The sequence below is a fragment of the Bradyrhizobium sp. SZCCHNR1017 genome, assembly GCF_032381375.1.
Lineage (GTDB): Bacteria > Pseudomonadota > Alphaproteobacteria > Rhizobiales > Xanthobacteraceae > Bradyrhizobium.
In genome coordinates this window covers 623,886-680,985 of sequence record NZ_JAUHIR010000002.1, presented here as the reverse complement: position 1 = coordinate 680,985, position 57,100 = coordinate 623,886, and the positions used below count along the sequence as shown (strand labels likewise).

The following is a 57,100-nucleotide window of genomic DNA, read 5'->3' as shown; positions in this document are numbered from 1 at the left end:
TCGCTCAACACCGGCAAGAACCTCGCCAGCGTCTACAAGACGCCGCTGCTCGGCGTCGATATCAAGACCGTGCTGACCAACGTCACCCTGATGGGTGCCTATCGCGGCGCCGGCCGTCCCGAGGCCAACTACTTCATGGAGCGCTTGATCGACACCGCCGCGCGCGAGATGGGCATCGACCGTCTCACCATCCGCAAGCGCAACTTCATCAAGCCGAGCCAGATGCCGTTTCCGGCGGCGTCGGGCGTCACCTACGACTCCGGCGACTTCGCCGCGGTGTTCGAGAAGGCATTGCAGGTCTCCGACTACGCCGGCTTCGCCAAGCGCAAGCGCGAGAGCCGCAAGAACGGCAAGCTGCGCGGCATCGCGGTCGGCTCTTATCTCGAAGTGACCGCGCCGCCCTCGGGCGAGCTCGGCAAGATCACCTTCGACGCCGATGGCGGCGTGACCCTGACGACCGGCACGCTGGACTACGGCCAAGGCCACGCGACTCCGTTCTCGCAGGTCTTGTCGGCGCAACTCGGCGTGCCGTTCGAGAAGATCAGGCTGGAGCAGAGCGATTCCGATCTCGTGCGGTTCGGCAACGGCACCGGCGGCTCGCGCTCGATCACCGCGACCGGCCAGGCCATCGTCGAGTCCTCACAGCTCGTCATTGCCAAGGGCAAGCAGGCCGCCGCGCATCTGCTCGAAGCCTCGGAAGCCGACATCGAGTTCGCGGGCGGCCAGTTCACCATCGCCGGCACCGATCGCAGCATCGACATCATGGAGCTGGCGCGCCGCCTGCGCGAGGGCAAGATGCCCGACGGCGTGCCAGCCTCGCTCGACGTCGACCACAACTCGACAGTAACGGAATCGACGTTCCCCAATGGTTGTCATGTCTGCGAGGTCGAGATCGAACCGGACACCGGCGTCGCGCAGATCGTCGCCTACACCGCGATCAACGATTTCGGCACGGTGATCAACCCGATGATCGTCGCCGGCCAGCTCCATGGTGGCGTCGCCCAGGGCATCGGCCAGGCGCTGATGGAGCATCTACGCTACGACGAGAGCGGCCAGCCGATCACAGGATCTCTGATGGACTATGCGCTGCCGCGCGCCTCCGACGTGCCGATGATGACGGTCGACAACCATCCGGTGCCGGCGAAGTCCAACCCGCTCGGCACCAAGGGCTGCGGCGAAGCCGGCTGCGCCGGCTCGATGGCATCCGTGATCAACGCGGTGATCGACGCACTGTCCGACTACGGCGTGAAGCATCTCGACATGCCGCTCACCACCGAAAAGCTCTGGCGCGCGATCCAGGACGGCAAGGCGAGGACCGCGGCGTAGCCGCTTCGCTCGCGATGAGGCGAAAACTCTCATTGCCAAACGAAAAGCCCGTAGCCCGCATGCGGGGTCTCACGGGCTGTATCGGTGAACCCGGATGTCGCTCCCGCCTGCACCCGCTGGGCGCCGGCGTGCGCGCATCCGGGCTACGGACTGTCGAGATTGGGCCGCGGGTCCTCTCCACGTCATTGCGAGCGTAGCGGCGTAGCGAAGCAATCCAGACTGCCTCCACGGCAACACTCTGGATTGCTTCGCTGCGCTCGCAATGACGGGAGTGTGGGCAAGCAGCGTACCCAGAACTTCGCCGTCATCGTCCGCGCAGGCGGAGCATGACAGCTGTCTTTTGGATGCCGCGTGCCTCTTGCCAAGTCCGTCCGCTAGGCGGCCGCCTGCGCGCGCGGCTGATAGATCGCCACGTGATGGCAATGCGCAAGTGGGCGGTCGCCATTGGCGACCACCAGCGCATCGATCTCGACGAAGCGGTGGCCCTTCTTCTCGTAGTTCGCGACCACCCGGCCACGCGCCGTGATCTCGTCGGCTTCTGCAATCGCCGACAGCAATTGCATTCGGCTGCCGACGTGAATCCAGGGGCCGAGGACGACATTGTCGACCAGCAGCCGGTTCATCACCCTCTGCAACATGCCCGGGTGACCAAGCCGCTCGTTTGCATAGATCGGATCGCGCTCGCGAATCTCAGAGAGATAGGCGGTGGCCGCCTGCCCTGGCCACGCGCGTGCCGCCGTGCCGAGCCAGCTGCCGACAGCGAACGACTCCGCGCTGACGAGCGGCCGCACCGCCGCGGCTGGAACCTCTCGATATTCGGCCAGAGCGATGTCGGGCGCTGACGCGGGCAGCGACGCGGAACCGGTGGCGCAGATCTCACCTTTACTCACGACCTCCAGGCTGAGCCCGTCGCCGACCTCCTCCGCCCTGACCTCGGCGATCTCGCCGTCATAGACCGGCTTGGTGAACCGCGCCTCGATCAGCCCGCGCTCCAGGAATGCCCGGCCCCAGCGCACAACCGGCTGATGCAGCATATAGGCCAGCACTTCGACGCCGGGCACGAGGCCGCCCGCGAAGCCGAACCGGCGCGCCACGCTGTCATCGTGCATCTTGTTCTCGGACTGCTTGGCCGTGTTGAACGCCTCGACCGCATAGGTCGCGATTCCGTCTGCCATCCTTGCCTCCCTTTGACCCTTTTCGGGCGATGGTAACGGCCGGAAAGGTCCTGGCAAGGCCAGCGTTTGGCTCGCAATTTGGCTGGCGATGGGGTACCAACCGGCCACCCCCAGCAGAACGCCAGATGACGACCGAAACCGCCGAGCTCGCCCCTGTCACGATCTATGTCGACGCCGACGCCTGTCCGGTGAAGGACGAGATCTATCGCGTCGCGATCCGCCACGGCCTGCCAGTGATCGTGGTCGCGGGCGGCTTCATCCGCGTGCCCGAGGATCCCCTGATCACGCGCGTGGCGGCGGGCAGCGGCATGGATGCCGCGGACGACTGGATCGCAGAGCGCGCCGGCGCCGACGACGTCGTCATCACAGCGGACATTCCGCTGGCGAGCCGCTGCGTCAAGGCCGGCAGCGCGGTGATCGCGCCGAACGGCAAGGCGTTCACCGAGGAGTCGATCGGCATGACGCTCGCCGTGCGCAACCTCATGACCGATCTGCGCTCGTCCGGCGAGGTCACCGGCGGGCCGCGCTCGTTCACGCCGCGCGACCGCTCCACCTTCCTCTCCACCCTCGATCAGACCATCCGCCGCATGCAGCGCCAGCGCGCCGCGCGGATGCAGCAGCAAGGCTAGACCCATGGCGCCGCCTCTCATCCAACTCAAGGACATCCGCCTGACCTTCGGCGGCACCGCCCTGCTGCAGGGCGTCGAGCTGTCGGTCTCGCCGGGCGAACGCGTCTGCCTGATCGGCCGCAACGGCTCCGGCAAATCGACGCTGCTCAAGATCGCCGCCGGCCTCGTCGAGTGCGACAGCGGCACGCGCTTCGTGCAGCCGGGCGCCACCGTGCGCTACCTGCCGCAGGAGCCGGACTTCTCCGGCCATGCCACCACGCTGTCCTATGTCGAGGCCGGGCTCGGTCCCGGCGACGATCACTATCAGGCGCGCTATCTCGTCGAGCAGCTCGGCCTCACCGGCGAGGAAGATCCGGCGCATGTTTCCGGCGGCGAGGCGCGCCGCGCGGCGTTGGCGCGCGTGCTCGCGCCCAACCCCGACATCCTGCTCTTGGACGAGCCGACCAACCATCTCGACCTGACCACGATCGAATGGCTGGAGAACGAGCTCGACGGCCGAAGCTCGGCGCTGGTGCTGATCAGTCACGATCGCCGTTTCCTCACCAATCTGTCGCGCGCGACCGCCTGGCTCGACCGCGGCCAGATCAAGCAGATCGACCGCGGCTTTGCGGCGTTCGAGGCGTGGCGCGACGAGGTGCTGGCGGAAGAAGAGCGCGAGCAGCACAAGCTCGACCGCAAGATCGTCAACGAAGAGCACTGGCTGCGTTACGGCGTCTCCGGCCGCCGCAAGCGCAACGTCAAGCGGCTCGCCAACCTGCATGCGCTGCGCCAGCAGCGCCGCGACTATCGCGGCACGGCGGGCGCCGCCAACCTCGCCGCGGCCGAGGCCGACAAGTCCGGCAAGCTGGTGATCGAAGCGAAGGGCGCGTCGAAGAGCTTTGGTGATCGCAAGATCGTCGACAACTTCTCCATCCGCATCCAGCGCGGCGACCGCATCGGCATCGTCGGCCCGAACGGCGCCGGCAAGACCACGCTGGTCAACCTGCTCACCGGCGGCAGCGAGCCGGACAGCGGCAGCATCCGGCTCGGCGTCAATCTGGAGACGGCGACGCTCGACCAGCACCGCGAGAGCCTCGATCCCCGGACGACGCTCGCCGAAGCGCTGACCGGCGGCCGCGGCGATCACGTCATGGTGGCCGGCAAGCCGAAGCACGTCGTCGGCTACATGGAGGACTTCCTGTTCTCGCGCGAGCAGATGCGCACGCCGCTCGAAGTGCTCTCCGGCGGCGAGCGCGGCCGGCTGATGCTGGCGCGCGCGCTGGCCAAGCCATCGAACCTGCTGGTGCTGGACGAGCCGACCAACGATCTCGACCTGGAGACACTCGATGTGCTCGAGGACATGCTCGGCGACTACGAGGGCACGGTGATCCTGATCAGCCACGACCGCGACTTCCTCGATCGCGTGGTCACCTCGGTGATCGTCCCCGAGGGCAACGGCAAATGGCAGGAATACGCCGGCGGCTACAGCGACATGCTGGCGCAACGCGGCGCCGACCTGAAGCGCCAGCATGCCAAGGCGGCTGAGGAGAAGAAGGAAACCAAGCACGCGGCCACGGCGCCTGCGAGCGCGCCGAAGCGCAAGCTCTCCTTCAACGAGAAGCACGCGCTGGAGACCTTGCCGAAGACGATCGCCAAGCTGCAAGCCGAGATCGCCAAGCAGCAGGCCGTGCTCGCCGACCCCGCGCTGTATGCGAAAGACCGCAAGAAATTCGACGCCGCCTCCCTCGCGATCGCCACTGCGCAAGCCGAGCTCACCGCCGCCGAGGACCGCTGGCTCGAGCTCGAAGTGCTGCGCGAGGAGATCGAGGGCGCGTAACGTTCATCGAAATCACTTCGTCATTGCGAGCGACGTGAAACAATCCGGGGCTGCAGCCGGACTCTGGATTGCTTCGTCGCTTCGCTCCTCGCAATGACGGCAACATGGAGTAAATGACATGACCACCCCGCTCGCCGCCAGGATCGCCCGGGAGTACGGCACGCCCTGTGCCGTCATCGACATGGACAGGGTCGAGCGCAACATCGCGCGCATTCAGGCCCAGTGCGAGGCCGCGGGCGTCGCCAACCGGCCGCACATCAAGACGCACAAGAGCCCGGTGCTCGCGAAGCTGCAGATCGAGGCGGGCGCGCAAGGCATCACCTGCCAGAAGATCGGCGAGGCTGAGATCATGGCGGGTGCCGGCATCGACAATATCCTGATCAGCTACAACCTGATCGGCGAGGAGAAGATGGCACGCCTCGCCGCGCTGCAAGCCAAGGCCGACATGACGGTCGCCGCCGACAACGCGACCGTGATCGCCGGCCTGCCGCAGGCGGCAAAACAATCCGGCCGCACGCTCTCGGTCGTGGTCGAATGCGACACTGGGCGCAAGCGCGCCGGCGTCGAGACGCCGACGGAAGCGATCCAGCTCGCGCGCCAGATCGCAGCGTCAGACGGCCTGCGCTTCGCCGGCTTCATGCTGTATCCGACCGAGACCGGCTGGGACGAGACGCAGCGGTTCTATGACGAGGCGCTGGCCGGCGTCCGCGCCGACGGGCTGGACGCGGCCATCGTCTCGACCGGCGGCTCGCCCAACCTGAAGAATCTCGGCAAGCTCAAGGGCGCCACCGAGCATCGGCCCGGCACCTACATCTACAACGACCGCATGCAGGTCGCCGCCGGTGTCGCGACCTGGGACGACTGCGCGCTGCACATCTATTCGACCGTCGTCAGCCGCGCTGCACCGGAGCGCGGTATCCTCGACGCCGGCTCTAAGACGCTGACGACGGATACCGGCGGCCTCGACGGCCACGGACTGATCCTGGAGCACCCGGAAGCGAAGATCGCGCGCTTCGCCGAGGAGCACGGCTTCCTCGACCTGTCGCGCAGCAATACCCGTCCCAATGTCGGCGACGTCGTGCGCATCATCCCCAACCACGTCTGCGTCGTCGTCAACATGATGGACGAGGTCGTCATGGTCCGCGGCGAGGAGATCCTGGGCACGCTGCCGGTCGCCGCCCGCGGCAAGCTGCGGTAGGGCGAAACTCTCTCGCAGCGTCATTCCGGGGCAGCCGCACTAGCGGCTGAGCCCGGAATCCATACGCCCGATCGTGGTTATGGATTCCGGGCTCGCCCTCCGGGCGCCCCGGAATGACGACGGTGTTTGTGGCCGCCCGCTCGGCTATTCACTGCAACTGTTCCGCCAATCTTCCATGGAATCGTAGATGACGGCCTCGGGCCAGCGAGGATCAAGCTCGCGGCGCCGTGTCCACGTCAAATGGACTTGAGCCACGCAGCCTCCCCCGAGCGCTACAAGAACGTCGTCGCAGTCCTCGCGTCGGGCGACGATCCTGAGGGACCGATTAGCCAGCGCATGATTGGGACCTACTTCGCGCGCAAGTTCTTCTTCGAACGCGGCACGGAGCTGATCGTCCGTCATCCAAGACCAGGGCTCGGGAAGCTGGTCAGACATTGCCTGCCATTTCCCCCGCACGCCACTTCAACACGCCCTTCCCCGCGGCGACCCCGGTCGCAAACGACGCCTGCAGCAGGTAGCCGCCGGTCGGGGCTTCCCAGTCGAGCATTTCGCCGGCGGCGAACACGCCGGGCAGGCGTTTGAGCATGAAGTCGGCGTCGAGTTCGTCACGCGCGATGCCGCCGGCGCTGGAGATCGCGCGCGCCAGTCCGGCGGTGCCCGTCAGCTTGATCGGCACGGCGTTGATCAGTGCAGCGAGACGGTCCGGCAACAGCGATGACAGCGACAGGCCTTGCGCTTTTGCCGCCTCCTGCAGCAGGCCGATCGCGACGGGGGACAGTTGCAGCGCCTTGCGCAGGACATTCGAGAACGACTGCTTGCCGCGGGGCGCTGACAGCCGCTTGACCAGATCGGCGGTCGCAAGATCGGGTCGCAGCGCGACGTCAAGAATGGCCGCGCCTTCCAGAGCGATTGCCTCGCGCAACTCGGCGGACAGCGCATAGACCGCGCCGCCTTCAATGCCGTCGCGCGTGACGATAGCCTCGCCGCGGACGCTGCGATCAGCAAACGACAGCGCGATGCCTTTGAGCGGCTGGCCTTCGAAGCGGCCGCGGAAGATGTCCGACCAGGCGACAGTGAAGCCGCAATTGGCCGGCCGCAGCGGCGCAATCGCGACACCCTTCGCGGCGAGAAGCGATGCCCAGCCCCCGTCGGAGCCGAGCCGCGGCCAGCTGGCGCCGCCGAGCGCGAGCACGGTCGCATCGGCCGTGATCGCGCGCAGTCCTGCCGGTGTCTCGAATGTCAGCCGCCCTGCCTCGTCCCAGCCGGTCCAGCGATGCCGCAGCTCGAAGCGCACACCCTGCGTGGCCAGCCGGCGCAGCCACGCGCGCAGCAGCGGCGAGGCCTTCATCGCGGTCGGAAACACGCGGCCGGAGGAGCCGATGAACGTGGGCTCGCCGAGCGCCTCGCACCAGTCGCGCAGCCGCTGCGGCGGGAACGCGCGGATGGCCGGCTCCAGCCACGCCGCCGCCTCGCGATAGCGCGACAGGAAGGCGGACAGCTCTTCGCTATGGGTGAGGTTGAGGCCGCCGCGCCCTGCCATCAGGAATTTGCGCGCGACCGACGGCATCGCGTCGTAGACGGTGACGGCGGCACCGCCCTCAGCCAACACCTCGGCCGCCATCAGCCCGGCCGGCCCGGCTCCGATGACGGCAACTTGCTTGGATAAGGTCATGACTGGAGTTTAGGGCCATGGCGTCACCACACAACAGGTCGTCATGCCCGGGCTTGACCCGGCCATGACGGCGGAGGGTGCGATGCGTATGGTGCCTTACAGCTTGATCCCCAGCCGCGCTGCGGCCTGACCGACGTATTTCTGTGTCTGCTCGAACGCACCCTGCAGCGCCCGCGCCTTCGACATGTCGCTGATCTCGGCAAAATGCGCGGCGATCGCGTCCGGCGTCCACTCCTCCGGCGGCAGGTTGATGCCCTCGCTCTCCAGGATCCTGATGACCGCGAACGAGCCCGCACCCGCGCCCATGATGGTGCGCGTGGGCGCGTCCTCGCTGAGCAGATATTCCACCGCGGGCGTGATCGATTCCGGCTTCATCAGCTGCAGCGCCTGCGGCGGCAGCAGCTCCTCGGTCATGCGGGTCGCAGCCGTCGGCGAGATGATGTTGACGCGGATGTTGGTCTTGCGGCCCTCCTCCGCCAGCACGTTCATCAGGCCGACCATGCCGGTCTTGGCCGCGCCGTAGTTGGCCTGGCCGAAATTACCGAACAGGCCGGACGACGACGTCGTCAGCACGATGCGGCCGTAGTTGCGCTCGCGCATGCCGTTCCACACCGCCTTACAGCAGTAGAAGCTGCCGACCAGATGCACGTCGAGCACCTTGGCGAAATCGGCAACCTCCATCTTGCCGAACGACTTGTCGCGCAGAATGCCGGCATTGGCGCACATGATGTCGACGCTGCCCCACTCCTTGCTGGCGCGCTCCACCATCGCGGTGACCTGCTCGAAATTCGAGACGTCGGCGCCGTCGGCCATCGCGGTGCCGCCGGCCTTGCGGATCTCCTCGACCACCGTCTCCGCCGCGGTCATCGAGCCGCCGGTGCCGTCGCGCGCGCCGCCGAAATCATTGACCACGACCTTGGCGCCGCGGCTCGCCAGCCCCAGCGCATGCGCGCGCCCCAAACCATTGCCTGCGCCGGTGACGATGGCGACGCGTCCGTCGAATCTGATTGCCATGTGTCGTTCCTATTTGTCGCTCGTCATGCCCCGGCTCGACCCGGGCATCCATCCACTTCGAAAGACTCTCGGACTTGATGGATCGCCGGGTCAAGCCCGGCGATGACGAAGGGTGGGTTGTGACGAGGTGAGTTAGCTCAGATAGATGAGTCCGATCCAGTCGGCGACCAGCGCGGGCTTGTCCTCGCCCTCGATCTCGACCGTGACGTTGGTGCGCGACTGCAGCTCCTTCGGCTTGCGCAGAGTGGCTTCGGCAAGGACGAAGCGGCCGCGCACGCGTTTTCCCGATCTCACCGGCGAGATGAAGCGCAGCTTGTCGAAGCCGTAGTTCACGCCCATCGCCGTACCCTCGATCGCCGGCATGACCTCATAGGACATGACCGACAGCAGCGACATCGTCAGGAAGCCGTGCGCGATCGTGGTGCCGAACGGCGTCGCCTTGGCCTGCTCGGGGTCGACGTGAATGAACTGATGATCCTCGATCACGTCGGCATAGGTGTCGATGCGCTTCTGATCGAGCACGTGCCATGACGACACGCCGATCTCCTGGCCGACCATAGCCTGATAGGCTGCAAGCGAAATCGGCGGCTTCTTCCAGATCTTGTTCATGCGTTCCTACACCTCGTGCCCGGATGGCCTCGTTTTCAACTCCGGGAAATCCTCTTCCTTGAATTCCGTGCCGCGCAGATGGTCCGTGCGGTTGTCCTCGTGCTCCAGCCTGCGCAGCTGCACCCGGCGGATTTTTCCGGAGATCGTTTTCGGCAGCTCGCTCACGAGCTCGAGCCGGCGGATGCGCTTGAATGGCGCCAGGCGCGCCTGCAGATGGGTGAAGATCGACAGCGCCGTGGCGCGCGAGCGCTCCGCGCCCGCCGTCAGCAACACATAGGCTTTCGGTATAGCAAGACGGATGGGATCCGGAGACGGCACAACGGCAGCCTCGGCGACGGCCTCATGCTCCAGCAGCACGCTTTCCAGCTCGAACGGCGAGATGCGGTAGTCGGACGATTTGAACACGTCGTCGGAGCGGCCGACGAAGGTGAGATAGCCGTCATCGTCCTGGAACACGACGTCGCCGGTACGGTAGCGCATGCCATCGGCGCCGGACAGCTGACCGTCGTCGCCCTGATAGCCCTGCATCAGGCCGGCCGGACGCTCGCCGGTGAGCGCCAGCGTGATCTCGCCTTCGCCGGAGAGATTGCCGTCGATGTCGGCGACCTCGACGCGATAGCCCGGCAGCGGCCGCCCCATCGAGCCGATCTTCAGTTTCTGGCCCGGCGAGTTGCCAACGATCGCCGCGGTTTCGGTCTGGCCATAGCCGTCGCGAATCGTCAGCCCCCAGGCGGCACGCACCTGATCGATCACCTCCGGATTGAGCGGTTCGCCGGCGCCGCAGGCCTCGCGCAGCGAGACCTTGAAGTCGGCGAGATGCTCTTGGATGAACAGCCGCCACACCGTGGGTGGCGCGCACAGCGTCGTGACGCCGCAGCGCTTGATGATCGCGAGCAGCCCCTTGGCGTCGAAGCGCGGCTGATTGACCACGAATACCGTGGCGCCGGCATTCCAGGGCGAGAAGAAGCAGCTCCAGGCATGCTTGGCCCAGCCCGGCGAGGAGATGTTGAGGTGCACGTCGCCCGGCTGCAGGCCGAGCCAGTACATGGTCGAGAGATGGCCGACCGGATAACTGCGATGGCTGTGCCGCACCAGCTTCGGCTTGGCCGTGGTGCCCGAGGTGAAATAGAGCAGCATCGGATCATCCGGCTGCGTCGGCCCATCCGGCGTGAACGCCTCGGCTACGCCGGCCGCCTGCTCGAACGGCAGCCAGCCGGCAGGTGCCGCCGGCGCGCCGACGACGATGCGGACGAGATCATCGGCGCCCAGATCGGCGAACTTCGCAACCTGATCCTGCGCCGCGACCACGGCCTTGGCGCGGCCGCGCTCCAGACGATCGCGCAACTCGTCGGTGGTCAGCAGCGTCGTCGCGGGGATCACGACGACGCCGAGCTTCATCGCCGCCAACATCGTCTCCCACAGCGGCACGACGTTGCCGAGCAGCAGCAGCAGATGGTCGCCGCGCTTCAAGCCCTGCGCGCGCAGGAAATTCGCGACCTGGTTGGAGCGGCGCGACAACGCCGCAAACGACAGCTTGGTCTGGCGGTCCTGCGCGGCGTCGAAGATCCAAAGCGCGGTGCGGTCGCGGCTCTCCGGATCGGACGCGAGTTCGGCATCGAACCAGTCGAGCGCCCAGTTGAACGGGACGGCATCGGGCCAGCGGAAACCCTTCACGGCCGCATCGTAGTCGGTGCGATGCGCCAGCAGAAACGCGCGTGCGTCCTTGAATGTCGTCATCAGGTGGTCCCGGCGAGCTTGCGAACGTGCTGAATGATCCCGGAAAAATCGACGCCGCCATGGCCGGCGGCCTCGAACGCCTTGTAGATCTCCTGCGCGTGCTGGCCAAGCGGGGTCGCCGCGCCGGCGGCCTTGGCGGCGTCCTGCGACAGCGTGAGGTCCTTCAGCATCAGCGCGGTCGCAAAGCCGGGCTTGTAGTCGTTGTTGGCGGGCGAAGCCGGCACTGGGCCCGGCACCGGGCAATAGGATGTCAGCGACCAGCACTGCCCCGACGAGGTCGAGGCGACGTCGAACAGCGCCTGATGCGACAGGCCGAGCCTTTCACCCAGCGCAAACGCCTCGCTGACCGCGATCATCGAAATGCCGAGGATCATGTTGTTGCAGATCTTGGCCGCCTGCCCCGCGCCGGCGCCGCCGCAATGGACGATCTTCTTGCCCATCTTCTCAAGGATCGGCTTGGCCGCAGCGAACGCGCTCTCCTCGCCGCCGCACATGAAGGTAAGCGTTGCGGCCTTGGCGCCGCCGGTGCCCCCGGACACCGGCGCGTCCACGGCGGCGATGCCGTGCCTTGTGGCCAGCGCATGCGCGGCGCGCGCGCTCTCGACGTCGATGGTCGAGGAATCGATGATCAGCGCGCCCTTGGACATCGCCGGCACGACCTCGTTCCAGACCGCCTGCACATGCTTGCCGGCCGGCAGCATGGTGACGACGGCATCGGCGCTTTTGGCCGCGGCGACGGCGCTGTCGGCGATTTCGGCGCCATCGGCCTTGGCCTGGGCGCGCGAGGTCTCGACCAGATCGAACGCGACCACCTTGTGGCCGGCCTTGACCAGGTTGGCGGCCATTGGTCCACCCATGTTGCCGAGGCCGATGAATGCGATCGTTGCCATGGTTCGTTCTCTCCCCTCGACCTGATTGTTATCTGCTCTGCGGAAAGGTCAGCTCGTCGGCGCCAATCTCGGCAAGATATGGCGCCAGCATGTCCGGTGTCACCTGATCGACATCAGGCGGCGACCATCTGGGATTGCGGTCCTTGTCGATGATCGCCGCACGCACGCCCTCGCGGAAATCGTCGCTGCGGAACACTTCGAGCGCCGCACGATACTCGCGCACCAGGCATTCCTCCAGGGACGCCGCACCGCGTGCCAGTCGCAGCAGCTCGAGCGTCACGACCATGCCGCGCGGCGACTTCTCCTGCAGCGTCTTCAGCGTCGCCAACGCGAGCTCCGAGCCGTCCGCTTTCAAGGCGGCAAAGATGTCGTGCATGCTGTCATGGGCGAACCAGGCGTCGATCTTGGCCTGCTGCGCCGCCACCGGGCCGGACGTCTCCGACGTCGCGAAGCCTGCGATCAGCCGGTCGATCTCGATCGACAGCGTCCCCGGCCTGACTTTGGTCAGGACCTCGCGCAGCGCCGGCCATTTCTCGGTCGGCACCACGGCATCGGCAAAGCGCGCATGGATCGCATCGGGCCCGTTCATGGTCTGCCCCGTCAGGCCGAAATAGGCGCCGAGTTCGCCGGGCGCGCGCGACAAGAGCCAGGTGCCGCCGACGTCGGGAAAGAAGCCGAGCCCGACTTCGGGCATTGCGAGCTTGGTCTTCTCGGTCACGATGCGGTGGCGGCCATGCGCCGACAGCCCGACGCCGCCGCCCATCACCAGCCCGTCCATATAGGCGACATAGGGTTTTGGAAACGCCGCGATGCGCGCGTTCATGATGTATTCCTGGCGCCAGAACACCTTGCCGAGATCGCCATTCGTCTTCGAGCTCTCATAGAGCCCGCGGATATCGCCGCCTGCACAAAGTCCACGCTCGCCCGCGCCTTCGAGCACGACAATTGCGACGGCCGGATCGCCCTCGAACCGATCCAGCGCGGCGTCGATGCCCATCGACATCTCCAGCGTCATCGCGTTGATCGCCTTCGGCCGGTTCAGCCGGATGATGCCGGCCGAGCCTTCGCGGCGGACGATCAGGTCGCCTTCGATAGCCTCGGTCATCGCGCCGCCTCGATCAGCTTGCGCGACACGATCAGGCGCATGATCTCGTTGGTGCCTTCGAGGATCTGGTGCACGCGCAGGTCACGCACGATCTTCTCGATGCCGTATTCGCTCAAATAGCCGTAGCCGCCATGCAGCTGCAGCGCCTGGTTGGCGACCTCGAAGCCGACATCGGTCCCGAAGCGCTTGGCCATAGCGCACAGCATGGTCGCGTCAGCATCCTTGCGGTCGAGCGCAGCCGCCGCGCGCCAGACGAAGGTGCGCGCCGCCTCCAGCTCGATTGCCATGTCGGCGATGCGAAACTGCAGCGCCTGGAATTCGTCGAGCCGCTTGCCGAACGCCTTGCGCTCTTTCGTATAGGCCAGCGTCTTGTCGAGCGCCGCCTGCGCGCCGCCGAGCGAGCACGCGGCAATGTTGAGGCGGCCGCCGTCGAGCCCGGCCATGGCGATCTTGAAGCCGATGCCCTCCTCGCCGAGCCGGTTGGCCACCGGAACGCGCGCATTCTCGAAGATCACCGCGCGGGTCGGCTGCGCGTTCCAGCCCATCTTGCGCTCATTGGCGCCGAACGACACGCCGGGGGTATTGGCATCGATCACCAGGGTCGAGATGCCGCCGGGACCGTCGGCTCCCGTGCGAACCATCGCAACGAGGATATCCGTGGCGCCCGCGCCGGAGATGAACTGCTTCTGGCCGTTGAGCACGTAGTCGTCGCCCTCGCGCGCCGCGCGCGTGCGCAGCGCCGCCGCATCGGAGCCCGCGCCCGGCTCGGTGAGGCAATAGCTCGCGATCAGGTCCATGGCGCAGAGCTTCGGCAGGTAAGCTTGGCGCTGGGCCTCGGTACCGAAGGTGTCGATCATCCATGAGGCCATGTTGTGGATCGAGATGAAGGCCGACACTGTGGGGCAGCCCGTCGCCAGCGCCTCGAAGATCAGCGCCGCATCGAGCCGGCTGAGACCCGAGCCGCCGACATCGTCGCGGATGTAGATGCCGCCCATGCCGAGGCTTGCGGCCTCCCGCATCACATCGACGGGAAAATGCTTCTCCTCGTCCCAGCGCAGCGCATGCGGCGCGATCTTCTCCGCCGCGAAGGCGCGCGCCATGTCGCGCACCGCGATCTGATCCTCGTCGAGAGCGAACTGCATCCGTTCTCCGCGTTTCCTGGTCTTGTTTGTTGGCAGTGGCGCCTCTTCACACTCCGTCATTGCGAGCGAAGCGAAGCAATCCAGAGTCTTTCCGCGGAGGCAGCCTGGGTTGCTTCGCCGCTCCGCTCCTCGCGATGACGGAGTGGGAGCCCTAGCGGGCTCCCACTGTTGTCAGTTCATCTCATCACTTCATCAGCGGGATCGAGAATTCCGCGCCTTCCTTGACGCCGGACGGCCAGCGCGAGGTGACCGTCTTGGTCTTGGTGTAGAAGCGGATCGAATCCGGGCCGTGCTGGTTGAGATCGCCGAAGCCGGACTTCTTCCAGCCGCCGAAGGTGTAGTAGGCGATCGGCACCGGGATCGGCACGTTGATGCCGACCATGCCGACATTGACCTTGGCCGCGAAGTCGCGCGCGGCGTCGCCGTCGCGGGTGAAGATCGCGACACCGTTGCCGTAATCATGCGCCGACGGCAGCGCCAGCGCCTCGGCATAGTCCTTGGCGCGAACGACCGACAGCACCGGCCCGAAGATCTCCTCCTTGTAGATCCGCATGTCCTTGGTGACGTTGTCGAACAGACAGCCTCCCATGTAGAAGCCGTTCTCATAGCCCTGCATCTTGAAGCCGCGGCCGTCGACGGCGAGCGTCGCCCCCTCCTTGATGCCGATGTCGACGTAGTTCTTCACGCGCTCGACCGCCTCGCGGGTGACCAGCGGGCCGAAATCGGCCGATGGGTCGACTGACGTGCCGATCTTGAGGCTTTCCACGCGCGGGATCAGCTTCTCCATCAGCCGGTCGGCCGTGGTCTTGCCGACGGGCACCGCAACCGACACCGCCATGCAGCGCTCGCCGGCCGAGCCGTAGCCGGCGCCGATCAGCGCATCGACGGCCTGGTCGAGATCGGCGTCGGGCATCACGATGGCGTGGTTCTTGGCGCCGCCGAAACACTGGCAGCGCTTGCCGTGGGCGGCGGCGCGCTCATAAATGTACTGCGCGATCGGCGACGAGCCGACGAAGCCGATCGCCATGATGTCCGGATCCTCGAGGATGGCGTCGACCGCCTCCTTGTCGCCGTTGACGACGTTGAGGATGCCCGGCGGCAGACCGGCCTCGATCATCAGCTCGGCGAGCTTCATCGGCACGCCCGGATCGCGCTCCGACGGCTTCAGGATGAAGGCATTGCCGCAGGCGATGGCGGGAGCGAACTTCCACATCGGAATCATCGCCGGGAAATTGAACGGCGTGATGCCGGCAACGACACCGAGCGGCTGGCGCATCGAATAGATGTCGATGCCCGGACCGGCACCTTCGGTGTACTCGCCCTTCATCAAATGCGGAATGCCGCAGGCGAACTCAACCACCTCGAGGCCGCGCTGGATGTCGCCCTTGGCATCTGGAACGGTCTTGCCGTGCTCGCGGGCCAGCAGCTCGGCGAGCTGGTCGTAATCGCGCTGCGCGAGCTCCAGAAACTTCATCATGACGCGCGCGCGGCGCTGCGGATTGGTGGCGGCCCAGGCCGGCTGCGCCGCCTTGGCGTTCTCGACCGCGGCCCGGAGCTCGGCGCGGGACGCCAGCGCGACCTTGGCCTGAACGTCGCCGGTCATGGGCTCGAAGACATCGGCCGTCCGTCCAGACGTGCCCTTGACCTCTTTGCCGCCAATAAAATGACCGATCGAACGCATGGGGTATCCTCCGCAGGGGTAAGCAGTGCCGAATTGGCCGGCATCTTGCAGTCTTTGCGGCGTTTGGGAAGGGTCTAAGCGCTGATCGGCGCTGCGAAAATGCCGCCCCTTCGCTCGGTCGGCACGATCACGGCAGACCCCGCGGCGTGCAGCGTGCCGCGTCCCGCATCCGAGCCGCGCGACGGATCAGCGCTTCGCGGCTACCACCTTCTTCACGGGCCTTTTTGCGGGTGCCCGCACAGGTGCCCTGCCCGCCGGCCCACCTCCGCTGGCGACGGCCAGCGCCACCTCGCGCCCGGAGTTCAGGATATCGTCTGACAATTCGCCGCTGCCCATGAGTCGCGCCATCACGAGCGTCCCCGCCAGCGTCGCGAGCATCGCCGAAGCCCGCTTTCGCGCAGTCTTGGCCGGTACGTCGACGATGTACTCAGCGAACAGGTCGATCAACTCTTCCAGCTTCGCAGCAAAGGCCTTGCGGGTCTTGGCGCTCTCGCGGGCGATTTCCGCTCCGAGCGCAGGAACCGCGCAGCCGTGACCGACATCGTCGCGATGGCCGGCGGACAGATAGCCGTCGACGATGGCCGAGAGCCGCTTCTGCGGCGGCAACTGGTCCAGCAGCTTGCGCCAATGCTCCATCGAACGATCGATCGCATAACCGAACGCCTCCACGACCAACGCCTCGCGCGAATCGAAATGCGCGTAGAAGCCGCCGTGAGTCAGTCCGGCCTCCTTCATCAGGTCTGCAACCCCGACACCATGAGCGCCACGCTCGCGCAGCCGCACCGATGCCTTGCGCACGATCCGCGCGTGGGTTTCCGCCTTGTGTTCCGGAGAGTAACGCATTGCCGTCCCATTGAATGTCTGCGGTCATACTATAACAGCTCTGCGTCCTGCTCGCTGCAGCTATTTGATGAATTCGAGTTGATCTAAATCAACTTCGCTGGCCTGATTTATTCCCGGCACACCCCTGTTGCCCAGGAACCCGACGAGGACGACCATGGACATGCTCAATTCCCACTGCGGCGTGAGTCGTGACGGCCAAGGCGTCGTTCGGCTGACGATCTGCAATGCAGGCGCGCTCAACATTCTCGGTTCGGCGGCGATTCTCGACGTGGAAGCCGGGCTGCGATCGCTCGCCTCCGACGCCGCCATTCGCGTTCTCGTTTTGGCCGGCGAAAGCGGGAAGAGCATGATCGGCGGCGCCGACATCAAGGAGATGGCAACGCTGGACCAGGCTTCAGCGGAAACCTTCATCTCGCGACTTGCCGGGCTCTGCGAAGCGGTGCGACATTTTCCTGCCCCCGTGATTGCGCGGATGCCGGGGTGGTGTCTGGGTGGCGGATTGGAGGTCGCAGCGGCCTGCGATATCCGTGTCGCGGGACACGACGCCAAGTTCGGCATGCCCGAGGTGCGTGTCGGCATTCCCTCGGTCATTCATGCCGCGCTGCTGCCACGTCTCATCGGCTGGGGCCGCACGCGCTGGCTGCTGATGACGGCCGAGACGATCGACGCGCCGACCGCTCTCGCCTGGGGCCTCGTCGATGCCGTCGCCGCCGAGGGAGAACTCGACATCGCGGTCGAGAAGGCCGTGGCATCCCTGCTCGCCTGCGGTCCCGAAGCGCTGCGGACGCAGAAGGCTCTGCTGCGGCAATGGGAGGAGCTGCCGCTGAAGGAGTCCATCGAGATATCGATCGGCGCCTTCGGACGGTCGTTCCTCACCGACGAGCCGAAACGGCTGATGCAACATTTCATCGACCGCAAGCGATAGCAAGTTTCTCCAAGTCTCGCCTCGCAGATCCCGGCAGCCTCGCGCCAGCTTCACGACGGTTCAGCAGGGACCGCCGGGGTTTCCTCTTGCGAGAGATTACTATATGATGATTATCATATTTCATCAGAAAGCCTTGTCATGGCCTCGTCCGATTCCGTCGTGATCCTGTCCGCCGCCCGCACGCCGTTGGGCCGTTTCATGGGCGAATTCTCGCCGCTGAGTGCGAACAAGCTCGGCGCGCACGTGATCGGATCCGCGCTCGAACGCGCCACCGTTTCGCCCGATGCGGTCCAGGAGGTGTTCATGGGCAACGTGCTGTCGGCCGGCCAGGGCCAGGCTCCGGCACGGCAGGCCGCGCGCGGTTCCGGCCTGCCCGACGCCACCGGCGCCACCACCATCAACAAGGTCTGCGGCTCCGGAATGAAGGCCGCGATGCTGGCGCACGACGTCATTCGGGCGGGCTCCGCCGAGATCGTCGTGTCGGGTGGCATGGAGAGCATGAGCAATGCGCCATATCTGCTGACCAAGGCGCGCGGCGGCTATCGTGCTGGCCACGATCGGATCCTCGATCACATGATGCTGGATGGCCTGGAGGACGCCTATGAGACCGGACGCTCGATGGGCGATTTCGGCGAGGCCACGGCTGAGGCCTATCAGTTCACCCGCGCCGACCAGGATGCCTACGCCATCGAGACGCTGACGCGTGCGCGCAAGGCGGTCGAAGGCGGGGCGTTCAAGGCCGAGATCGCCCCGATCACGATCGTCGAGAAATCCGGCCCGCGCCTGGTCGCCAACGACGAGCATCCGCTCAAGGTCGATCCGGTGAAGATCCCGGCGCTGAAGCCGGCGTTCCGCAAGGACGGCACGATCACGCCCGCAGCGTCCTCCGCGAACGCGGATGGTGCCGCGGCGCTCGTGCTCGCCGCGCGGTCGCGTGCCGATTGCGACGGGCTGCCTGTCATCGCGGAGATCAAGGGCCACGCCACCCACAGCCAGGAGCCGCAATGGTTCACGACGGCGCCGATTCCGGCGATCAGGAAACTGCTCGACAAGGTCGGCTGGCGCGTCGAGGATGTCGACCTGTTCGAGATCAACGAGGCCTTCGCCGTCGTTGCCATGGCCGCGCAGCGCGACCTTGGCATCCCGCGTGACCGGCTGAACGTCAACGGCGGCGCCTGTGCGCTCGGCCACCCGATCGGCGCCACCGGCGCGCGGCTGATCGTGACGCTGCTGCATGCGATGGACGCGCGCGGGCTGAAGCGCGGCGTGGCCGCACTGTGCATCGGCGGCGGCGAGGCGACTGCGATCGCCGTGGAGCGACCCTGATGTCCTGAAACGAGGGAACTTAGCCATTTATGTCATTTGGGCGCCCTGGCAGAATGGGCGCGCAACCCCATTGTACTGAGAGCCTCATGATCTCGAACCAACTTGCAGCGATCCTTGGACGGCGCAACATCCATTACGGCTGGGTGATGGTCGCCGTGACGTTCTTCACGGCCCTGGTGTCCGCCGGCACGGTGGGCGCACCCGGCGTGTTCATCGTGCCACTCCAGCAGGAATTCGGCTGGAGCACCGCGGAGATCTCCTCGGCGCTCTCCATCCGCTTCGTGCTGTTCGGGCTGATGGCGCCGTTCGCCGCCGCCCTGCTCAACCGCTACGGCCTGCGCAACATCACGCTGCTGGCCCAGTTGATCGTGGTGTCGGCGCTGCTGGCGTCGCTCGCGATGACACAGGTGTGGCACCTCGTGCTGCTGTGGGGCGTCGTGATCGGCATCGGCACCGGCATGACCGCCTTGGTGCTGGGCGCGACCATCGCCACGCGCTGGTTCGTCGCGCGGCGCGGCCTCGTCGTCGGCATTCTCACGGCCAGCGTCGCCACCGGACAGCTGGTGTTCCTGCCGCTGCTCGCCAGCCTCACCGAGCGGCTCGGCTGGCGCGTCGCGCTCGGGCTGATCTGCATCATGCTCGGCGTTTCCGCCACCGCCGTGCTGCTGCTGATGCGCGATCGCCCGAGTGATCTCGGCCTCCGACCCTATGGCGACAACGACACCGACCCGATCGCCGCCCCCTCGCCCGTCACCACGCCGATCCTCGCCGCCGCCCTCGGCACCCTCCGCGACGCCTCGCGGGCGCCGGTGTTCTGGATGCTGTTTGCGACGTTCTTCATTTGCGGCGCCTCGACCAACGGCCTTGTCCAGGTGCATCTCATCCCGATGTGCCTCGACTTCGGAATTCCTCAGGTGCAGGCGGCGAGCCTGCTCGCCGCGATGGGCATGTTCGATTTCGTCGGCACGATCGTCTCGGGCTGGCTGTCGGACCGGTACGACAATCGCTGGCTGTTGTTCTGGTACTACGGCCTGCGTGGTCTGTCGCTGCTGTTCCTTCCGTTCACCGACTTCTCGTTCTATGGCCTGTCGCTGTTCGCGATGTTCTATGGCCTCGACTGGATCGCCACCGTGCCGCCGACGGTGCGGCTGACGGCGCAGCGGTTTGGGCCCGAGCGGGCCAACCTGGTGTTTGGCTGGGTGTTCGCCGGACATCAGCTCGGCGCCGGCACCGCCGCGTTCGGCGCCGGCCTGTCGCGCACACTGCTCCAGAGCTACCTGCCGGCGTTCTTCACCGCCGGCGCGCTCTGCATCGTCGCGGCGCTTCTGGCGCTGGCGATCGCGCGGCAGGCGAAGCCCGCCGCGGCGTAAGCTCACGGCCGCGTCGTCATCGCCGTGGGCGGCCCGGGCGTGCGCAGCGGCTCGGCGAGGCGGGCGAACTCGCACAGCAGCGCGCGCGTCTTGCGGGGATCGATGATCTCCTCGACCCAGAACTTCTCGGCCGAGCGGAACGGCGAGCGCAGCTTGGTCAGCCGCTCCTCGATCTCCTTGAGCTTGGCCTTCGGATCCTGCGCGGCATCGATCTCGGCGCGATACGCCGCCTCGATGCCGCCCTCGAGCGGCAGCGAGCCCCAATGGGCCGACGGCCAGGCATAGCGGATGGAGAATCGATCGGCCGGCTGATGCACGACGCCAGCGACGCCGAAATTATTGCGCACGATCACCGTGCACCACGGCACCGTCGACTGGTTGACCGCCGCCATTGCGCGCACGCCGTGGCGGATGGTCGCGGCCTTCTCCGCCTCGAGGCCGACCATGAAGCCGGGACAGTCCATCAGGTAGACGATCGGCAGATGAAAGGTCTCGGCGAAGTCGACCCAGCGGATCACCTTCTGGCATGCATCCGCCGTCCACGAGCCACCGAAGTGATAGGGATCGCTCGCCAGCACCATCACTGCGCGGCCTTCGAGACGCGCGAGGCCGATGATGATCGGACGGCCATAGTTCTGCGCCACCTCGAAGAACGAGCCGTTGTCGACGACGGACTCGATGATCGGCCGCATCTTGTAGACGCGCCGGCGATCCCGCGGCACCGCGCTGATGAGCTGCTCGTCGACGCGCTGCGGATCGTCGGTGCAAGGCAAGGTCGGCGGCAGCTCGTAGACCGACGACGGCAGATAGGACAGGAAGCGCCGCGCGCAGGCGAACGCTTCCGCCTCGGTGTCGACCGCGTGGTCGACGCCGCCGGCCTTGGTCTGGATGTCGGCGCCGCCGAGCTCCATCTTGCCGAGGTCCTGGCCCAGCCGCTTCACGACCGGCGGCCCGGCGACGAACATCGCCGACTGCTTGGTCATCACCGAGTAGTGGCTCGCCGCGAGCCGCGCTGCGCCAAGCCCCGCGACCGAGCCGAGGCCGAGCGCGACCACCGGGACCAGCGACATGTTCTCGGTCGTGTAGCGGTACCAGCGATTGCCGCCGATGCCGCCGGGCAGATTGGCCGCGCCTTTGGTCTCGATCGTCTTGACCGAACCGCCGCCGCCGGAGCCCTCGATGATACGGATGATGGGCAGACGGAAGTCGTGCGCCATCTCCTCCGCCATCAACGGCTTGGCGGCGATTGAGGCATCGGCCGAGCCGCCACGCACGGTGAAATCGTCGCCGACCACGACCACGGTGCGGCCGTCGACGCGGGCGCGCCCGAACACGCAATTGGCGGGCGTGACGTGCTTGAGCTCGCCCTGCTCGTCATACTCGCCGAGGCCGGCGACCGCGCCGATCTCGTGAAAGCTGCCGGGATCGACGACGCCGTCGATGCGCTCGCGAACGGTGAGGCGGCCCTGGTCGTGCTGACGCTTGACCTTGTCAGGCCCGCCCATCTCCCGCGCGAAGGCTTCGCGCCGGGCCAGTTCCTCGAGCTCCGGCTGCCAACTCATTCGTTCCCCCTGCCCCGGTGATGGTCTTGTTCTTGTGGTTAGTCTTCGCGTTCACCTGGAGCGGTTTTCTGTCCATCCGGTTGTTGAAGACGTCGGCTTCCGCGCCCTGCAGCAGCGCGGCGATGCTGCGGCCGAGCTCGCGCATCGGCTGGGCGACCTCGTCATGCAGCCGCTGCTCGTCGTACATCGCCGACAACAGCCCGATCGTGAGCACGACATAGGTCTGGTATTGCGGCGACCACAGCGGCAGCGCGACGCCATTGATGTGCGGGCTCCACAGGCCGCAGGCCACCACGTAGCCGTGCTCCTTGAGAAACTGCCTGTTGTGCTCGAGGCGCGGCCGCAGCAGCTTGGCCGCGTCAGGCATCTCGCGCTCCATCTCGGCCAGCAAGGCGTCGCCGACCTCCGGCTCGAGCGCGGCGACATAGGCATGACCGGCCGCGGTCGAGGCCATCGAGATGCGGCTGCCGGTGGTCTCATGCAGTCCGAGCGCATTCGCGGCGCGGCCGAACTCCAGATAGACGAGGTGGAAGCGATCGGGAATCACGAAGCCGACAGTGCCGGGCAACTGCTCGGCGACGTCCTGCAGCCGCTGCCGGATCAGATTGCGCAGCTGCAAGCCTCTGGTCATCGACGTGCTCATCGCCACGGCACTCGGGCCGATGCGGTATTTCTGATCGCGCGGCAGGTAGACCAGCTGGCCCATGCGCGTCAGCGTGTGCGTCAGCCGCGACACCGTCGACCGCGGCAGGCCGCAGCGGTTGGAGATTTCGAGATTGCCGAGCCGCGCCTCGTGCCCCTCGAAACAGCGAAGCACGTCGAACGCCCGCGACACCACCTGAATGACCTCGCCCTCGCCGGCGAGATCTCCGGGCAGCATGCTGCCCCTGCTCAATCGCTCAGACCGTCGTCCCATGCGTTTCCCACCAATTCCGTCATGCGGAATGATATTCCGCTTGTTGAACAAGCTAGCCCAGCCGTTTTGCCGTCACAACAGCAGACCGTCTCCAAAACCCGCCATTCTTCAGCGTGTTGGCACAAGACTCGGCATCCTCAGGCAATCGGCTGCAGGATGCGGGAGGGACGATCGTCGCCGGTTCCAACGCGCGGTACCGCAGCGGCGGCTTTCGATGGGCATCGCCTCTCGCGCATGGCAACACGGGACGGTCATCGCGCCCGCAAACCCGCTCAATCGGTGAGCAGCGGCAACATTTGACCAGCGTTGCGACAAGTGTGGGCTGGCTGCGCCGTCGCGGCTGCGACATAACCGGCGCGAGACCTTGTTCCCGCCGAGCATGCCATGACCACCCACCCGAGGCCGATCCGACATCCGCAGCATTGGGCGACGGCCGCGATGCCGCCGCTGCAGCGCTTCCTGTCGGCCTGCCATGCCGACTTCTGGCCCGATCATGACGGCACCGTTGCGAACTACATCCCCGAGCTCGGCAAGGCCGACCCGGCGCATTTCGGCATCGGCCTCGCCACATTGGACGGCCACGTCTACGAGGTCGGCGACAGCCGCGTGCCGTTCACGATCCAATCGATGTCGAAGCCGTTCGTGTTCGCGCTCGCGCTCGATACGCTCGGCTCCGACGAGGTCGAGCGCGTGATCGGCGTCGAGCCGTCCGGCGATCCCTTCAATTCCATCCGGCTCAATGCGGAGAACCACCCGTTCAATCCGATGGTCAATGCCGGCGCGATCGCGTGCAGCGGCCTGATCCGCAAGGCACGTCAGAATGACGCCTTCGAGACCATCCGCGACGCGCTCGGCCGCTTCGCCGGCCGCAAGCTCGATGTCGACGACGCGGTGTTCGCGTCGGAAGCCGCCACCGGCGATCGCAACCGCGCGATCGCCTATCTGCTGCGGACGTCGGAGGTCATCAGGGAGCCTGTCGACGACGTGCTCGCGGTCTACTTCCGGCAATGCGCCGTGCTCGTTACCGCGCGCGACTGCGCGATCATGGCGGCCACGCTCGCCAATCGTGGCGTCAATCCCGTCACCGGAGAGCAGGTGGTGACGCCCTATGCGGTGTCGCGCACGCTGTCGGTGATGACCTCGTCGGGCATGTATGACTTCGCCGGCGAATGGATCTACCGCGTCGGCATTCCCGCCAAGAGCGGCGTCGGCGGCGGCATCCTGGCGAGCCTGCCCGCGCGGCTCGGGCTCGGCAGCTATTCGCCCAGGCTCGACGGTCACGGCAACAGCGTGCGCGGCATCAAGGTCTGCGAGGCGCTGTCGGCGCATTACGGCCTGCACATGCTCAACCGTTCCGACGATGCGCGCACCACGATCATCGCCGACTACGACATCGGCGCCAGCCCGTCGCGACGCAGCCGCCGCGCGCAGGAGCGCAACATCCTCGCCGCACATCCGGACGCGGTGCGCGTGCTCGAGCTGGTCGGCACGCTGTCGCTCTCCAACGTCGACTACGTCTCGCGCCAGCTTGCGGCGAGCACGCGACCGCAATTCGTCATCGTCGACCTCCATCGCGTCACCGCGATGACACAAGCAGGCGTGCGCCTGCTTTCCGAGCTGTTTCACGAGCTCGCCGACTTCGACGTGACCGTCGTGCTGTCGGGCATCCGCCGCAGCTCGCCGGAATGGCAGGAAATCGCGGCCCGCACCGGCGACATCAGGAACGTCCGCGACTTCTACCTGCTCGACGCCGCGATCGAATGGGCCGAGGACCAGATCGTCTATCGCTATGGCGGGGCGATCGACTTCCTCGAAACCACCGAGCTCGCCGAGCAGCCGCTGCTCGCCGGGCTCTCCGCGGACGAGCGCCACGAGCTCGCGGCGCTCGCGACCATCCGGCACTATCAACAGGGCGAACGCATCCTGGCGGCCGGCGATGCTGCGGCCTCGCTTTTCTTCCTGCGCTCCGGCGTCGTCCACGTCACCCTGCCCGACGGCATCCGGCTGGCGACGCTGACGGCAGGGCAATGCTTCGGCGAGATGGCACTGCTGGAGCCCGTGCGCTCCGCCGACGTCGTCGCGGATTTCTCCGCCACCGCGTTCGAGATCTCGCTGGTGGATTTCGAACGTTTCCGCGTGCGCCATCCGAAAGCCGGCGAGCGCATCATGCGCAATCTGGCGCTGCTGCTGGCCGAGCGTCTGACGGTCGCCAATGCGCGGCTCAACCTGCTCGCAGCAGACTGATTTCAGCGCGTCGAAGTCAGTCATCGAAGCGTCGCACGCGGTCGAAGCAAACAAATACTCAAGGTTGCAATTCACAGTAACTAACAGCTTCCGGTCGATAATTCGCATCACTCGTATTTGTACGGGCTCGCCTAAACGTTACCGGGACTCGGTCGCAGGACAACCATAAGCGAGCCCAATTCACGCCGCATTACCCGACGATGTTCTGAACCGTCGATGAACGCCGAGTGGGGACTCGCGAAGCGAACGTCGAAGTGGGGTGTTCCGAGTAAAATTCCAGCCGACGTAGCGTGTGTATTTGCGCCACGGAGAGTCGTGTCCAGTGTCCAGGGAGGAAACGGCATGAAGGAAGCCACTAAGAGGGCAACGTCGGAGGCACTCGCGCATATGCTGGCGGTGACATCCATGATCGTCATCGCCAGCGTCCTGTTCTACGGGCGATGAAGGGCTGTCTGGAGGTTCTGCGTCGCAGTTTCTTCATCGCCCGTAGGTAGGAATGTGAGCTTGATTGCTCACGCGAACGACCGAGTTGAGTTGCGTTTGAGTTAGTAGGCGTAGCGTAACAGTATTGTGTCAATCGCGCGGCGATCCGGGTCGGGACGAATTTTTCATGCGTATCGTCCCGCCTCGGCCGCCCGCGGTCGACCTTTTCAGACGTCGTTCTGTTCCCCATCTTCATTTGACTTTCCCGAAGTACGGCACGATGCCGCCTGCGAAGGTGACGAAGCAGGCCATGACGAGATCGCCGATCGCAAGTTCGTGGTCGCCATGGGCCATGATGCGAAAGCCCTCACGCATATCCACCAGCACGATGTTGTAGGGCACATGCGCGCGCGTCTCCGGCGTCGCGGCACGACAGACCAATGATGCCGCATAGATGGTACCTTCGCCCGTCGCCGCGTGATCGGTGAGCGCAAGCGAGCCGCAGGCCGCGCAGAAGCCGCGGCGGAAATACTGCAGGTGGGCACAGCACGCACAGCGCTGAAAGCGAATCGCTGCAACCCCCCTGGTCCAGTCGGACGATTCGCTCATCGCACACGCTCCCAGAACATGCTGACATGCGACGACAGCACGCCGCCATCGCCGTGCAGCAGCGCCAGCGCTGCTTCGCGGACTTGGCGAGGTCCGGCGCGCCCCGTCATCTGCAGATGCGCTTCGCTCAGATGCGCCATGGCGCCGCCGACGCCGCAATGACCGTAGCTGAGCAGCCCGCCATGGGTGTTGAGCGGCACGGCGCCGTCGCGGCTGAAATGACCGGCCCTGACCCGCGCCGCCGCCTCGCCGCGGCCGGCGAGGCCGAGATCCTCGAGCAGCATGCAGAGCGTGATGGTGAAACTGTCATAGACGGCGGCGTAGTCGACGTCTTTGATGTCTACACCCGCTGCTGCCTTCGCCTTCGCGATCGCAATCTCGGCGCCGAGCTCGCTCAGGGCCGGCGCCGCCGTGACGTGCTGATGCGTGTGCGCCTGGGCGCAGCCACGCACGCGCACCGCCGTCGCTCCGGTCGGCTCGCGGCTGATGATGATGGCGGCGCCGCCGTCGGACACCGGACAGCAGTCGAGCAGCTTGAGCGGCCGCGCCACCGGCTTCGATGCCATGACGTCCGCGATGGTGATCGGCTCATGGAATTGCGCGCCGGGATGATCGAGCGCATGCGCCCGCATCAGCACGGCGAACTCGGCGAGGTCATGCTCGGTGACGCCGTATTCGTGCATGTAGCGCGAGGCGACGAGGCCGTAATAGGCAGGGATGGTCGGCCCGAGCGGCAGCTCATAATCGGGATGGCCGACCTGGGCCAGCGCCTGGATCGACGCATCGCGGCTCTGCCCGGTCAGCCGGTTCTCTCCGGCGACCACGAGCATGTGCCTGACGACGCCGGCTTCGACCAGGTGATGCGCGAGCATCACCATCGCGAGCCCGGTGGCGCCGCCGACCTGCACCGCATGGGCGTAAGAGGGTGTGATGCCGAAGTGCTCGGCGAACACGGTTGCGAGCATGATGTGCGGCGACACCGTGGAATAGCCGCACAGGATGCCGTCGATGTCGCGCCGCGTCAGCCCGGCATCGTCGAGCGCGAGCTGCGCGGCCAGGCTCATGAGATCGAGCGAGGAGCGGCCGTCGTGTTTGCCGAACGGCGTGAGACCGGTGCCGGTGACGTAGGTCATCTGGCGCACCAAGAGCACCGCCGCGCTCCCCTCCCCCTTGCGGGGAGGGGTCGGGGGTGGGGGTGGCCGCACGAGGAGTCGTCGTGGGGTACCCCCCTCCCTGCCCCTCCCCCACAAGGGGGGAGGGAATGCGGGCAGCGTGCGTCCATCACGATTGGGTTCATCATTTCAGCAACAGTTCATCTCAATACGACTTCGGCATGCCGAGGACCTTCTCGGCGATGAAGGACAGGATCAGTTGCGGGCTGATCGGGGCGATGCGGGGGATCAGGGATTCGCGCAGGTAACGTTCGACGTGATACTCGCGCGCGTAGCCGAAGCCGCCATGGGTCATCACCGCCTGCTCGCAGGCGTGGAAGCCGGCTTCGGCGGCGAGATATTTCGCGGCGTTCGCCGCCGGGCCGCAAGGCCGGCCCTGGTCGTACTGCCAGCCGGCCTGCAGCACCATCAGCCACGCGGCCTCCAGCTCCATCCAGTTCTTCGCCAGGGGATGCTGGATGCCCTGGTTCTGGCCGATTGGGCGATTGAACACGTTGCGCACCTTCGCATAGGCCGACGCGCGCGACAGTGCGAGATGACCGAGCCCGACGGCTTCGGCGGCAATCAGGATACGCTCCGGATTCATGCCGTGCAGGATGTAGTCGAAGCCGCGCCCCTCCTCGCCCAGGCGATCCTCGACCGGAATCTCGACATCCTCGAAGAACAGCTCATTGGAGTCGACCGGCTTGCGGCCCATCTTCTCGATCTCGTGCACCTTGATCCGGCTGCGGTCGAAATCGGTGTAGAACAGGCTGAGCCCATGGGTCGGGCGCTTCACCTCCTCCAGCGGCGTCGTGCGCGCCAGCAGCAGAATCTTCTCGGCGACCTGCGCGGTCGAGATCCACACCTTCTGGCCGTTGACGATGTAGCGGTCGCCCTTGCGCACGGCACGCGTCTTGAGCTGGGTGGTGTTGAGGCCGGTGTTCGGCTCGGTCACGGCGAAGCAGGCCTTCTCGCTGCCATCGACGATGCCCGGCAGCATCCGCGCACACTGCTCTTTGGTCCCGAACACGACGACCGGATTGAGCCCGAACACGTTCATGTGGATCGCCGAGGCACCGGACATGCCGGCGCCGGATTCGGCGATGGTGCGCATCATGATCGCAGCATCGAGAATGCCGAGCCCGGAGCCGCCATACGCCTCCGGGATGCAGATGCCGAGCCAGCCAGCCTCGGCCAAGGCCCTGTGGAAGTCGGCGGGAAAACCGCCCTCCTTGTCCTTCTTCAGCCAGTAGGCATCGTCGAAGCGAGCACAGATTTTGGCCACCGCATCGCGGATCGATTCCTGGTTGGCGGAGAGCGCGAAATCCATCGTCTCACTCCCTGGCAGGCGCCGGCGTCGTCACGCCGTCGCGGATCATCGCGGCGATCTCCTCGTCCGAGAAACCAAGCTCGTGCAGGATAACCGCGCCATGCTCGTTCGGCCGTGCCGCCAGACGCAGCGGCTCGGCCTTGGTCTCGGACCAGGTCGCGGACACGCGGGTGCTGCGGATCGGACCTTCGGTCGGATGTTCGACCACGGGAAAGAAATCGGTCGCCACGAGGTGCGGATCGTTCAGCAGGCTTTCGAGGTCGTGCATCGGCATGACCGGCACATCGGCGGCATCCAGCAGATCGGTCCATTCGGCCGTGGTCCGCGTCTGAAAGATGCGCGCGAGCTCGGCATAGACGAAATCGATGTTGGCGGCACGCCGGGCAAAGCTGTTGAACCTGTCATCCGCGCGCAGGTCGGTGCGGCCGGACGCGGTGAAGAACGCGTCCCATTGCTTGTCGTTGTAGACGATCACGCAGATATGGCCGTCGGCGGTCTTGTAGGGCCTGCGGTCGGGCGACAAATGCCGCGCATAGCCGCCCTTGTCGAGCGGGGGCTGGTAGGTGAGCCCGCCCATGTGGTCGCCCATGATGAAGGCCGACATGGTCTCGAACATCGGCACGTCCAGGCGCTGGCCGCGCCCGGTGCGGTCACGGTGCACGAGGCTGGCGCAGATGGCACCGACCGCCGTCAGGCCGACGATGCGGTCGACCAGCGCATTGGGCACATAGCGCGGCGTGCCGTCACCGGCGACCGCCATCAGATGCGACAGCGCCGCCCCGCCCTGGATCAGATCGTCATAGGCGGGCTTGGCCGCATAGGGACCGTCCTGGCCGAAGCCGAACACGCCGGCATAGACCAGCCGCGGATTGAGCGCGGAGACCACGTCGTAGCCGAGGTTCAGCCGGGCCATCGCCTGCGGCCGGATGTTGTAGAGCAGCACGTCGGCATCCTTGACCATGCGCAGCACAGCCTCGCGTCCCCTGGGCTTCTTCAGGTCGAGGCAGATCACGCGCTTGCTGCGGTTGGTATTGAGATAGACCGGGCCCATGCCGGGATGATGCCACGGGCCGATCTTGCGGGTGACGTCTCCTTCCGGCGATTCCACCTTGATGACGTCGGCGCCGTAATCGCCGAGCGTCTGGGCGGCATACGGCCCCATCAGCACGGTGGTCATGTCGATGACCTTGATGCCCGCAAGCGGTCCCATCGTGACGTCGGCTCCCTTGATCCTTGTTGTCGCCAGAGCTAACGGCACCTGATGTTCCCTAGCAAGCGGGCCAGCGGGTATGGGGCCATGCGTCTGATCCCACGCCGCAACATTCCGTGCCGCGGATCACGGACGAGGGCCGCTGCGCTGCACCAGATGTTCCGTGCGGCGAGCTGCATTCTAGGAATCCATTTCAACGTTCAGGTGTGTCAGCATGCCGGTCCAACATCCAAAAACACCACTTAGGAGAACGCTGTCATGACGCTCTATCAGGGCAAATGCTTCTGCGGCGCGGTCGAGATCGAGGCCGACGGCGAGCCGGAGGCGATGGGCTATTGCCATTGCTCGTCCTGCCGCTCCTGGTCGGCCGGTCCGGTCAACGCCTTCGCCCTGTGGAAGCCACAGAGCGTGCGGGTGACCAAGGGCGCCGATGCGATCGGCACCTATCACAAGACCGACATGAGCTACCGCAAGTACTGCACCAAGTGTGGCGGACATCTGATGACCGACCACCCGCCGCTCGGCATGATCGACGTCTATGCCGCAACCATTCCGACGCTCAAGTTCACGCCCGGCGTGCACGTCAACTACGCGGAGACGGTGCTCCCCATCAAGGACGGCCTGCCGAAGCTGAAGGATTTTCCGGCCGAGTTCGGCGGCTCCGGCGAGATGATGCCGGAGTGAGGCAAGCGCTGCGCTTGGGATAGACACGAGCATCAGGGGCCTCGCGACAGGATCTGTCCGAGCTGTGCTGATCGACGCGGCCCTCTTCGAAACAGAGGGCGCAGGGAAGGCCGGGTGCCGACTGGCACCCGTGGCCCCCGTGCGAAAGAAAGCACGGGGAGAGAACCACAGGTTCAGCCGGATCAACCCGGCCTTCCCTGCGCGATGGTTTTCACGCTTACTTCGCGATCTCCTCGGTGCACCGGCTTTTGGCCACCGTCGCCCTTGGGATCATCATGCCCCTTAGGCTTGGCATCAGCATCGGGATGCCGGGACCACGCGACTTCACGTCCGCAACCTGCCGTTCGTCCGCGCAGACAAGCTACGCTGCGACATGTCGCGGCCACCGCATCCCTGCCTCACGTCTCGTGACGATCGCGAAGCGCCCCTCGTGGCGAAGCAGGATGGGGAGAGTGAAACATATTTTCTGGAAAAGCGAAACATAAATATTTTTGACCAGGGGACTGGACAGGCCCAATCGGCTTGAAGGCGCTGGCGAAATTCGCCGCTTGGCCGATCGTGGCAGAGTTCCGCAAAAGCGCATGGGGATGATGCGCTCCGGCCTGCCGAAATGGATGGTGAAGGGAGCACGGAGTTCCGTATGATCTGCGGCGAGCCATCACGGGGTGCCCTGACACAATGCCCGCCGATCTCGTCCAGACCTTTCGCGCCTTCGCCTACAACAATGCATGGGCCAATCACCGGCTGCTGACCGCCTGCGGCCAGCTCAGCGCCGAGGATTTTGCCGCCGATCGCACGGGCTTCTTCCCGAGCCTGCAGCGGACGCTGAACCACATCTACATCATCGATCTATTCTACATCGATGCGCTGGAAGGCGGCTGGCTCGGCCCGATGGCGTGGCAGAACGAGGTGCCGTTCCCGCGGCTGGCCGATCTTGCGAAGGCGCAGGGCGCGATGGACCGCCGGCTGATTGCATTCTGCGAGGCGCTGACGCCGGCGCGGCTCGACGACACCGTCCGCATCAACCGCGAGAGCCGGGTGCAGAACGAGCGCTGCGACCGGCTGCTGCTGCATCTGTTCCAGCACGACATCCACCACCGCGGCCAGGCCCATGCGATGCTGTCGAGCACGTCGGTGAAGCCGCCGCAGCTCGACGAGTTTTTCGCTGCGGATGATTCAAGCTTGCGGGCGAAGGATTTCGCCGAGCTGGGATTCAGCGAGGAAAAGGTGTGGCGGAGCTGATGCACGCGTGGCTTCCCTCCCTCCGCCATTCCGGGGCGCGCGCAGCGCGAGCCCGGAATCCATAGCCACAACCGGCCGTGGGGCGCGAGATGCTCGTGGCGCCTGCCTTCGACATACCTCGTCCTGTGGTTATGGATTCCGGGCTCATTCGCGCTGCTTCAAAATGGCTTCGCCATTTTGCGCGCGAATGCCCCGGAATGACTGGGAGGAGAGATCAGCGCGAGGCATTGGCCCACACCTCGCGCGGAAGCCGGTACATCACCTGCCAGCGCAACGGGCTGTCCGCCTCGACTCGCGGATGATCGAAATCCGACGCCTCGTCCCTGACCATGCCGAGCTTGCGCATGACGTTCTGTGACGCCTGATTGGCCGGCGCGGCATAGGCGATGATCTCGTAGAGGCCGAGCTCATCGAAGCCGTACGTGAGCGACGCCCGCGCCGCCTCGGTCGCAATCCCCTGCCCCCAGGCCGCGCGCGCCAGCCGCCAGCCGATCTCGACCGCCGGCGTGAACGGCGCATCGAAGGCGACGCGGAACAGGCCGGTGGCGCCGAGGAAAGTGCCGGTGGCGCGGTCTTCGACCACCCAGAAGCCGAAGCCGTGCGCGGCCTGATGGGCGATCTGGAAATCGATCCACCGGTCCGAGTCCTGCCGCGCTGGCAGCGCGCGGAGGAATTGCATCACGGCCGGATCGGCGGACATCGCCGCGAACGGCGCGCGATCGTCGTCGTGCCACTCGCGCAAGGTCAGGCGTTCGGTGGAGATGATCATGATGGGCAATCGGACCAGTCAATGACAAAGAGCTTCCGCATCGCGGAAGCTCTCCTGTATCACCGTCATTGCGGAAGCAATCCAGAGCGGCACGCGCGGCCCTGGATTGCTTCCGCCGTCGCCTTTCGGGCTATGGCGGACAAGTCGCTTCGCTCGCAATGACGAACGATAGACGGTCGTTGAGCCTACTTCACCGGCTCCAGGATCGACACGTAGTTCGCGACCGCCGCACCACCCATGTTGAAGATGCCGCCGAGCTTGGCATTGGGGAGTTGCATGCCCTCCGGCGCGGAGCCGGTGAGTTGCATGGCGGTCATCACGTGCATGGAGACGCCGGTGGCGCCGATCGGGTGGCCCTTGGCTTTCAGGCCGCCGGAGGGATTGACCGGCAGCTTGCCGTCCTTGAGCGTCCAGCCCTCCTTGATGGCGCGGGCGCCCTGTCCCCGCGGCGTCAGGCCCATCGCTTCGTACTCGATCAGTTCGGCGACGGTGAAGCAGTCATGGGTCTCGACGAAGGAGAGATCGGACAGCGTGACGCCGGCCTTTTCCAGCGCGCACTGCCAGGCCACCGTGCAGCCCTCGAAGGCGAGGATGTCGCGCTTGGACATCGGCAGGAAATCCTGCGCGTGCGCGGTGGCGCGCACGTTCACTGCTTTCGCGAAGGACTTCGCGGTCTCGCTGTCGGTCAGCACCAGAGCGGCGGCGCCGTCGGACACCAGCGAGCAGTCGGTGCGCTTCAGCGGGCCGGCCACGTAAGGGTTCTTCTCGCTCTCGGAGCGGCAGAACTCGAAGCCGAAATCCTTGCGCATCTGCGCATAGGGATTGGCGACGCCGTTCCTGTGGTTCTTGGCGGCGATCAGCGCCAGCGCGTCGGACTGGTCGCCGTACTTCTGGAAATAGCCCTGCGCGATCTTTCCGAACACGCCGGCGAAGCCGCCGACGGTGTCGCCGTCCTCCGGCAGGTAGGACGCCTTGAGCAGGTTCTTGCCGATCTCCGGGCCCGGTGTGCGCGTCATCTGCTCGACGCCCACGACCAGCACGATTTTCGCGGCGCCGGCGGCGATGGCGCGGATGCCCTGGTGCACGGCGGCCGAGCCCGTCGCGCAGGCGTTCTCGACCCGGGTCGCCGGCTTGAAGCGCAGCGCCGGATCGGCCTGCAGCACCAGCGAGGCGGTGAAATCCTGGGGCGAGAAGCCGGCGTTGAAATGGCCGAGCACGATCTCGTCGACGTCACCGGCCGAGATGCCGGCGTCGGCGATCGCCTCATTGGCGACCTTGACGACGAGGCTCTCGACGGTCTCGGCGTCGAACTTCCCGAACGGCGTATGCGCCCATCCGACGATGCTGGCGGTCATGCTCTCTCTCCCGAATGTCTCCCTGCCCCTCAAATGGCGCTTTGCGCCATGTGAGTCCAGAGGCTGGCGGCCGTCTCAGGCCACGAACTTGCCACCGAGCTCATCCTCAATGTGAATCCGGATGATGTCGTCGAAGGTCTTTTCCTCGGTGGTGAAGCCGAGTTCGCGGGCCCGCTTGGCCTCGAAATTCCGCGGCCAGCCGGCGACGATGCCCACAATGAAGGGATCCGGCTCCCGCTTGATGCGATCCGCCACCTTGTCGCCTGCCACGCGGCGCAGGGCTGCGATCTGCTCGCCGACCGTCGCCGACAGGCCGGGCATGGTCAGGTTCCGGCGTGGGCCGATCTTGGCCGTGTCCATGGTTGCGGCATGCAGGAGGAAGCCGACCGCCGAGCGCGGCGTGGCGTGCCAGTGGCGGACGTCCTCGGACACCGGCAGCACGGCCTCCTTGCCGGCCAAGGGCTCGCGCAGGATGTTGGAGAAGAAGCCGGAGGCGGCCTTGTTGGGCGCGCCGGGGCGGATGCAGATGGTCGGCAGGCGGATGCCGACGCCGTCGAAGAAGCCGCGGCGGCTGTAATCGGCCAGCAGGAGCTCACCGATCGCCTTCTGGGTGCCGTAGCTGAGCAGCGGCGCATTGACGAACTCGTCGCCGATGGCGTCGGGGAACGGCGCGCCGAACACCGCGATCGACGAGGTAAAGACCAGCCGCGGCTTGTAGCCGTCGCCGATCAGCCTGACGGCGTCGAACAGCATCCGCGTGCCGTCGAGATTGATGCGGTAGCCCTTGTCGAAATCGAGCTCAGCCTCGCCGGAGACGATTGCAGCGAGATGGAAGATCACGTCGGGACGGTCGGCGACCAGCTTCTCGGCGAAGCCGGGCACGGCGAAATCGCCGGCGATGGTGTCGACGGCGATGGACGTGTCGGGCTTCGCCGGCGCGACGATGTCCTGCAGCGTCATGCGGGTGATTGCGGCCTCGCCGAGGCGGCCGTCGCGCACGAGCCGCTCGACCAGCTTGCGTCCGACCATGCCGGCGGCGCCGAGAACGAGAATATGCAAGGGTAAACTCCTTCAAATGCAACGATTGGGCATGGTCTCAACGTTCGTCATTGCGAGCGAAGCGACTTGTCCGCCATAGCCCGAAAGGCGACGGCGGAAGCAATCCAGAGTCATCGGAATGGCTCTGGATTGCTTCGTCGCTTCGCTCCTCGCAATGACGGGAGTTGAGATCCGCGTGAGCAGCAAGCGACGCCTTGACCCGGCTCACGGACAAAGCCGCCTACTCCTTCACCGCGCCGGTCATGGCCGACACATAATGCTCGACGAAGAAGGCGTAAAGGATCACCAGCGGCAGCGAGCCGACCAGGGCGCCGGCCATCAACGATCCCCATTTGTAGATGTCGCCGTCGACGAACTCGTTGACGATGGCGACCGGCACGGTCTTGTTCGGCGTCGACTGCAGGAAGGTCAGCGCGTAGATGAACTCGTTCCAGCACAGGGTGAACGAGAAGATGAAGGCCGAGATCAGGCCGGGCACGGCGAGCGGCACCACGATCTTCACCAGGATCTGCCAGCGGCTGGCGCCGTCGATCAGCGCGCATTCCTCGAGCTCGAACGGGATGGTCTTGAAGTAGCCCATCAGCAGCCAGGTCGAGAACGGGATGAGCAGCGTCGGATAGACCAGGATCAAGGACAACGGCGAGTCGAACAGCCCATAGGCCTGGATCACCGAGGCCAGCGGGATGAACAGGATCGACGGCGGCACCAGATAGGCGAAGAAGATCAGCACGCCGACGGTATCGGCGCCCTTGAAGCGCAACCGCACGATCGCATACGCCGCGAGCACCGAGGCGAAGATCGACAGCGTGGTGGCGCCGACCGCGACATACATCGTGTTCCACAGCCAGCGCGGATACTGCGTCTCGAACAGCAGCTTGGAGATGTGCTTGAAGGTCGGATGCACCACCCAGAACGGATTGTACTTCTCCATGTCGATCAGCTGCTCGTCCGGTTTGATCGACGTCAGCCCCATCCAGTAGAACGGGAACAGCAGCACCACGAGGATGATGCCGAGCGGCAGATACAGCGTGATCAGCCGGCGCGGCAGCGACTCGAGGTAGCTCATGCCCTCGGATTCGTCGGTGCCGGCCGTGGTGGGCGCCTTGGCGTGCAGCGTGGTGTCGGTCATTGGTCGGATCCTTGCTGCCATTTGCGCCGTTGCATGCCGAACCAGGAGATCGCGATCGCCGCCATCAGGAACGGGATCATCGCGGTGGCGATCGCGGCGCCCTCGCCGAGCCGTCCGGAGATGATGCCGCGCTGATAGCTCAGCGTCGCCATCAGGTGCGTGGCGTTGACGGGGCCGCCACGGGTGAGTGCCCAGATCAATTGGAAGTCGGTAAAGGTGAACAGCACCGAGAACGTCATGACGACCGCGATGATCGGCGTCAGCAGCGGATAGGTGATGAAGCGGAAGCGCTGCCAGCTGGTGGCGCCGTCGAGCGTGGCGGCCTCATAGAGCGAGGGCGACACGGTCTGCAGGCCGGCCAGCAAGGTGATCGCGACGAACGGCACGCCGCGCCAGATATTGGCGATGATGACGGAGGCGCGCGCCCAGTTGGTGTCGCCGAGAAAGTTGATGTTCTGCGTGATGATTCCGAGCTTGATCAGCGACCAGGAGATGATCGAGAACTGGGAATCGTAGATCCACCAGAACGCGATGGCCGACAGCACGGTGGGCACGATGAAGGGGATCAGCACGATGGCGCGGATCATTGCCTTGAACGGCATGTGCCGGTTCAACAGCAGCGCAAGATAGAGCCCGATGGCGAATTTGATGGCGCTCGCCACGATCGTGTAGAGCAGCGTGTTGAACACCGACAGCCAGAAGATCGAGTCGTCCCACAGCCATTCGTAGTTCTCGACCCCGACGAAGACGCCGCTGCGGCCGATCTTCTCGTCGGTGAAGCTCATCCAGACGCCGAGGCCCAGCGGATAGGCCAGGAACAGGATCAGGAAAGCCGCCGCGGGCAGCATGAACCACAGCGCGATGACGTTGCGGTTGGTCTTGATGCGCACCCATGCCGAGGGCTCGCCGACGGCGGCGCCTCGTGGCAACGAGGTCTGAATGGTACTCATTTATCCAGCAGCTCCCTTCGAACCGTGGGGTGAGCGACGCGCGCCCACCGGCGTTCGGGACGGATAGAGTTACTCCGTCATTGCGAGGAGCGAAGCGACGAAGCAATCCAGAGTCCGACGTTCCTCCCGGGATTGCTTCCGCCGTCGCCCGTCGGGCTATGGCGGACATGTCGCTGCGCTCGCAATGAGGGTGGGCACGGCGCGTTGCGCCTTGCCCACCCTCCGACGATGGCGACCGGCGCTCTCGCGCGCCGGTCGGCCTCGCTCAGCGGAAGATGCGCTTGGCCGAGCGCTCGGCGCTCGCCATCGCCGTCTTCACGTCCTCGCGGCCCGTGCAGTAGTTCGCGAACATGTCGACCAGGACGAAGTCGGCGATCGCGGCCGCAGCGGCCTCGCCGAGCTTGCCGACGCCGGCCGGCGTGGTCGCGGTCGCCGCGACGTCGCGATACGGCGTGTTCTTCGGATCGACGGTCCAGATCGGGTTGGCGTCATAGGCCTTGAGGAAGTGCGACAGGTAGCCCTGCGCCGCCTCGATCCACGGATTGAACTGCTCCGGCTCCAGCATGAAGGCGGTGAACGCCTTGCAGGTCTGCGGATACTTCGAGAAGTTGAACACCAGGATCGGGAAGCCCAGATGCATCTCGCGGGTCTTGCCGTCGAGGCCGGGCGGCAGATGCGCGTGGTTCATGTCCTCGGCGATCTGCGGCGCCTCCTTCTTGGCGGTCACGTAGATCGAGATGCCGTTGACCGTCGCGTAGAGCTGGCCGGCCAGGAACGCCTTGTTGTTGGAACTATCGTTCCACGACGCGGTGCCCGGCACGAAATTGTCGTACAGGCCCTTGACGTATTCGAGCGCCTTGGCGGTCTCCGGCGAGTTGATGACGACCTTGTTGTCCTTGTCGATCAAATTGCCGCCGTGCGCCCACAGCGCCCAGTGCACCCAGCCATTGGCGTCGCCCGAGGCATGGCCGAGCGCCATGCCGCCCGGGGTGCCGTTCTTGTTCATGGCCTTGAAGAACTCGGACATTCCCGCGAGATCCTTCGGGAACTCCTTGAAGCCGGCCTTTTCAGCCGCCGAGACGCGGTAGTTGATGAGACCGCCGGTGGCCGCCACGGGAATGCCGATCCACTTGCCGTCGAGCATGCCATAGGCCTTGCCCGAGTCGGTCCAGCCGCCGCACTTCTTGCCGAGGTAATCGGCGACGTCGGTCATGTCGACGCACTTGTTGGAGAACAGGAAGGGCAGCGTGTAGAGGCCCCACACCATGTCGAGCCCCTGCCCCGTATTGGCCGCGACCGAGGCCTTGGGCTGGACGTCGTCATAGGATTCGTTGGAGACGTTGATGGTGACGTTGTTGGCCTTCTGGAAGGCGTCGACGATCTTCATGAAGGCCACGTCCTCGGCCTCGACGAAGCGCTTCCAGCGCATCATGTTGATCTTGGCGCCGGGCTCGGGCTTGAAGGGCGAGGTCTGCGCCCAGGCCTTGGCGTAGCCGAGCAGGTCCTCGGCCGACATGGTCGCGGCAGCCGCCAGCAAGGTCGCGCCGCCCTTGAGCAGAGACCGTCGATCGGTGGGGAAATGAGCCATCTGAAGTTTTCTCCCGTTGAGTATTTTGCTTGTTTTGTTTGTTGTGTCGTTGCGTCGAGCGGCCGGCTCAAATCCTCCGGCCGCTATCCTTGTCGAACAGATGCGCCGCCGACGCGCGCGGGCGCAAATGGATCTTCTCGCCGGGATTGACCTCGTGGCGATCGCGGAACACCGCGATGATGTCCTGGGTGCCGATGCGGGCGACGATCTGCGTCTCCGAACCGGTCGGCTCGACCACGACAACCTCGGCTTCGATGCCGTCGCTGGCGAGCTCGAGATGCTCGGGCCGCACGCCGTACACCACAGGACGGCCGTCGGAGGCCGCCGGCGCGGTGAGGATCGGCAGCCGGGCGCCGTTCTCGGTCTCGACATAGACCGACCCATTGGACTTCAGGTGGCCGTTGAGGAAGTTCATCGCCGGCGAGCCGATGAATCCGGCCACGAACTGGTTGTCCGGCTTGTCGTAGAGATCGAGCGGCGAGCCCATCTGCTCGACGATGCCGTCATGCATCACGACGATCTTGTCGGCCATCGTCATGGCCTCGATCTGGTCGTGGGTGACGTAGACGGTGGTGGTCTTGAGCCGCTGATGCAGCTCCTTGATCTCGGTGCGCATCGCGACGCGCAGCTTGGCGTCGAGGTTCGACAACGGCTCGTCGAACAGGAACACCTGCGGATCGCGCACGATGGCGCGGCCCATCGCGACGCGCTGGCGCTGGCCACCGGAGAGCTGGCGCGGATAGCGGTCGAGCAGCGGCGTCAGCGCCAGAATCTCGGCGGCGCGCGCGACGCCCTTCTTGATGTCCTCCGGCCGTGCGCCGCGCAGCTTCAGCGAGAAGCCCATGTTGTCGGCGACCGTCATATGCGGATAGAGCGCGTAGTTCTGGAACACCATCGCGATGTCGCGCTCTTTCGGCTGCACGTTGTTGACGACGCGCTCGCCGATCGAGATGGTTCCGGCGGTGATGTTCTCGAGCCCTGCGAGCATGCGCAGCAGCGTCGACTTGCCGCAGCCGGACGGCCCGACCAGCACGACGAACTCGCCATCCTCGATCGGAATCGTCACGCCGTGCAGCACTTCGAATCCGCCGAATGATTTGCGCACGTCGCGAATTTGCACCGACGACATCAATTTCCTCCTCAAAGACCGACAGCATTGGCTGCTTGCCGGCGGCATTCTGACCGTTGTTCTCGGCCGTTTGATCAGGCCGCTTGTCGTTTTGTAGTCCTGGTCGTGCAGTCTTGTTCTTGGTGGTCTTGTTTTTGATGGTCTTGTTGGCTCTGGTCGTTCCGACTGGCTCCGAAACAGGGCCAGTGCGGCCGACATTGTCCGCAGTTCAGTTCGCTTCCGCAATGCCTCGCTTAGCAACCGCGTGATAGCGCTGTCAATATCGCTTGTGTACCAGACCGCCTATGCTATGAGCGAGGCATGGGACGGAAACGCATCGAGCCGGGCAAAGTCCGGCTGACCGAAGTTGCGGCACTGGCGGGCGTCAGCCCGATCACGGTGTCACGCTTCTTCCGTAATCCCGACACGGTCTCGGCCGGCCGCCGCACGAGGATCGAGAGTGCCGCCAAGGAGCTCGGCTATGTGCCGAACCTCGCCGCGCGCGCGCTCGCATCGCAGCGCACCGAAGTGATCGGCGTGCTGATACCGTCCCTCACCAACAACGTGTTCTCCGACGTGCTGCGGGGCATCTATGATGCGTTCGAAGGCAGCCGCTACAGCATCCAGCTCGCCAACACCCGCTACAGCGTGTTGCAGGAGGAGCGCCTGCTGCGGTTGTTCCTGATGCAGAAGCCGGCCGGCCTGATCGTGACCGGTCTCGACCAGACGGCGGAGAGCCGCTCGATCATCCAGGCAGCGGACTGTCCCGTCGTGCAGATCATGGAGCTCGGCGCCAACCCGATCGACATGATGATCGGATTTTCGCACGTCGATGCCTGTTTTGCAGCCATTTTACACCTTCTCGCGCAGGGCTGCCGTCGCATCGGCTTCATCGGCGCCCGCATGGACCCAAGGGTGCAGCGCAGGCTGCAGGGCTATCAGAACGCGATGAAGGAGGCCGGCTTGTTCGACCCGCGTCTCATCGTCACGGCGCCTGTTCCGACCTCGACCACAATGGGCGGCAGCCTGTTCTCCGATCTGCTGATGAAGGCGCCGGATCTCGACGCCGTGTTCTGCGCCAACGACGATCTCGCGCTCGGCGTGCTGTTCGAATGCCAGCGCCGGCACATTGCGGTGCCCGAGCAGATCGCGATCGTCGGCTTCAACGACATGGAATTCATGGCCGCGGCGGTTCCGACGCTCACCAGCGTGCGTACCAATCGCTACGAGATGGGTCGGCGTGCGGCGACGATGATCATGGACGCCGTCGAAGGCCGTCCCGTGGCGCAGCGCGTCGTCGATCTCGGCTTCGAGGTGATCGAACGGCAGAGCTCGACCTTGCAGCGCGCCGCCGCAAGTCCGCAGCCCGCGTCGGGGCGCGCTTCCGGAACAAAATGGTAGCGCAACCAAAAGCCATGAACTAGAACCACTCGAACCAACGACGACTTGAACGAAAGACGTAGGCGATCTTCGACAGCGGGCCGATGGCGCGCAGACGACGGACCGGCCTCGCCACGTTTGCACTGCGGGAGAAAACACATGACGAACTCGAACGGGCATGCCGGCAACGGCGCTGACAAAAGCCGCAAGCTGCGCTCGCAGGCGTGGTTCAACGATCCGCACAATCCGGGCATGACCGCGCTCTATCTCGAGCGTTATCTGAATTACGGCCTGACCCGGGCTGAGCTGCAGTCGGGCAAGCCGATCATCGGCATTGCCCAGACCGGCAACGATCTCTCGCCCTGCAACCGCCACCACATCGAGCTGGCGCACCGCGTCCGCGAGGGCATCCGCGCCGCCGGCGGCATCGCGATGGAATTTCCGACCCATCCGATCCAGGAGACCGGCAAGCGCCCGACGGCCGCGCTCGACCGCAACCTCGCTTATCTCGGCCTAGTCGAAATCCTGTTCGGCTATCCGCTCGACGGCGTGGTGCTGACGACCGGCTGCGACAAGACGACGCCGGCCTGCCTGATGGCCGCGGCGACCGTGAACATCCCCGCCATCGTGCTGTCGGGCGGCCCGATGCTGAACGGCTGGCACGAGGGTCAGCGCACCGGCTCCGGCACCGTGGTGTGGAAGTCGCGCGAGCGGCTCGCCGCCGGCGAGATCGGCTATGAGGAGTTCATGGAGATCGTCGCCTCCTCGGCGCCGTCGGTTGGCCATTGCAACACCATGGGCACGGCATCGACGATGAATGCGCTGGCCGAGGCGCTCGGCATGTCCCTGCCCGGCTGCGCCGCGATCCCCGCGCCCTATCGCGAGCGCGGCCAGATCGCCTACGAGACCGGAACGCGCATCGTCGACATGGTGTGGGAAGACCTGAAGCCATCCGACATCCTGACACGCAAGGCGTTCGAGAACTGCATCGTCGCCAACTCCGCGATCGGCGGCTCGACCAACGCGCCGATCCATATCAACGCGCTGGCGCGCCATGTCGGCGTCGAGCTCGACATCGACGACTGGCAGAAGGTCGGCCACGACGTGCCGCTGCTCGTCAACATGCAGCCGGCCGGCTTCTATCTCGGCGAGGAATTCCATCGCGCCGGCGGCGTGCCGGCCGTGATCGGCGAGTTGATGCGGCACAAGCGCATCCACGAGGACGTCATCACCGTCAACGGCCGCAGCATGGGTGAGAATTGCCGCGAGGCAGCGAAGCCCGACGGCGACGTGATCTGGTCCTACGACAAGCCGCTGGTGAAGGATGCCGGCTTCCTGGTGCTGCGCGGCAACCTGTTCGATTCCGCGATCATGAAGACCAGCGTGATCTCCAAGGAGTTCCGCGACCGCTATCTCAGCAATCCGAAGGACCCGAACGCCTTCGAGGGCCGCGCCATCGTGTTCGAGGGGCCTGAGGACTATCACGACCGCATCGATGATGAGCAGCTTGCGATCGACGAGCACTGCGTGCTGTTCATCCGCGGCGCCGGTCCGATCGGCTATCCCGGCGGCGCCGAGGTCGTGAACATGCAGCCGCCGGCGGCGCTGATCAAGCGCGGCATCCTGTCCCTGCCCTGCATTGGCGACGGCCGGCAGTCCGGCACCTCGGGCTCACCGTCGATTCTCAATGCGTCGCCGGAGGCCGCCGCCGATGGCGGGCTCGCAATCCTCAAGACCGGCGATCGCGTGCGCATCGACCTCAACAAGGGCTCGGCCAATATCCTGATCTCGGACGAGGAGCTTGCGAAGCGGCGCGCCGAGCTGAAGGCCAAGGGCGGCTTCCCGCACCCCGCCAACCAGACGCCATGGCAGGAGCTCTATCGCAACACCGTCGGCCAGCAGGCCACCGGCGCCTGCATGGAGCTTGCCACGCGCTATCACAACATCGCCGGCACCGTGGGTGTGGCAAGGCATAATCACTAGACCCAACTGCCGTCATTCCGGGGCGCGCGAAGCGCGAGCCCGGAATCCATACTCCCGATCGTGGTTATGGATTCCGGGCCCATCGCTTCGCGATGTCCCGGAATGACGATAACTAAGAAGTCAATTCCCAAGGGAGACTCCATGTCCGACCGTCTCAAGGGCAAGCGCGCCTTCGTCACTGCCGCCGCTGCCGGCATCGGCCGCGCCTGTGCCATTGCCTTCGCGCGTCAAGGCGCCACCGTATTCGCCACCGACATCGATGAGAACGGCCTGAACACGCTGAAGAGCGAAGGCATTGCCGAGGTCGCGACGCTCGACGTGCGCAACACCGCGGCCGTGAACGCGATGGCCGAGCGGGTCGGCAAGGTCGAGATCCTGCTCAATGCCGCCGGCTTCGTGCATAACGGCACAATCCTCGACTGCTCCGACGACGACTGGGATTTCTCGTTCGATCTGAACGTCAAGTCGATGCATCGCACGATCCGCGCCTTCCTGCCGAAGATGCTCGATCAGGGCGGCGGCGCCATCGTCAACATCGCCTCCGCCGCGGGCGTGTTCAAGGCGGCACCGAACCGCTACGTCTACGGTGCGACCAAGGCAGCCGTGGCGGCGCTGACGCGCTCGGTCGCAGCCGATTTCGTCGGCAAGAAGATCCGCTGCAACTGCATCTGCCCGGGCACGATCGAAACGCCCTCGATGCTGGGACGCGCGGCCTCGGCCGGCCCGAACGGGCTGGAGATGTTCATCTCGCGCCAGCCGATGGGCCGGCTCGGCACGGCGGAGGAGATCGCCCATCTCGCGGTCTATCTTGCCAGCGACGAGAGCGCGTTCACGACCGGCGTCGCGCATACCATCGACGGCGGCTGGACGCTGTAGTTCTGCTCCGTCATTCCGGGGCAGCCCGCAGGGCTGAACCCGGAATCTCGAGATTCCGGGTTCGCGCTGCGCGCGCTCCGGAATGACGACAACAAAGATCGACCGGGGAAACATCATGAACCACATCGACCTTACCAACCGCTGCGCCGTGGTCACCGGCGGCGCGCAAGGTTTTGGCCGCGCCATCACCGAGCGCTTCAAGTCGTCGGGCGCGAAGGTTGCGATCTGGGATCACGACATCGCGCTGGCGGAGAAGACCGCGCAGGCGATCGGTCCGGAGGTGCTGGCGCTGCAGGTCGACGTCACCGACACCAAAGCGGTCGAAGGCGCCCGTGACGCGACGCTGGCCGCGTTCGGCAGCATCGACATCCTGGTCAACAATGCCGGCATCGCCGGCATCAACAAGACGGTGTGGGAGACCGATCTCGAGGAGTGGCGCAAGGTGCTGCGCATCAATCTCGACGGTCCCTTCATCTGCGCCAAGGCGATCGTGCCGGTGATGCTGAAGCAGGGCTATGGCCGCATCGTCAACATCGCCTCGATCGCCGGCAAGGAGGGCAACCCGAACGCTGCGCACTACTCCGCGTCCAAAGCCGGCCTGATCGCGCTGACAAAGTCGCTCGGCAAGGAGCTGGCGCAGCACAACATCACGGTCAATGCGGTGACGCCCGCCGCGGCGAAGACTGCCATCTTCGACCAGATGACGGAAGCGCACATCAACTTCATGCTGTCGAAGATCCCGAAAGGCCGCTTCGTGCTGGTGGAAGAGCTCGCCGCGCTGGTGTCGTGGCTCGCCTCTGAAGAGTGCTCGTTCTCGACCGGCGCCGTATTCGACATTTCCGGTGGCCGCGCAACTTATTAGTCGGCGTGCCGATCGATAGAGCCCGTCCTCACCGAGAAATCGTCATTGCGAGGAGGCGAAAGCCGACGAAGCACTCCAGAGCTCCTCGCGCGGCCCTGGATTGCTCCGCGGCGCCGCTGCGCTCGCAATGACGGCGATAGGCAGAACCGTTCCGGTACTGCTGACGATCGCGAGAGATCATGACCAGTTGGAGGTCCCACCATGACCCACCACGGCGGCTGCTTCTGCGGCGCGGTGCGCTTCCAATGCACCGGCGAGCCGATCAACGTACGCGTCTGCCACTGCCGCAACTGCCAGCGGGCGACGGGCGCGCCGTTCTTCGCCCGCGCGCTGTTCGCGCACGACGCGCTGACGATCACCGGCGAAACCGCGCGCTTCCCCTCCTCCGACGCGCTCGATCGCATGTTCTGCCCGCGCTGCGGCGTCAGGCTGTTCTCATGGCGCAGGACGCGCCCGGTTGTCGGCGTGGCCCTGGCCTGCTTCGACGACCGCAACGCCTTTGCCCCGACCGAGCACATCTGGGTCTCGGAAAAGATGGATTGGGTGCAGCTCAGCGACGGCCTGCCGCAATTTCCGGAGAATCCCGCGTAGCATCGGGGAACCATCGTGCCTATGTAAGGCGGTAACGCGTCCGGAACCCCGATCCTTGAACATCTCGCTCTACGGCATCTCCGTCTGGATCCTGCCGATCATCATCGCCATCACCTTTCATGAGGCTGCTCACGCCTTCGTCGCCTGGCGGTTCGGCGACGACACCGCGTTGCGACTCGGTCGCGTCAGCTTCAACCCGCTCAAGCACATCGATCCGTTCGGCACCGTCCTGCTGCCGGGCATGCTGCTGCTGTCCGGCTCGCCGTTCCTGTTCGGCTACGCCAAGCCGGTGCCGGTCGATTTTCGCAATCTGAAGCCGCTGCGCGCCGGCATGGTGATGGTGGCGCTGGCCGGACCGGCCACCAACATCGCGCTGGCGCTGGCGGCCGGACTGGCGTTCCACGCCCTGCCGCTGGTTCCACCGGAGGCGGCGCGGTGGGTGGCCAGCAATCTGTGGAATATTTTCTCGTTCAACATCCTGCTCGCCGTGTTCAACATGCTCCCGATACCGCCGCTCGATGGCGGCCGGGTCGCGGTGGGCGTGCTGCCGGCGGCGCTGGCGCGGCCGCTTGCCCGGCTCGAGCCGTATGGCATGCTGATTCTGATCGGATGTCTGATCCTCCTGCCGCTGGCGGGTTCCCAATTTGGTCTCAATCTTGATCTCGTGTCGGGGCTGCTCCGCGCCACGACCGATTCTCTGAAGCAGCTGCTTCTGCTATTGACGGGTAATGTCTAGATCTACCCGTCAGGGATGGTAACGAACGAGCCCCGAGGCACTCTTGGTCAAAGCCGCTGACATGATGATCGCACGCCGCGCCGACACCCGCGCCCGTGCCGATTTCGCGACCTGGAAGATGATCGCCAAGCTGAACGGCGCCTCCGGCCTGCCGCCGGCGGCGCAGGACTTCCTGGCAAGCTACAAGGCCCGCCTCGGCGACATGCCGGAGGACGAGGCGACCGAGGCCACCATCCGCGAGATGTACAAGGCCTATTATGCCGAGATGGGCGGCGGCGGCGCCCCGCCCGAGGTCAAGCCGGTCGCCGCCGAGCCGGTGACCGGCAATGTCACCGCCTTCCGCAAGCTGCCGCCGAAGAAGGCGGCGCAAAGCGGGACGACCGCTCCGCGCAAGCTGCCGGTTGCGCTGATCTTCGCCGCGCTCTGCGTGGTCTACGTCGGAGTCAGGCTGTATTGGCAGTGAGGTCAGCCGAACCCCACCCGCTCATTTCGGCGGGTTGAACTTGACCGGCAGGATGAAGGAGAACTCGTCGTCGGTGAGGCCCGCGGGAGGCTTTGGCACGGGATCCGAACGGCGGACCATGCTGAGGGCGGCCTGATCGAACTCCGGATCGCCGGACGTTTCCTTGACGTCCACCGAGACGACACGGCCGAGCCGATTGAGCACGAGCGCCAGCTTGAGCTGGGCAGCGGCCTTCTTTCCGGATGGATACTTCTTGTGCAGTTCGAAATAGGCGCTGATCTTGCGGCCCCAATTGGCCGTCAGCCTTTGCACGTCCTTGCCGATACCGGCATTCGGCGCTTTGGTCTTCTCGGCTTCAGGAACCTTCTCGTCCAGGGCCTTGCGCGCGCTGTCTTCGGAGGCTTCCTGCGCCTCCGACGCCTGTGTCTGGACCGTCGCGACCTTCTGCTCCTCGGTCGGCTTCTTCACGTCAGAGGTCGTGACCTCGCGGTCGGCCTCCTCGGTCGTGGTCGGCACATCCTTCTGCAGATCGGTCTGCTCGACCTCGGCCTTCTGCTCCTGCATCTGCGGAGCGGCGGTCTGCGCTACCGAGTCCTGTCCGACCGGAACCTCGTCGTCCTCGACCTTCGGCGAGCCCATATCGATGTCGATGACCTCGGCGCCCGCCGCGCCGAGGCCGCCGGCGTCCTCGTCGTCGTTCAGATGCGTCAGCGCCAGCGCGGCCCCGCCGACATGCAGGATCAGCGCGCCCATGATCGCCAGAAACCAGAGACGGCGCGAGGGGGAGTGCCCGATGTCGAGGTCGCTCATCACAAGCCGGCGCTCCTCACGGCTGCGCGGGCTGGGCCGGCGGCACCTGCACGGCCGCGGCAGGCGGCGCTTCCAGCGCCACCAGCTTGATCTTGGTGTAACCGCCGGCGCGCAGCAGTTCCAGGACGCCCATCAGCTCGCCATAGGGCACCAGCTTGTCAGCGCGCAGGAAGATCGGCCGGTCCTTCGGCTGATCGGTCATGGCATCGAGCTCGCGCACGAGATCGACGCGCTTGACCAGATTTTCCCCGATCGCCAGCGACAGGTCCGGCTTGATCGAGACATAGGTCGGCTTGTCCGGCTTCTTCTGCGGCGTGGCGCTCGAGGACGGCAGGTCGATCGGCAGGTCGACGGTCGAGAGCGGCGCGGCCACCATGAAGATGATCAGCAGCACCAGGATGACGTCGATGAAAGGCGTCACGTTGATGTCGTGGGTCTCGTCGAAATCGTCGTCGAGATCGCCTTCGGAGAGCGAGACGGCCATCCTCGGCTACTCCGCCGCCCGGACGTGAAGGCCGGTATGGCTGCGATCGAGATCGCGCGACAGCAATCGTCCGGTGGTGCCGGAGGCGCGGTTGACGAGCTCGAGATAGCCCTTCGTGACCCGCGAGAAGTGATTGTAGATGATCACGGCCGGAATCGCCGCGGCCAGACCGATCGCGGTCGCCAGCAGCGCTTCCGCGATGCCCGGCGCGACCACCGCGAGGTTGGTGGTCTGCGATCTGGAAATGCCGATGAAGCTGTTCATGATGCCCCAGACGGTACCGAACAGTCCGACGAAGGGCGAGATCGCGCCGACGGTGGCGAGCAGGCCCATGCCGGTGCGGACCCTGCGCGCTTCGGCGCGAACGATCTCGGTGAAGCTCGAGGCTGCGCGCTCCTTGATGCCCTCGTCACTGCCGAGCCCGGCCGACAGCCGTGCCTCTGATATCGCAGCCTGCAGCAGCAATGCCGCGACGGTCTTGCCTTGACCAAGCGCAAGATGGGCCTCGGCCAGCGACTTCGCCCCGGTCAGCTTGCGCAGCGCGACGACCAGCCGGCGGCGCAGGACGGAGAATTCGAGGCTCTTGGCGATCAGGATCGTCCAGCTTGCGATCGAGGCCAGCGCCAGCATGATCATGACCGCTTTGACGACGATGTCGGCCTTGAGAAACATGCCGAACGGCGACAGCTCGTCCAGCCCGGTGGTCACCGACTTGCCATTGCGGGCGCCGGTCTCGATGCCCACCGGGGCGGCAGCCGTTGGGGCGACCTGTCCCGACGCGGGAGGGGCCATCGTCTGGGCTGTGCCCGGCGCCGGCGCGGACAGATCGGTCGAGACCGCCGGGGCGGACCTGGCCGGCTCCTGCTGCGCATGTGCAGGTAGCCCCGCAGCAACAGACAGACATGACAGGACGATTGCAAACCTAACGAGGAACGATGTCATCATATCTCGGCCCATTAGACCTCGGCCCATTGCCGGATCAGATTGTGATAGATGCCGGTCAGCTTGACAGCATCGGGATCGTCCCTCCCGAGGCGGTCCGCCAAGCTCTGGATCGCCGCGTCCAGATCGAAGATCATGCTCCGGACGTGGGCATCCCGTATCATGCTCTGCATCCAGAAAAAAGAGGCGACCCGGGAGCCGCGCGTGACCGGCGTGACCATGTGAAGGCTCGATGACGGATACAGCACCGCGTGCCCCGCGGGCAACTTGACTTCGTGCGAGCCGTAGGTGTCCTCGATCACAAGCTCGCCACCGTCATAGCTGTCGGGCTCGGCCAGGAACAAGGTCATCGACAGATCGGTGCGGATGCGCAGGCCGGTCCGCGGATCGCCGCGCACGGCATTGTCGACATGGATGCCGAAATGGTCGCCGCGCGAGGCGGTGTAGCGGTTGAACAAAGGCGGAAAGATCTGCAGCGGGATCGCCGCCGACAGGAAGCGCGGATTCTTCGTCAGTGCCGTGATGATGCGCTGGCCCAGCACCCGCGCCGCCTCGCCGTCGGGCGGCAACTGCTCATTGCGCTTGACCATGGCCGACTGCGCCCCGGCCGTCGAGCGGCCGTCCTCCCACTCCGCCGCATCCATGATGCGGCGGAAGTCGGCGACCTCGTCTTTGGACAGAACGTCCGGGATGCAGATCAGCATGATCAGAACTTCGCAGTGGTGACGATGTAGAAGGCGCGCCCCGGGGCCACGGCGACGAACGGCACCGCGCTCCGATACAGCGTGTCGTAGTACAGCTTGTTGGTCAGGTTCTGGGCATAGAGCTTCATGGTCCAGTTCGCGTCGAGCTTCTTCTCGACGAAGGCGTCGAAGCGCCAGTAGCTCGGCAGCTCGTTGCCGGTGTTGGCCGCGAAGGTGCCGCCATAGACCTTGGAGCGGTAGACCGCCTGCCCGCCGATCTCCCAGCCATTGTCGAGCTTGTACTTCGACAGCATGCTGAACGACTGATGCGCGATGTTGGCGAGCTGCAGGCCGATGTTGGAGGCGACGCCGCTCTGCGTGACCTTCGACTGCATCAGCACCAGGCCGCCGAAGATGCTCCAGCGATCGGTGAGCCTGCCTTCGGCCTCGATGTCGATGCCCTGGATGCGGTAGGCCGCGCCCGAGGTGAGCAGGCCGCCGACGGTCTCGCGGGCATTGTCCTTGGTGGTCTGGAACAGCGCGGCTGAGACCAGCAGATGGCGGTCGACCAGCTCCCATTTGGTGCCGAGCTCGGCCGCCTTGTTGCGCTCCGGTCCGAGCAGGACCGCGGTGTTGGCGGGCACACCGCCGTAATCGGTGCCGGTGGCGTCGAGTTCGGAGCCGAACGGATTGGCCGAGGTCGCATAGGCCGCGTAGATGCTGCCGATCGGCATCGGCTTGTAGACCAGGCCGACATTGTAGTTGACCAGGTCGGCGTTCATCTTGAGGTATTTCGGCGAATTGGTCGACGAGCTCATGTTATAGCCGTCATAGCGCACCCCACCGTTCAGGATGACCGTGTCCTGCCAGTTGGCCGTGTCCATGACGTAGACGCTGTTGGTGTTGACGCCGTAGCGCGTCGGGTTGCCGATCAGCGACGGCGTATTGCTGAATGGGATGTAGGTGTATTGCGGCGAGTACACGTTGACGCCGGTAACCGCGCCCGAGCTGGTCGAGCCGCCGCCGAACAATTCGGACGAGAGTCCGGTGTAGCGATCGATCGAGATGTTCTCGTTCGAGAACTCGGTGCCGAGCACCGCGGTGTGCTTGACGCCGCCGGTATCGAGCTTGAACGTCGCATCGTTCTGGTTGGCCCACACGTCCACCGTCTGGTAGCGGCTCTGTGCGCTCGCCGTCGTGGTCCAGAGCAGCGGATTCGGGCTGGTCGTGTTGGGGCCCTGCGGCAACGTGCCGATATAGTTGAGAAGCGAGTGCTCGCCGCGGAACTTGCTGCTGAGGGTGATCGCCTCGTTGACCTTGTACTCGGCTGCGGCAGTGCCGAAATCCTGCCGCGCGGTCTGGAAGTCGCGATTGAGGAAGCCATACCAAGTGCCGCGCGGAATGCCTGCCGAGGTCACGGGGACGTTGCCCTGCTTGTAGTAGGGCACGCCGAAATCCGGATAACCCGACAGATCGGTATGGACATAGTTCGTCGTGATCTTGAGATCGTCGATCGGCGTCCACTTGGTCGAGAGGAAGGCGCCCCAGCGGTCATCGGTGACGAAGTTGCGCCCCGCCACATTGGAGTCCTGGAACAGGCCGCCGGTGCGCACCGAGAAGGTCGGCGAGATCACCTGGTTCACGTCGAGCGTGACGCGCTTCTGCTGGTCGGTGCCGAACTCGGTATCCATCCGCTTGAAGTTCGTATCGCCAGCCTGCTTGGTGACGATGTTGATGGCACCGCCGGCGGTGCCGCGGCCGGCATAGGACGAAGCCGGACCGCGCAGGATCTCGATCTGCTCGGTGAAGAAGTTCTCGCGGATCGACACCGCGGGATCGCGGATGCCGTCGATGAAGACGTCGTTGCGGGCATCGAAGCCGCGAATGAAGAAGCGGTCGCCGAACGCATTGCCGCCCTCGCCCGAGCCGAGCGTGACGCCGGCGGTCGAACGGCCGATCTCCTTGAGCGCGGTGACGTGCTTGTCGGCCAGCACTTCCTTGCTCATCACGGTGATCGTCTTCGGCGTGTTCAGGAGCGGCTCGGGAAACTTGCCCGACGCCTGCACGCGGTTGACCTTGTAGGGCTCGGCTGCGTCCGCGTAGGGGTTGGCGTCCGGCGCGGACAGTCCGCCTGCGTTCGGGAACGCCACCGCGGCCTGCTGCGCCGCCTGCTGACGGGCCGCCGCGCGGCGCAGGGCATTGCGCGCGCGGACCTGCTCGGCGGTCGGCTTGGAGGACGTCGGCTTGGCCCGCGCGATCGGCGCATCGACGTTGACGGGCGGCAGGTCGGACGCCGGTTGCGCCTCGGCCGACGACATCGATGCCACCGCCATCAGCCCGGCCACCGCCGACACCTTGGTGACGGAGGGCCCCTCTCCGCGTCCGTCATTGAACCTCATCGCTGCGACCCCACGCAGCGAACGCGGTGCTATCACCTGTCCCATTTTATTTTCACGCGCCCCAGATCTTCATTCCACATCGCTTACGCGGATCATTCGCAGTGCGACGATGTGTCGTTGGTATCGGGCGCGTTTCAGGGGGTCAATTTGAGGAGCCCTAATTTGGCCTTGAATAGTTCCAGATCAAAACAATTCTAAAAACGCTCAACTAACAACATGCGGAACTTGAAATCGTTCTAAACAGCGCGATTTGACTCGCGCTGCCGTCGAATCAGCACCGCGTCGGGCGTAACCCCGGCGCAGGTCAGTTCGACGAGCCAGCCGGCGCGTCGCTGCTCGGCGGCTTCATCAGCGAGAACAGCTCGTCCACGGTCTGCACCGCGATCTGGCGCACGCGATCGGAATCATCGATCCCCGCGATCCGCACGCCCTTGACGACGGCCCTGATCTCATCGCGAAAATCGGTCAGGAAACGCAACGGATCGCGCTGCTCGTTGGCGACGCGCGCGATCAGGCCGGTGACCAGGATCTGGCACGCGAGCATCTTTCCATTCAGTTCTTCCATCGTGAGCTCCCCATTCGCTATCGTCGCACGGCGCATCGTCGGCGACACAGCCTCGCTCCGGTTGAATCCTGCCGCGGCCCGACGGCGCCATGACGGCGGCGGGACCCATCGGCTTCTAATCAGCTCCCATCGGGCGCGACAAGACGGCGAGAATAGGTCGGAGTGCGGCATTCGCACGAGAGACCCGCGCGGCCGGCGAATGGTCCGGCGCGGCGCGCCAGCCGACGATGGCGGCAGAGGATCGCCGCAGACCGCCCTGCTCTCGCGCAGGCCACGCCGCGGCAACGGCAAGCTTCCCCGCCATTCTTCGCACTCAAGATGTTTTACTATATGACGCAACTCAAGATGGGGTCAGAACGGTCTGCGGCGCGGCTCGGCTATTTGAGCGCCACCTCGGCTTTCGGACCGGACAGCATCTTGATCCGATCCTTCAGGTCCCTGAGCGTGGACAGGCTGGTGGCGACGGCCTCGTCCGGAATGTCGTGCAGAACGTCGCCGGCGATCGCATCGCGCAGCTCGTCGAGATCATCGACGAGCTCTCGTCCCGCGGCGGTGAGATGGAGACGGTTCGCGCGGCGATCCCTCGGATCGTGTCGGCGCTCCAGCAGCCCCTGCTCGACCAGCCTGTCGAGCAGACGCACCAGTGAAATCGGCTGCAGTTCCAGCACTTCTGCGAGATCGACCTGTGACATCCCCTCATGCGCGCGCAGCCGAAACAGCACCACCCATTGGGCGCGGGTCGTGCCGCGCTGTTTGGCACGATGATCAATATAGTTGCGCAGGATGCGCGAGCTTTCGACAAGCTGCGCAACGAGCTGACGTCTCATATCCAGCGACATGGCTGTGAACTCCCTTGCGATTCCCCGAAGCTTGCCGATTGTTTAGGTTTGTCCACGCGCTCGTGTGTTTACACATTAATTGCGTGCGTACTATATCTGGCATGCTGGGAATGGTTTTAAAGACCGGTTATCCTGTTCGTCTCAGCATGTGGGCCAGCATGAAGACATCACGAACCCTCGGTTGGATCCTGCTCGTCGCGGCTCTCGGCGGCGCCGGCTATTACGGCTGGCAGCGTCATCAGGGCGCCGAGGCAGCGAAAAAGACCGCTGAGCAGACATCGGCCCGACCGCAGGCGGTTCGGGTCTCGACCGTGCCGGTCGAGAAGACGGACTTCCCGGTCTTCCTCACCGGCCTGGGGACCGTGCAAGGCTTCAACACCGTCCAGGTCCGCACCCGCGTCGACGGCCAGATCGACAAGATCGCCTTCACCGAAGGCCAGCTTGTGAAAGAGGGCGACCTGCTGGTCGAGATCGACCCGAGGCCGTTCCAGGCCGCGCTCGACCAGGCCAAGGCCAAGCGGGCGCAGGACGAGGCCAATCTCAACAACGCCAATCTCGATTTGCAGCGCACCACCAAGCTCGGCGAGTTCGCGACCCGGCAGCAGCAGGACACCCAGCGCGCCACCGTCGCACAGCTCACGGCACAGATCGCCGCCGACGACGCCGCGATCGCCAATGCCCAGACCCAGCTCAGCTACACCCAGGTCAAGGCGCCGATCTCCGGGGTCGCCGGCCTCCGCCAGGTCGACATCGGCAATATCGTCAACGCCTCGAGCCAGACCGGCATGGTCTCGATCGCGCAGATCGAGCCGATCGCGGTGATCTTCACCGCGCCGGAGGAGCAGTTGCCCTACATCAACGAGGCGCAGAAGACCGCTCCCTTGAAGGTGATCGCGTTCACCACCGACGGCAGGAAGCAGCTCGCCGAGGGCAAGCTGATGGTCGTGAACAACCAGGTCGACACGTCGAGTGGAACGATCCGGCTGAAGGCGGTGTTCGACAACAAGGACCACGTGCTGTGGCCCGGACAGTCGGTCTCGACGCGGCTGCTGGTGCGGACGCTGAAGGATGCCACGGTGGTTCCCGACGACGCCGTCCAGCATTCGACCAACGGGCTGTATTCCTACACGGTGAGCCCGGACAGCAAGGCCGAGCTGCGCAAGGTGAAGGTCGGCGTTTCGCTCGATGGCCGTACCGTCGTCGAAGAGGGGTTGACCCCCGGCCAGCAGGTGATCACCGGCGGTCAATTCAAAGTTCAGCCAGGCTCGGTCGTGACCACCGCGGTGGCCAGCTCGGAGCCGGCGCCAGCTAAGGTCCGGCAGGAATGAACGGCGGCATCTCGGCACCCTTCATCAAATACCCCATCGGCACCTCGCTGCTGATGGCAGGTATCCTGTTCATCGGCCTGGTCGCCTACCCCCTGCTGCCGGTCGCACCGCTGCCGCAGGTCGACTTCCCGACCATCCAGGTGACCGCCAATCTGCCGGGCGCCAGCCCTGAGACCATGGCGACCTCGGTCGCCCAGCCGCTGGAGCGGCAATTCGCACAGATCCCCGGCATCGCCCAGATGACATCGACCAGTTACCTGGGCACCGCATCGGTCACGATCCAGTTCGACCTGAACCGCAACATCGACGGCGCCGCCAACGACGTCCAGGGCGCCATCAACGCTGCCTCGGGCCAGTTGCCCAAGACCCTGCCGTCGCCGCCGACCTACCGCAAGGTCAACCCGGCGGACGCGCCGATCCTGATCTTGTCCGCCACGTCCGAGACGCTGCCGCTGACGACGGTCTCCGACTCCGTCGATGCGCAGCTCGCGCAGCAGATCAGCCAGATCTCGGGTGTTGCCCAGGTGATCATCGGCGGCCAGCAGAAGCCGTCGATCCGTATCCAGATCGACCCGGCCAAGCTGGTCGCCAAGGGCCTCTCGATGGAGGACGTGCGCAGCCAGATCGCGATCACCACGGTCGACAGCCCGAAGGGCAACATCGACGGCGAGCGTCGGGCCTACACCATCTACGCCAATGACCAGCTCACCGAGTCGAAGGACTGGAACGACGTCATCATCGCCTACCGCAATGGCGGTCCGTTGCGCGTCCGTGACATTGGCCGGGCGGTGACCGGGCCGGAGGATGCCAAGCAGGCCGCCTGGGCCAACGGCAAGCGCGGCGTGTTCCTGGTGGTCTTCAAGCAGCCTGGCGCCAACGTCATCGAAACCGTCGACAAGATCAAGGCGACGCTGCCGCGCCTGGTCGCGGCGATCCCGCCGGCCATCAAGGTCGAGCTGATGTCGGATCGCACGACGACCATCCGTGCCGCGGTCGAGGACGTCCAGTTCACGCTGCTCCTGACCATCCTTCTCGTGGTCATGGTCATCTTCATCTTCCTGCGCAGCTTCTGGGCCACGGTGATCCCGACGATCACCGTGCCGCTCGCGCTGCTCGGCGCCTGCGCGATGATGTGGGGGGTCGGCTATTCACTGGACAACCTCTCGCTGATGGCGCTGACGATCGCGGTCGGCTTCGTCGTCGACGACGCCATCGTCATGCTCGAGAACATCTCTCGCTATGTCGAGGAAGGCGAGTCCCCGATGGCTGCCGCCTACAAGGGGGCCAAGGAGATCGGCTTCACCATTGTCTCGATCTCGATCTCGCTGGTCGCCGTGCTGATCCCGCTCCTGCTGATGGGCGGCATCATCGGGCGCCTGTTCCGCGAATTCGCGGTCGTGCTGGCGATGACGATCTTCGTCTCGATGTTCGTCTCGCTGACGTTGACGCCGATGATGGCCTCGCGTTTCCTGCGCGGCGGCCACCAGGCTCATGGCAAATTCTACCAATGGAGCGAGCGCGGCTTCGAGGCGCTGCTCAGGGCCTACGAGAAGGGATTGGACATCGCACTGCGCTGGCGCTTCGCCACGCTGATGGTGTTCTTCGCCTCGCTCGGCCTGTCGATCTACCTGTTCGTGCTGATCCCCAAGGGTTTCTTCCCGCAGCAGGACAACGGCCTGATCACCGCCGCGTCGGAGGCGTCGCAGGACATCTCCTTCAAGGCGATGCAGTCGCGCCAGGAGGCGCTGGCCAAGATCGTGCAGGATGATCCGGGCGTGGCCAGCGTCGCAATGGCGATCGGCGGCTCCGGCCGCGCCGGCAATACCGGCAATCTGTTCATCACTTTGAAGCCGCGTGACGAGCGTGATGCATCGGCGCAGCAGATCATCGCACGCCTGAGGCCGCAGCTCGAGAAGGTCGAGGGAGCCCGGCTCTACATGCAGGCCGCGCAGGACGTCCGCCTCGGCGGCCGGCCGTCCCGAACCCAGTTCGAGTTCACGCTGCAGGACTCCAATCTCGCCGAGCTCAACGAGTGGGCGCCGAAGATCCTGGAGAAGATGCGCTCGCTGCCGCAGCTGCGCGACGTCGCCACCGACCAGCAGGCCGACGGCACCACCGTGCAGCTCACGATCAACCGCGACACCGCCTCGCGGTACGGCATCTCGCCCCAGCTGATCGACGACACGCTGTATGACGCCTTCGGCCAGCGCCAGGTCGCACAGTACTTCACGCAGCTCAACTCCTACCGCGTGATCCTGGAGATCCTGCCTGAGCTGCAGGGCAATATCGACACGCTCAACAAGCTCTACGTGAAATCGCCGACCACCGGCGACCAGGTGCCGCTCTCGACCTTCGCCAGTTGGACCAAC

48 protein-coding genes and 1 pseudogene (2 of these 49 only partly in view) are annotated in these 57,100 nt (G+C 65.5%); 19 read left to right on the top strand and 30 right to left on the bottom strand.

Features of this window, described 5'->3' with window-relative positions; all coding sequences use genetic code 11:
• A protein-coding gene (locus tag QW863_RS08705; protein ID WP_315714427.1) for a xanthine dehydrogenase family protein molybdopterin-binding subunit crosses the window boundary here: on the top strand, positions 1-1,326 show its 3' portion. The gene continues 1,050 nt to the left of window position 1, outside the view; only the last 1,326 of its 2,376 coding nucleotides appear in the window; the start codon falls outside the window, past its left edge; the stop codon is at positions 1,324-1,326.
• A 374-nt stretch (positions 1,327-1,700) separates the two neighbouring features.
• Here QW863_RS08705 and QW863_RS08700 read toward each other — a convergent pair whose 3' ends face one another.
• Positions 1,701-2,501: a hypothetical protein gene (locus tag QW863_RS08700; RefSeq protein ID WP_315714428.1), complete on the bottom strand. Its 801-nt coding sequence runs from the start codon at positions 2,499-2,501 to the stop codon at positions 1,701-1,703.
• Between the two features lie 125 nt (positions 2,502-2,626).
• On the opposite strand from QW863_RS08700, the gene QW863_RS08695 reads away from it, so the two are divergent.
• The 3 genes from QW863_RS08695 to QW863_RS08685 all read left to right on the top strand — a co-directional run bounded on the left by QW863_RS08695 (position 2,627) and on the right by QW863_RS08685 (position 6,144).
• Complete coding sequence (locus QW863_RS08695) at positions 2,627-3,130, top strand: YaiI/YqxD family protein (RefSeq protein ID WP_315714429.1); 504 nt, start codon at positions 2,627-2,629, stop codon at positions 3,128-3,130.
• A 4-nt stretch (positions 3,131-3,134) separates the two neighbouring features.
• Positions 3,135-4,946: an ABC-F family ATP-binding cassette domain-containing protein gene (locus QW863_RS08690; protein WP_315714430.1), complete on the top strand. Its 1,812-nt coding sequence runs from the start codon at positions 3,135-3,137 to the stop codon at positions 4,944-4,946.
• A gap of 118 nt (positions 4,947-5,064) precedes the next feature.
• Positions 5,065-6,144 carry a D-TA family PLP-dependent enzyme gene (locus QW863_RS08685; protein ID WP_315714431.1) on the top strand — a complete coding sequence of 360 codons (1,080 nt, stop codon included), beginning with the start codon at positions 5,065-5,067 and terminating at the stop codon, positions 6,142-6,144.
• Positions 6,145-6,571: 427 nt separating this feature from the next.
• Here the strand turns inward: QW863_RS08685 and QW863_RS08680 are convergent, their stop codons facing one another.
• The 9 genes and pseudogenes from QW863_RS08680 to QW863_RS08640 all read right to left on the bottom strand — a co-directional run bounded on the left by QW863_RS08680 (position 6,572) and on the right by QW863_RS08640 (position 16,837).
• Positions 6,572-7,816 carry a TIGR03862 family flavoprotein gene (locus QW863_RS08680; RefSeq protein ID WP_315714432.1) on the bottom strand — a complete coding sequence of 415 codons (1,245 nt, stop codon included), beginning with the start codon at positions 7,814-7,816 and terminating at the stop codon, positions 6,572-6,574.
• A gap of 96 nt (positions 7,817-7,912) precedes the next feature.
• Entirely contained in the window at positions 7,913-8,830 is a 918-nt protein-coding gene (locus QW863_RS08675; protein WP_315714433.1) for an SDR family NAD(P)-dependent oxidoreductase, read from the bottom strand.
• A 132-nt stretch (positions 8,831-8,962) separates the two neighbouring features.
• Positions 8,963-9,439 (bottom strand): MaoC family dehydratase, encoded by a 477-nt coding sequence (locus tag QW863_RS08670; protein ID WP_315714434.1) that lies wholly within the window; start codon positions 9,437-9,439, stop codon positions 8,963-8,965.
• 6 nt (positions 9,440-9,445) lie between these two features.
• Positions 9,446-11,176 carry an AMP-binding protein gene (locus tag QW863_RS08665; protein WP_315714436.1) on the bottom strand — a complete coding sequence of 577 codons (1,731 nt, stop codon included), beginning with the start codon at positions 11,174-11,176 and terminating at the stop codon, positions 9,446-9,448.
• Positions 11,176-12,084 (bottom strand): annotated as a pseudogene (mmsB, locus tag QW863_RS08660) (3-hydroxyisobutyrate dehydrogenase); the annotation flags it as partial. The pseudogene mmsB and the gene QW863_RS08665, both read right to left, overlap by 1 nt.
• Before the next feature lie 10 nt (positions 12,085-12,094).
• Positions 12,095-13,171, bottom strand: a complete 1,077-nt coding sequence (locus QW863_RS08655; protein ID WP_315714437.1) for an enoyl-CoA hydratase/isomerase family protein — start codon at positions 13,169-13,171, stop codon at positions 12,095-12,097.
• Positions 13,168-14,313 carry an acyl-CoA dehydrogenase family protein gene (locus QW863_RS08650; RefSeq protein ID WP_315714438.1) on the bottom strand — a complete coding sequence of 382 codons (1,146 nt, stop codon included), beginning with the start codon at positions 14,311-14,313 and terminating at the stop codon, positions 13,168-13,170. Before QW863_RS08650 ends, QW863_RS08655 begins: the two co-directional genes overlap by 4 nt.
• Before the next feature lie 184 nt (positions 14,314-14,497).
• Positions 14,498-15,994: a CoA-acylating methylmalonate-semialdehyde dehydrogenase gene (locus QW863_RS08645; RefSeq protein ID WP_315714439.1), complete on the bottom strand. Its 1,497-nt coding sequence runs from the start codon at positions 15,992-15,994 to the stop codon at positions 14,498-14,500.
• Positions 15,995-16,180: 186 nt separating this feature from the next.
• Positions 16,181-16,837, bottom strand: coding sequence for a TetR/AcrR family transcriptional regulator (locus QW863_RS08640; RefSeq protein WP_315714440.1), 657 nt, complete (start codon positions 16,835-16,837; stop codon positions 16,181-16,183).
• A 154-nt stretch (positions 16,838-16,991) separates the two neighbouring features.
• Here QW863_RS08640 and QW863_RS08635 point away from each other — a divergent pair, with 154 nt between their 5' ends.
• The 3 genes from QW863_RS08635 to QW863_RS08625 all read left to right on the top strand — a co-directional run bounded on the left by QW863_RS08635 (position 16,992) and on the right by QW863_RS08625 (position 20,458).
• Positions 16,992-17,762: an enoyl-CoA hydratase gene (locus QW863_RS08635; protein WP_315714441.1), complete on the top strand. Its 771-nt coding sequence runs from the start codon at positions 16,992-16,994 to the stop codon at positions 17,760-17,762.
• Between the two features lie 138 nt (positions 17,763-17,900).
• Positions 17,901-19,088, top strand: coding sequence for an acetyl-CoA C-acyltransferase (locus tag QW863_RS08630; protein WP_315714442.1), 1,188 nt, complete (start codon positions 17,901-17,903; stop codon positions 19,086-19,088).
• Between the two features lie 86 nt (positions 19,089-19,174).
• Positions 19,175-20,458, top strand: a complete 1,284-nt coding sequence (locus QW863_RS08625; protein ID WP_315714443.1) for an MFS transporter — start codon at positions 19,175-19,177, stop codon at positions 20,456-20,458.
• 2 nt (positions 20,459-20,460) lie between these two features.
• On the opposite strand, the gene QW863_RS08620 is transcribed toward QW863_RS08625, so the two are convergent.
• Positions 20,461-22,020: an acyl-CoA carboxylase subunit beta gene (locus QW863_RS08620; RefSeq protein WP_315714444.1), complete on the bottom strand. Its 1,560-nt coding sequence runs from the start codon at positions 22,018-22,020 to the stop codon at positions 20,461-20,463.
• The gene (locus tag QW863_RS08615) at positions 21,950-22,936 is read right to left on the bottom strand and encodes an IclR family transcriptional regulator (protein WP_315714445.1); all 987 of its coding nucleotides are present in this window, start codon (positions 22,934-22,936) and stop codon (positions 21,950-21,952) included. Before QW863_RS08615 ends, QW863_RS08620 begins: the two co-directional genes overlap by 71 nt.
• A gap of 384 nt (positions 22,937-23,320) precedes the next feature.
• Here QW863_RS08615 and glsA point away from each other — a divergent pair, with 384 nt between their 5' ends.
• Positions 23,321-25,180, top strand: coding sequence for a glutaminase A (gene glsA, locus QW863_RS08610; RefSeq protein WP_315714446.1), 1,860 nt, complete (start codon positions 23,321-23,323; stop codon positions 25,178-25,180).
• Between the two features lie 675 nt (positions 25,181-25,855).
• Here glsA and QW863_RS08605 read toward each other — a convergent pair.
• The 4 genes from QW863_RS08605 to QW863_RS08590 all read right to left on the bottom strand — a co-directional run bounded on the left by QW863_RS08605 (position 25,856) and on the right by QW863_RS08590 (position 29,906).
• Entirely contained in the window at positions 25,856-26,212 is a 357-nt protein-coding gene (locus tag QW863_RS08605; protein ID WP_315714447.1) for a Zn-ribbon domain-containing OB-fold protein, read from the bottom strand.
• Positions 26,209-27,345, bottom strand: coding sequence for a thiolase family protein (locus QW863_RS08600; protein WP_315714961.1), 1,137 nt, complete (start codon positions 27,343-27,345; stop codon positions 26,209-26,211). The genes QW863_RS08605 and QW863_RS08600 overlap by 4 nt, the downstream gene beginning before the upstream one ends.
• Positions 27,346-27,529: 184 nt before the next feature.
• Entirely contained in the window at positions 27,530-28,696 is a 1,167-nt protein-coding gene (locus QW863_RS08595) for an acyl-CoA dehydrogenase family protein (RefSeq protein WP_315714448.1), read from the bottom strand.
• Positions 28,697-28,700: 4 nt separating this feature from the next.
• Entirely contained in the window at positions 28,701-29,906 is a 1,206-nt protein-coding gene (locus tag QW863_RS08590) for a CoA transferase (RefSeq protein ID WP_315714449.1), read from the bottom strand.
• A 258-nt stretch (positions 29,907-30,164) separates the two neighbouring features.
• On the opposite strand from QW863_RS08590, the gene QW863_RS08585 reads away from it, so the two are divergent.
• Together QW863_RS08585 and QW863_RS08580 are read left to right on the top strand one after the other, a co-directional pair.
• Positions 30,165-30,590 carry a GFA family protein gene (locus tag QW863_RS08585; RefSeq protein ID WP_315714450.1) on the top strand — a complete coding sequence of 142 codons (426 nt, stop codon included), beginning with the start codon at positions 30,165-30,167 and terminating at the stop codon, positions 30,588-30,590.
• A gap of 678 nt (positions 30,591-31,268) precedes the next feature.
• Entirely contained in the window at positions 31,269-31,832 is a 564-nt protein-coding gene (locus QW863_RS08580; protein WP_315714451.1) for a DinB family protein, read from the top strand.
• A gap of 214 nt (positions 31,833-32,046) precedes the next feature.
• On the opposite strand, the gene QW863_RS08575 is transcribed toward QW863_RS08580, so the two are convergent.
• The 7 genes from QW863_RS08575 to QW863_RS08545 form a co-directional block, all read right to left on the bottom strand.
• A complete protein-coding gene (locus QW863_RS08575) occupies positions 32,047-32,601 on the bottom strand; it encodes a GNAT family N-acetyltransferase (protein ID WP_315714452.1) in 555 nt (184 codons plus the stop codon).
• A 185-nt stretch (positions 32,602-32,786) separates the two neighbouring features.
• Positions 32,787-33,956, bottom strand: coding sequence for an acetyl-CoA acetyltransferase (locus QW863_RS08570; RefSeq protein ID WP_315714453.1), 1,170 nt, complete (start codon positions 33,954-33,956; stop codon positions 32,787-32,789).
• A gap of 75 nt (positions 33,957-34,031) precedes the next feature.
• Positions 34,032-35,015: a D-erythronate dehydrogenase gene (gene denD / locus QW863_RS08565; protein ID WP_315714454.1), complete on the bottom strand. Its 984-nt coding sequence runs from the start codon at positions 35,013-35,015 to the stop codon at positions 34,032-34,034.
• Positions 35,016-35,235: 220 nt separating this feature from the next.
• On the bottom strand, positions 35,236-36,144 hold the full coding sequence (locus QW863_RS08560) for a carbohydrate ABC transporter permease (RefSeq protein WP_315714455.1): 909 nt from the start codon (positions 36,142-36,144) through the stop codon (positions 35,236-35,238).
• Positions 36,141-37,094 carry a sugar ABC transporter permease gene (locus tag QW863_RS08555; protein WP_315714456.1) on the bottom strand — a complete coding sequence of 318 codons (954 nt, stop codon included), beginning with the start codon at positions 37,092-37,094 and terminating at the stop codon, positions 36,141-36,143. The genes QW863_RS08560 and QW863_RS08555 overlap by 4 nt, the downstream gene beginning before the upstream one ends.
• A 265-nt stretch (positions 37,095-37,359) precedes the next feature.
• Positions 37,360-38,682 carry an ABC transporter substrate-binding protein gene (locus QW863_RS08550; RefSeq protein ID WP_315714457.1) on the bottom strand — a complete coding sequence of 441 codons (1,323 nt, stop codon included), beginning with the start codon at positions 38,680-38,682 and terminating at the stop codon, positions 37,360-37,362.
• Positions 38,683-38,749: 67 nt separating this feature from the next.
• Positions 38,750-39,811, bottom strand: coding sequence for a sn-glycerol-3-phosphate ABC transporter ATP-binding protein UgpC (locus QW863_RS08545; RefSeq protein WP_315714458.1), 1,062 nt, complete (start codon positions 39,809-39,811; stop codon positions 38,750-38,752).
• 300 nt (positions 39,812-40,111) lie between these two features.
• On the opposite strand from QW863_RS08545, the gene QW863_RS08540 reads away from it, so the two are divergent.
• From QW863_RS08540 to QW863_RS08510, 7 genes are all read left to right on the top strand, one after another.
• On the top strand, positions 40,112-41,191 hold the full coding sequence (locus tag QW863_RS08540) for a LacI family DNA-binding transcriptional regulator (protein WP_315714459.1): 1,080 nt from the start codon (positions 40,112-40,114) through the stop codon (positions 41,189-41,191).
• A gap of 138 nt (positions 41,192-41,329) precedes the next feature.
• A complete protein-coding gene (locus QW863_RS08535; RefSeq protein WP_315714460.1) occupies positions 41,330-43,153 on the top strand; it encodes an IlvD/Edd family dehydratase in 1,824 nt (607 codons plus the stop codon).
• A gap of 141 nt (positions 43,154-43,294) precedes the next feature.
• Entirely contained in the window at positions 43,295-44,029 is a 735-nt protein-coding gene (locus QW863_RS08530) for an SDR family oxidoreductase (protein ID WP_315714462.1), read from the top strand.
• A 115-nt stretch (positions 44,030-44,144) separates the two neighbouring features.
• Positions 44,145-44,891: an SDR family NAD(P)-dependent oxidoreductase gene (locus tag QW863_RS08525; RefSeq protein WP_315714463.1), complete on the top strand. Its 747-nt coding sequence runs from the start codon at positions 44,145-44,147 to the stop codon at positions 44,889-44,891.
• A gap of 201 nt (positions 44,892-45,092) precedes the next feature.
• Positions 45,093-45,482 (top strand): GFA family protein, encoded by a 390-nt coding sequence (locus tag QW863_RS08520; protein ID WP_315714464.1) that lies wholly within the window; start codon positions 45,093-45,095, stop codon positions 45,480-45,482.
• A 55-nt stretch (positions 45,483-45,537) separates the two neighbouring features.
• Positions 45,538-46,218 (top strand): site-2 protease family protein, encoded by a 681-nt coding sequence (locus tag QW863_RS08515; protein ID WP_315714465.1) that lies wholly within the window; start codon positions 45,538-45,540, stop codon positions 46,216-46,218.
• A 61-nt stretch (positions 46,219-46,279) separates the two neighbouring features.
• Complete coding sequence (locus QW863_RS08510; protein WP_315714962.1) at positions 46,280-46,681, top strand: hypothetical protein; 402 nt, start codon at positions 46,280-46,282, stop codon at positions 46,679-46,681.
• A gap of 21 nt (positions 46,682-46,702) precedes the next feature.
• Here QW863_RS08510 and QW863_RS08505 read toward each other — a convergent pair whose 3' ends face one another.
• The 7 genes from QW863_RS08505 to QW863_RS08475 form a co-directional block, all read right to left on the bottom strand.
• Positions 46,703-47,491: a TonB family protein gene (locus QW863_RS08505; RefSeq protein WP_315714466.1), complete on the bottom strand. Its 789-nt coding sequence runs from the start codon at positions 47,489-47,491 to the stop codon at positions 46,703-46,705.
• A 16-nt stretch (positions 47,492-47,507) separates the two neighbouring features.
• A complete protein-coding gene (gene exbD / locus QW863_RS08500; protein ID WP_315714467.1) occupies positions 47,508-47,975 on the bottom strand; it encodes a TonB system transport protein ExbD in 468 nt (155 codons plus the stop codon).
• Between the two features lie 6 nt (positions 47,976-47,981).
• Positions 47,982-48,920, bottom strand: coding sequence for a tonB-system energizer ExbB (gene exbB / locus QW863_RS08495; RefSeq protein ID WP_315714468.1), 939 nt, complete (start codon positions 48,918-48,920; stop codon positions 47,982-47,984).
• A gap of 11 nt (positions 48,921-48,931) precedes the next feature.
• A complete protein-coding gene (locus QW863_RS08490; RefSeq protein WP_315714469.1) occupies positions 48,932-49,621 on the bottom strand; it encodes a Fe2+-dependent dioxygenase in 690 nt (229 codons plus the stop codon).
• Positions 49,622-49,623: 2 nt separating this feature from the next.
• Positions 49,624-52,044: a TonB-dependent receptor gene (locus QW863_RS08485; protein WP_315714470.1), complete on the bottom strand. Its 2,421-nt coding sequence runs from the start codon at positions 52,042-52,044 to the stop codon at positions 49,624-49,626.
• 259 nt (positions 52,045-52,303) lie between these two features.
• Positions 52,304-52,564: a hypothetical protein gene (locus QW863_RS08480; protein WP_315714471.1), complete on the bottom strand. Its 261-nt coding sequence runs from the start codon at positions 52,562-52,564 to the stop codon at positions 52,304-52,306.
• A 377-nt stretch (positions 52,565-52,941) separates the two neighbouring features.
• Positions 52,942-53,403 (bottom strand): MarR family transcriptional regulator, encoded by a 462-nt coding sequence (locus QW863_RS08475; protein WP_315714472.1) that lies wholly within the window; start codon positions 53,401-53,403, stop codon positions 52,942-52,944.
• Positions 53,404-53,549: 146 nt separating this feature from the next.
• Between QW863_RS08475 and QW863_RS08470 the strand changes: the two genes are divergently transcribed.
• Positions 53,550-54,731 (top strand): efflux RND transporter periplasmic adaptor subunit, encoded by a 1,182-nt coding sequence (locus QW863_RS08470; protein WP_409977903.1) that lies wholly within the window; start codon positions 53,550-53,552, stop codon positions 54,729-54,731.
• Positions 54,728-57,100 carry the 5' portion of a multidrug efflux RND transporter permease subunit gene (locus tag QW863_RS08465; protein ID WP_315714475.1) on the top strand. It continues 768 nt past the right edge of the window, so the window shows 2,373 of its 3,141 coding nt (coding positions 1-2,373); it begins with the start codon at positions 54,728-54,730; its stop codon lies off the right edge, out of view. Before QW863_RS08470 ends, QW863_RS08465 begins: the two co-directional genes overlap by 4 nt.

What these genes read in the sequence shown, in the direction of transcription:
- QW863_RS08700 (WP_315714428.1), bottom strand. Translation starts at nt 2,501, where the DNA reads ATGGCAGACGGAATCGCGACCTATGCGGTCGAGGCGTTCAACACGGCC.
- QW863_RS08695 (WP_315714429.1), top strand. Translation starts at nt 2,627, where the DNA reads ATGACGACCGAAACCGCCGAGCTCGCCCCTGTCACGATCTATGTCGAC.
- QW863_RS08690 (WP_315714430.1), top strand. Translation starts at nt 3,135, where the DNA reads ATGGCGCCGCCTCTCATCCAACTCAAGGACATCCGCCTGACCTTCGGC.
- QW863_RS08685 (WP_315714431.1), top strand. Translation starts at nt 5,065, where the DNA reads ATGACCACCCCGCTCGCCGCCAGGATCGCCCGGGAGTACGGCACGCCC.
- QW863_RS08680 (WP_315714432.1), bottom strand. Translation starts at nt 7,816, where the DNA reads ATGACCTTATCCAAGCAAGTTGCCGTCATCGGAGCCGGGCCGGCCGGG.
- QW863_RS08675 (WP_315714433.1), bottom strand. Translation starts at nt 8,830, where the DNA reads ATGGCAATCAGATTCGACGGACGCGTCGCCATCGTCACCGGCGCAGGC.
- QW863_RS08670 (WP_315714434.1), bottom strand. Translation starts at nt 9,439, where the DNA reads ATGAACAAGATCTGGAAGAAGCCGCCGATTTCGCTTGCAGCCTATCAG.
- QW863_RS08665 (WP_315714436.1), bottom strand. Translation starts at nt 11,176, where the DNA reads ATGACGACATTCAAGGACGCACGCGCGTTTCTGCTGGCGCATCGCACC.
- QW863_RS08655 (WP_315714437.1), bottom strand. Translation starts at nt 13,171, where the DNA reads ATGACCGAGGCTATCGAAGGCGACCTGATCGTCCGCCGCGAAGGCTCG.
- QW863_RS08650 (WP_315714438.1), bottom strand. Translation starts at nt 14,313, where the DNA reads ATGCAGTTCGCTCTCGACGAGGATCAGATCGCGGTGCGCGACATGGCG.
- QW863_RS08645 (WP_315714439.1), bottom strand. Translation starts at nt 15,994, where the DNA reads ATGCGTTCGATCGGTCATTTTATTGGCGGCAAAGAGGTCAAGGGCACG.
- QW863_RS08640 (WP_315714440.1), bottom strand. Translation starts at nt 16,837, where the DNA reads ATGCGTTACTCTCCGGAACACAAGGCGGAAACCCACGCGCGGATCGTG.
- QW863_RS08635 (WP_315714441.1), top strand. Translation starts at nt 16,992, where the DNA reads ATGGACATGCTCAATTCCCACTGCGGCGTGAGTCGTGACGGCCAAGGC.
- QW863_RS08630 (WP_315714442.1), top strand. Translation starts at nt 17,901, where the DNA reads ATGGCCTCGTCCGATTCCGTCGTGATCCTGTCCGCCGCCCGCACGCCG.
- QW863_RS08625 (WP_315714443.1), top strand. Translation starts at nt 19,175, where the DNA reads ATGATCTCGAACCAACTTGCAGCGATCCTTGGACGGCGCAACATCCAT.
- QW863_RS08620 (WP_315714444.1), bottom strand. Translation starts at nt 22,020, where the DNA reads ATGAGTTGGCAGCCGGAGCTCGAGGAACTGGCCCGGCGCGAAGCCTTC.
- QW863_RS08615 (WP_315714445.1), bottom strand. Translation starts at nt 22,936, where the DNA reads ATGGGACGACGGTCTGAGCGATTGAGCAGGGGCAGCATGCTGCCCGGA.
- glsA (WP_315714446.1), top strand. Translation starts at nt 23,321, where the DNA reads ATGACCACCCACCCGAGGCCGATCCGACATCCGCAGCATTGGGCGACG.
- QW863_RS08605 (WP_315714447.1), bottom strand. Translation starts at nt 26,212, where the DNA reads ATGAGCGAATCGTCCGACTGGACCAGGGGGGTTGCAGCGATTCGCTTT.
- QW863_RS08600 (WP_315714961.1), bottom strand. Translation starts at nt 27,345, where the DNA reads ATGACCTACGTCACCGGCACCGGTCTCACGCCGTTCGGCAAACACGAC.
- QW863_RS08595 (WP_315714448.1), bottom strand. Translation starts at nt 28,696, where the DNA reads ATGGATTTCGCGCTCTCCGCCAACCAGGAATCGATCCGCGATGCGGTG.
- QW863_RS08590 (WP_315714449.1), bottom strand. Translation starts at nt 29,906, where the DNA reads ATGGGACCGCTTGCGGGCATCAAGGTCATCGACATGACCACCGTGCTG.
- QW863_RS08585 (WP_315714450.1), top strand. Translation starts at nt 30,165, where the DNA reads ATGACGCTCTATCAGGGCAAATGCTTCTGCGGCGCGGTCGAGATCGAG.
- QW863_RS08580 (WP_315714451.1), top strand. Translation starts at nt 31,269, where the DNA reads ATGCCCGCCGATCTCGTCCAGACCTTTCGCGCCTTCGCCTACAACAAT.
- QW863_RS08575 (WP_315714452.1), bottom strand. Translation starts at nt 32,601, where the DNA reads ATGATCATCTCCACCGAACGCCTGACCTTGCGCGAGTGGCACGACGAC.
- QW863_RS08570 (WP_315714453.1), bottom strand. Translation starts at nt 33,956, where the DNA reads ATGACCGCCAGCATCGTCGGATGGGCGCATACGCCGTTCGGGAAGTTC.
- QW863_RS08560 (WP_315714455.1), bottom strand. Translation starts at nt 36,144, where the DNA reads ATGACCGACACCACGCTGCACGCCAAGGCGCCCACCACGGCCGGCACC.
- QW863_RS08555 (WP_315714456.1), bottom strand. Translation starts at nt 37,094, where the DNA reads ATGAGTACCATTCAGACCTCGTTGCCACGAGGCGCCGCCGTCGGCGAG.
- QW863_RS08550 (WP_315714457.1), bottom strand. Translation starts at nt 38,682, where the DNA reads ATGGCTCATTTCCCCACCGATCGACGGTCTCTGCTCAAGGGCGGCGCG.
- QW863_RS08545 (WP_315714458.1), bottom strand. Translation starts at nt 39,811, where the DNA reads ATGTCGTCGGTGCAAATTCGCGACGTGCGCAAATCATTCGGCGGATTC.
- QW863_RS08540 (WP_315714459.1), top strand. Translation starts at nt 40,112, where the DNA reads ATGGGACGGAAACGCATCGAGCCGGGCAAAGTCCGGCTGACCGAAGTT.
- QW863_RS08535 (WP_315714460.1), top strand. Translation starts at nt 41,330, where the DNA reads ATGACGAACTCGAACGGGCATGCCGGCAACGGCGCTGACAAAAGCCGC.
- QW863_RS08530 (WP_315714462.1), top strand. Translation starts at nt 43,295, where the DNA reads ATGTCCGACCGTCTCAAGGGCAAGCGCGCCTTCGTCACTGCCGCCGCT.
- QW863_RS08525 (WP_315714463.1), top strand. Translation starts at nt 44,145, where the DNA reads ATGAACCACATCGACCTTACCAACCGCTGCGCCGTGGTCACCGGCGGC.
- QW863_RS08520 (WP_315714464.1), top strand. Translation starts at nt 45,093, where the DNA reads ATGACCCACCACGGCGGCTGCTTCTGCGGCGCGGTGCGCTTCCAATGC.
- QW863_RS08510 (WP_315714962.1), top strand. Translation starts at nt 46,280, where the DNA reads ATGATGATCGCACGCCGCGCCGACACCCGCGCCCGTGCCGATTTCGCG.
- QW863_RS08505 (WP_315714466.1), bottom strand. Translation starts at nt 47,491, where the DNA reads ATGAGCGACCTCGACATCGGGCACTCCCCCTCGCGCCGTCTCTGGTTT.
- exbD (WP_315714467.1), bottom strand. Translation starts at nt 47,975, where the DNA reads ATGGCCGTCTCGCTCTCCGAAGGCGATCTCGACGACGATTTCGACGAG.
- exbB (WP_315714468.1), bottom strand. Translation starts at nt 48,920, where the DNA reads ATGATGACATCGTTCCTCGTTAGGTTTGCAATCGTCCTGTCATGTCTG.
- QW863_RS08490 (WP_315714469.1), bottom strand. Translation starts at nt 49,621, where the DNA reads ATGCTGATCTGCATCCCGGACGTTCTGTCCAAAGACGAGGTCGCCGAC.
- QW863_RS08485 (WP_315714470.1), bottom strand. Translation starts at nt 52,044, where the DNA reads ATGGGACAGGTGATAGCACCGCGTTCGCTGCGTGGGGTCGCAGCGATG.
- QW863_RS08480 (WP_315714471.1), bottom strand. Translation starts at nt 52,564, where the DNA reads ATGGAAGAACTGAATGGAAAGATGCTCGCGTGCCAGATCCTGGTCACC.
- QW863_RS08475 (WP_315714472.1), bottom strand. Translation starts at nt 53,403, where the DNA reads ATGTCGCTGGATATGAGACGTCAGCTCGTTGCGCAGCTTGTCGAAAGC.
- QW863_RS08470 (WP_409977903.1), top strand. Translation starts at nt 53,550, where the DNA reads ATGTGGGCCAGCATGAAGACATCACGAACCCTCGGTTGGATCCTGCTC.